The 42,579-nt window shown below is 40.8% G+C and carries 28 protein-coding genes and 2 pseudogenes; 22 read left to right on the top strand and 8 right to left on the bottom strand.

The window, feature by feature from the left end; all coding sequences use genetic code 11:
- The first annotated feature begins 364 nt into the window (after positions 1–364).
- The 13 genes and pseudogenes from clpB (at position 365) to BN200_RS04390 (ending at position 19,563) form a co-directional block, all read left to right on the top strand.
- Complete coding sequence (clpB, locus tag BN200_RS04320) at positions 365–2,944, top strand: ATP-dependent chaperone ClpB (RefSeq protein WP_019221275.1); 2,580 nt, start codon at positions 365–367, stop codon at positions 2,942–2,944.
- A 1,223-nt stretch (positions 2,945–4,167) separates the two neighbouring features.
- Positions 4,168–4,482: a hypothetical protein gene (locus BN200_RS04335; protein ID WP_019221278.1), complete on the top strand. Its 315-nt coding sequence runs from the start codon at positions 4,168–4,170 to the stop codon at positions 4,480–4,482.
- 868 nt (positions 4,483–5,350) lie between these two features.
- The gene (locus BN200_RS04340; RefSeq protein WP_019221281.1) at positions 5,351–6,676 is read left to right on the top strand and encodes a PBSX family phage terminase large subunit; all 1,326 of its coding nucleotides are present in this window, start codon (positions 5,351–5,353) and stop codon (positions 6,674–6,676) included.
- Positions 6,676–8,521: pseudogene (locus BN200_RS04345) on the top strand (portal protein). The gene BN200_RS04340 and the pseudogene BN200_RS04345 overlap by 1 nt, the downstream one beginning before the upstream one ends.
- Positions 8,522–8,877: 356 nt before the next feature.
- Positions 8,878–9,678, top strand: a complete 801-nt coding sequence (locus BN200_RS04350) for a hypothetical protein (RefSeq protein ID WP_019221283.1) — start codon at positions 8,878–8,880, stop codon at positions 9,676–9,678.
- A 585-nt stretch (positions 9,679–10,263) separates the two neighbouring features.
- Positions 10,264–11,382 (top strand): N4-gp56 family major capsid protein, encoded by a 1,119-nt coding sequence (locus tag BN200_RS04355; protein WP_034988959.1) that lies wholly within the window; start codon positions 10,264–10,266, stop codon positions 11,380–11,382.
- A 377-nt stretch (positions 11,383–11,759) separates the two neighbouring features.
- The gene (locus BN200_RS04360) at positions 11,760–12,455 is read left to right on the top strand and encodes a phage adaptor protein (protein WP_034988961.1); all 696 of its coding nucleotides are present in this window, start codon (positions 11,760–11,762) and stop codon (positions 12,453–12,455) included.
- 740 nt (positions 12,456–13,195) lie between these two features.
- On the top strand, positions 13,196–14,659 hold the full coding sequence (locus BN200_RS04365; RefSeq protein ID WP_019221289.1) for a hypothetical protein: 1,464 nt from the start codon (positions 13,196–13,198) through the stop codon (positions 14,657–14,659).
- Positions 14,660–14,895: 236 nt separating this feature from the next.
- Positions 14,896–15,130 (top strand): annotated as a pseudogene (locus tag BN200_RS09660) (hypothetical protein); the annotation flags it as partial.
- A gap of 254 nt (positions 15,131–15,384) precedes the next feature.
- Positions 15,385–15,843, top strand: coding sequence for a hypothetical protein (locus BN200_RS04370; protein ID WP_051007740.1), 459 nt, complete (start codon positions 15,385–15,387; stop codon positions 15,841–15,843).
- Positions 15,840–16,964, top strand: coding sequence for a hypothetical protein (locus tag BN200_RS04375; protein ID WP_019221291.1), 1,125 nt, complete (start codon positions 15,840–15,842; stop codon positions 16,962–16,964). Before BN200_RS04370 ends, BN200_RS04375 begins: the two co-directional genes overlap by 4 nt.
- Positions 16,961–17,968 carry a phage tail protein gene (locus BN200_RS04380; RefSeq protein ID WP_019221292.1) on the top strand — a complete coding sequence of 336 codons (1,008 nt, stop codon included), beginning with the start codon at positions 16,961–16,963 and terminating at the stop codon, positions 17,966–17,968. The genes BN200_RS04375 and BN200_RS04380 overlap by 4 nt, the downstream gene beginning before the upstream one ends.
- A 1,388-nt stretch (positions 17,969–19,356) precedes the next feature.
- On the top strand, positions 19,357–19,563 hold the full coding sequence (locus BN200_RS04390; protein WP_019221295.1) for a hypothetical protein: 207 nt from the start codon (positions 19,357–19,359) through the stop codon (positions 19,561–19,563).
- 53 nt (positions 19,564–19,616) lie between these two features.
- Here BN200_RS04390 and BN200_RS04395 read toward each other — a convergent pair whose 3' ends face one another.
- Positions 19,617–19,877: a hypothetical protein gene (locus BN200_RS04395; RefSeq protein WP_019221296.1), complete on the bottom strand. Its 261-nt coding sequence runs from the start codon at positions 19,875–19,877 to the stop codon at positions 19,617–19,619.
- A 126-nt stretch (positions 19,878–20,003) separates the two neighbouring features.
- Here BN200_RS04395 and BN200_RS04400 point away from each other — a divergent pair, with 126 nt between their 5' ends.
- The 4 genes from BN200_RS04400 (at position 20,004) to BN200_RS04420 (ending at position 24,766) form a co-directional block, all read left to right on the top strand.
- Positions 20,004–20,666: a lysozyme gene (locus BN200_RS04400; RefSeq protein WP_019221297.1), complete on the top strand. Its 663-nt coding sequence runs from the start codon at positions 20,004–20,006 to the stop codon at positions 20,664–20,666.
- Between the two features lie 1,525 nt (positions 20,667–22,191).
- Positions 22,192–22,446, top strand: coding sequence for a hypothetical protein (locus tag BN200_RS04410; RefSeq protein WP_019221299.1), 255 nt, complete (start codon positions 22,192–22,194; stop codon positions 22,444–22,446).
- A 1,006-nt stretch (positions 22,447–23,452) separates the two neighbouring features.
- Positions 23,453–23,776: a hypothetical protein gene (locus BN200_RS04415; protein ID WP_019221300.1), complete on the top strand. Its 324-nt coding sequence runs from the start codon at positions 23,453–23,455 to the stop codon at positions 23,774–23,776.
- Between the two features lie 120 nt (positions 23,777–23,896).
- Positions 23,897–24,766 (top strand): enterotoxin A family protein, encoded by an 870-nt coding sequence (locus BN200_RS04420; RefSeq protein WP_019221301.1) that lies wholly within the window; start codon positions 23,897–23,899, stop codon positions 24,764–24,766.
- A 130-nt stretch (positions 24,767–24,896) separates the two neighbouring features.
- Here BN200_RS04420 and BN200_RS04425 read toward each other — a convergent pair whose 3' ends face one another.
- Positions 24,897–25,928, bottom strand: a complete 1,032-nt coding sequence (locus BN200_RS04425; RefSeq protein ID WP_019221302.1) for a phage capsid family protein — start codon at positions 25,926–25,928, stop codon at positions 24,897–24,899.
- A gap of 702 nt (positions 25,929–26,630) precedes the next feature.
- On the opposite strand from BN200_RS04425, the gene BN200_RS04430 reads away from it, so the two are divergent.
- Positions 26,631–27,074 (top strand): hypothetical protein, encoded by a 444-nt coding sequence (locus BN200_RS04430; protein WP_019221303.1) that lies wholly within the window; start codon positions 26,631–26,633, stop codon positions 27,072–27,074.
- Positions 27,075–29,427: 2,353 nt separating this feature from the next.
- Here BN200_RS04430 and fdhE read toward each other — a convergent pair.
- Positions 29,428–30,384 carry a formate dehydrogenase accessory protein FdhE gene (gene fdhE, locus BN200_RS04440; RefSeq protein ID WP_019221306.1) on the bottom strand — a complete coding sequence of 319 codons (957 nt, stop codon included), beginning with the start codon at positions 30,382–30,384 and terminating at the stop codon, positions 29,428–29,430.
- Between the two features lie 809 nt (positions 30,385–31,193).
- Here fdhE and BN200_RS04445 point away from each other — a divergent pair.
- Positions 31,194–31,943 carry a DUF4167 domain-containing protein gene (locus BN200_RS04445; RefSeq protein ID WP_019221308.1) on the top strand — a complete coding sequence of 250 codons (750 nt, stop codon included), beginning with the start codon at positions 31,194–31,196 and terminating at the stop codon, positions 31,941–31,943.
- Between the two features lie 886 nt (positions 31,944–32,829).
- Here the strand turns inward: BN200_RS04445 and BN200_RS04450 are convergent.
- The 4 genes from BN200_RS04450 to BN200_RS04465 form a co-directional block, all read right to left on the bottom strand.
- Positions 32,830–33,279: a hypothetical protein gene (locus BN200_RS04450; RefSeq protein ID WP_019221311.1), complete on the bottom strand. Its 450-nt coding sequence runs from the start codon at positions 33,277–33,279 to the stop codon at positions 32,830–32,832.
- A gap of 370 nt (positions 33,280–33,649) precedes the next feature.
- The gene (locus BN200_RS04455) at positions 33,650–33,976 is read right to left on the bottom strand and encodes a hypothetical protein (RefSeq protein WP_034988967.1); all 327 of its coding nucleotides are present in this window, start codon (positions 33,974–33,976) and stop codon (positions 33,650–33,652) included.
- A gap of 780 nt (positions 33,977–34,756) precedes the next feature.
- Complete coding sequence (locus BN200_RS04460; protein ID WP_034988789.1) at positions 34,757–35,770, bottom strand: PAS domain-containing sensor histidine kinase; 1,014 nt, start codon at positions 35,768–35,770, stop codon at positions 34,757–34,759.
- A gap of 20 nt (positions 35,771–35,790) precedes the next feature.
- Positions 35,791–36,585, bottom strand: a complete 795-nt coding sequence (locus BN200_RS04465; protein WP_019221315.1) for a response regulator — start codon at positions 36,583–36,585, stop codon at positions 35,791–35,793.
- A gap of 165 nt (positions 36,586–36,750) precedes the next feature.
- Between BN200_RS04465 and BN200_RS04470 the strand changes: the two genes are divergently transcribed.
- The 3 genes from BN200_RS04470 to BN200_RS04480 all read left to right on the top strand — a co-directional run bounded on the left by BN200_RS04470 (position 36,751) and on the right by BN200_RS04480 (position 39,165).
- Positions 36,751–36,954 (top strand): NepR family anti-sigma factor, encoded by a 204-nt coding sequence (locus BN200_RS04470; RefSeq protein ID WP_019221316.1) that lies wholly within the window; start codon positions 36,751–36,753, stop codon positions 36,952–36,954.
- Between the two features lie 7 nt (positions 36,955–36,961).
- Positions 36,962–37,516: an RNA polymerase sigma factor gene (locus BN200_RS04475; protein ID WP_019221317.1), complete on the top strand. Its 555-nt coding sequence runs from the start codon at positions 36,962–36,964 to the stop codon at positions 37,514–37,516.
- 227 nt (positions 37,517–37,743) lie between these two features.
- Entirely contained in the window at positions 37,744–39,165 is a 1,422-nt protein-coding gene (locus BN200_RS04480) for a sensor histidine kinase (protein WP_019221319.1), read from the top strand.
- A 997-nt stretch (positions 39,166–40,162) separates the two neighbouring features.
- Here BN200_RS04480 and BN200_RS04490 read toward each other — a convergent pair.
- A complete protein-coding gene (locus BN200_RS04490; protein WP_019221323.1) occupies positions 40,163–42,166 on the bottom strand; it encodes a M23 family metallopeptidase in 2,004 nt (667 codons plus the stop codon).
- Positions 42,167–42,579 lie beyond the last annotated feature (413 nt).

A 42,579-nucleotide genomic window follows, 5' to 3' on the forward strand; every position in this document is an offset into this window, starting at 1 on the left:
TGAGAGCTTGGCACTTGGTGCTGCAAGAAATGGGCATTGGGGCTGGAGAAGAGTCAAGTGGTTGAAGTGTGAAAAAAATTTAGCATTGAGAGCTGTTTGTTGAAAACAGAACAGTGTCGCTTCTTTTATAAACAATATCCTCTTTTTTGCACGCGTTGTTCTTACTGTTGTTTGCTTTTGCTCTCATTTCTTCTTTACTAGCGTGATTTCCCTCTTGCTATGGGACTTGTGAGAACCCATATTCTTTTTAGCACTACGGCTATTTTTATGTTGCCTCGTTCGCGGTGTTTTGTGGGGGTGGGTCTGATCCTTGCGGGTGCCTTGGGGAGTGAAAATGTAGCGGTGGTGCAAGAAAGGAAAAAAAATGAATCTGGAAAAATATAGCGAACGCCTGCAAGGTTTTTTACAAACAGCACAAAATAAAGCTCTCTCTTCTGATCATCAACAATTTATGCCGGAGCATCTCCTTAAAGTCTTGTTAGAAGATTCTCAAGGATTAGCCGCATCTTTGATTCAAAAAGCTGGCGGGGATCTTTCTCTTATTCAAAAAGCGCTTGGAGAAGCGCTCGAGGCGTTACCAAAAGTGCAAGGCGGAAATGGACAGCTCTATCTTTCCCAGCCATTGGCAAAAGTCTTTACGCTGGCAGAAGATCTCGCACACAAAGCTGGGGATCAGTTTGTAACTGTCGAGCGTCTATTGCAAGCGCTTATCATGGAAAAAACTGCTAAAACAGCTGATATTCTCACAAAAGCAGGTTTGACCCCGCAAGCGCTTAATCAAGCCATTCATGCGTTGCGAAAAGGAAAAACAGCGACAAGCCCGCATGCTGAAAGCCAATATGATGCTTTGCAAAAATATGCTCGCGATCTTACCAAAGATGCACGAGAAGGAAAACTCGACCCTGTTATTGGGCGTGAGGAGGAAATTCGCCGCACTATTCAGGTGCTCTCGCGGCGTACCAAAAACAATCCTGTGCTGATCGGTGAACCCGGGGTGGGAAAAACCGCAATCGTTGAAGGCTTGGCTCTGCGTATTGTTAATGGTGATGTACCGGAAACTTTGCGTGATAAACGGCTCTATGCACTCGATATGGGAGCGCTTATTGCTGGGGCAAAATATCGCGGTGAATTCGAAGAACGTCTCAAAGCTGTGTTGGCTGAGGTACAAGCCGAAAATGGGCAGATCATCCTCTTTATTGATGAATTGCATAATCTCGTTGGTGCTGGAAAATCCGATGGGCCTATGGATGCTTCAAACTTGCTCAAACCCGCTCTTGCACGCGGAGAACTCCATTGTGTGGGGGCGACAACACTTGATGAATACCGAAAATATGTCGAAAAAGATGCCGCACTTGCACGCCGCTTTCAGCCCGTCTTTGTCCCTGAACCAACCCTTGAGGATACAATCTCTATTTTGCGTGGCATTAAAGAAAAATATGAACAACATCATAAAGTGCGTTTGGCTGACAGTGCCTTAATCGCTGCGGCTCGTTTGTCTAATCGTTATATTACTGATCGCTTTTTACCCGATAAAGCCATTGATCTTATTGATGAGGCTGCCGCACGGTTGCGTATGCAAGTCGATTCAAAGCCTGAAGAACTCGATGCTGTGGATCGGCGTATTTTACAGTTGAAAATTGAACGCGAAGCTTTGAAAACCGATGTAGAGCCAACTGCAAAAGAGCGGCTGAAAACTGTGCAAGATGAACTCCAAACATTGGAACAACAATCTACCGAGATGACAACGGCTTGGCAGGCTGAGAAACAAAAATTAGGACATGCTGCCGATTTGAAAAAACAACTTGAAGAAGCACGCAATGCTTTGGCTATTGCACAGCGTGATGGACAATTCCAAAAAGCTGGTGAACTGGCTTATAGCGTTATTCCGCAGCTCGAAAAACAGCTGTGTATCGCTGAAAATGATGATCAGCAAAATCATCTCGTGGAAGAAACTGTCACTGCTGAACATGTGGCACGCATTGTTTCACGCTGGACCGGAATTCCTGTTGATCGTATGCTGGAGGCAGAACGAGAGGCGCTTTTGCGTATGGAAGACGAAATTAGTACTCGTGTGGTGGGGCAGGGGCAAGCTGTGCAAGCTGTTTCGCGTGCTGTACGCCGTGCGCGTGCCGGATTGCAAGATCCCAATCGCCCCATCGGCTCCTTTATGTTTCTTGGTCCTACCGGTGTGGGAAAAACTGAATTAACCAAAGCGCTTGCCGCGTTTCTCTTCCAAGACACCAATGCCATGTTGCGCATCGATATGTCGGAATATATGGAAAAGCACGCTGGGGCACGTCTGATTGGGGCACCGCCCGGATATGTTGGATATGAAGAAGGGGGAGTGCTTACCGAAGCTGTGCGGCGAAGACCTTATCAAGTCATTTTGTTCGATGAAATTGAAAAAGCACATCCCGATATTTTTAATCTTTTGTTGCAGGTGCTTGATGAAGGCCGCTTGACCGATAGCCAAGGACGGACTGTCGATTTTCGCAACACCTTGCTGATTATGACCTCAAATTTGGGGGCAGAATTTTTAACCGCCTTGCCTGAAGGACAAACAACCAATCAGGCAAAAGACGAGGTCATGAATGTTGTTAAAGCGGCTTTCCGTCCTGAATTTCTCAATCGTATTGATGAGATTATTCTCTTTCAGAGATTACAACGTGAGGATATGGAAGCTATCGTTGATATTCAGATACAGCATTTGCAAGATTTGCTCAATGAACGTAAAATAACTTTGCATATCAAACCAGAAGTTCGGCAATTCCTCGCCGATAAGGGCTATGATCCCCTCTATGGGGCACGACCTCTCAAGCGTATTATCCAAAGAGAAATTCAAGATCCGCTGGCAGAAAATATCTTGTTTGGAAAAATTCATGATGAGATGACGGTGACAATTGCAAAAGAAGGAGAGCAGTTGATTTTTGTGCCTGAAAATTAACACCTGCTCTTCTAGAAATGAGGAATATGGCAATCAAAGAAGAGGGCAATGAAATAACGGATAGAGATAATGCTTTAAGAAAAGGCCCATGAGGCAGAAAAAAAATGACAATACAACAAAAAAGAACTTGACAAGGTTCATCTGAAACCGTATCATAATGATACAATAGTCTTTCTATGCTTTTGTTAAAGTCGATGAAGGACGGTGGGGGTAAGTCTTATGACTGGATGGCTGGGTGAGCGTTTTGTAAATTAAACGTTCTGTCTTTCGGTTCTGTCTTTCGGTTCTGTCTTTCGGTTCTGTCTTTCGGTTCTGTCTTTCGGTTCTGTCTTTCGGTTCTGTCTTTCGGTTCTGTCTTTCGGTTCTGTCTTTCGGTTCTGTCTTTCGGTTCTGTCTTTCGGTTCTGTCTTTCGGTTCTGTCTTTCGGTTCTGTCTTCAAGGCTCTAGCTCTTTAGAGAATTCTAGTCTCCCTATGATTTGAGATCATCTTGTTTTTAGTCGTCGTTTTTTGATTTCTCATGAGAGATTTGTCTTTATTAGAGATTTGTCTTTATTTATGAGCGGTGAGGCGTTTGTGATTGCTTCAATTCTATTCATTCATCAGTAAGACTCCTGTACACTTAGTGGGGCTGGCTGTATCGTATAATTCATCATTTTCTCAGTTATTGAGAGATTTCTTAAAAGAAGGAGAAGTTTCTAGGAGAAGTCTTTCTCTGGAAAAGCGGATGGTTTTGCTTGCCTTTATAGGGTGATGTATTTTTGATAATCCTTTGCTGGGTGATTAAGGGGGGAGTTGAGTGTAAGTTTTTCTCGTTTTTTATCAGAAAATTCTCTTTTTATGCCATTTCAGATGGTTTCTCTTGTAAAGATCGTTCTTCTTTTTACCTTCTATTGTTTATTGCTATTTTACCTTTGAGGCATTCTTTCTTGGAAGATCTAAGGCGAAATTTGTCTGTTTCTTTAGAAGACTTAGAAGATAAAGAGAGCCAACGTTATGAGAGAGAAGCTTGTGATAAAAAGGCAAAAAAACTTCCACTCACTTATCCGGTAAAGGATTACCAAAAATAGATAATTAAACAAAGCTTATCGAAGCTATCCGATTGGTTTTTGTTTCTGATCACAAAGTTTTTGTATGTGATTGGTCGTGCTTAAAATTTCGTTGCTGGTTTTTTTGACATGTTTATGTCGTAAGATAAATTTCTCTTTATTTGAAGGAATTGATGATGGCAGATGAACGTTGTCTTCCTTTACGCCGACGAGGACGCAAAAAAGGCGCTTTGAATAAAGCAACAAGGCGTTTTAATGAAGCCCTTCTGACAGCTGCTGAGCAAGCTGGATATCATTATGGTGAAGATGGATTGGTGTCTTATCTTCAATATCATGCATTGAATAATCCTGTGCCTTTTTTTTCGTTGCTTGCTAAAGTCTTGCCTCTGCAAGTCACCGGAGAAGCGGAGTGTGATATTAAAACAATTTCACGGGTTGAGATTGTACCGGTGTGTGCAAAAGATGCATCGTCTTGTGAGCCAAGAGGCTAAAGAGGATGATGCTTAAAGGCGTTTTGGAGTTTTGCGAGCGTAGTCTTGGAGAACTATGGTATGTGCCGATACTGACTCTGGTGATTTTGCTCTTTGTGGGTGTATGCTTGGTGATCACGAAAATTAGGGGGGATGAAGTTTGCAAATGAGAGTGCTGGAGCGATTATGACAAAGGATTTATGGCAATTGCGTCAATGAAATTGTTGAGGTGTTTGCTGTTGTGTAAGCGAATTTACACGCTGTGTGAGGTTTTTGTTTGCTTCTGGCTACGGTGTTGCCTCTGCAAGTCACCGGAAAAGCGGGGTGTGATATTAAAACAATTTCATGGGTCGAGATTGTACCACTGATTACAAAATGCGATTACAAAAAATGCGTTTTCTGGTTAGCGGGAGACGAAAGAAGTTGATGTTCGAGGAGCACAGTCTTTAGCGTGATGTTTGAAGATGGTGGAGGCTTGACATCATGGTCTAGGGGCATCCTATTCTTGAAAGCCCTGTTTTTTGAGGGGTGTTATGTTTGCCAATGAGCGACAATAATGCAAATTTTTTTATCCTAGAGCTTATTCTGGTTGTGACTGGAAAAGTTGATGTGTGGGCTGTTTTTTGCTTCTTGTAAAGATTTTGCTTGTGCAAGTTACGGGATGTGGGCTGAAGGTGATGTTAGAACAGTTTCACATGCTGAAATTGTGCCAGTGATTGCAAAATGTGATTACAAAATTTGCCGGTGGTTGCAAAGGATGTGGTGTTGATCACTGTGTTTGGAGGAGAGCTGAAGATTGTAAAATCTCGAAACTCTAGGGAGGATTTGGGAGAGTTGTCGGGATATCTGGGGATCATGGTTTTTGAGGATTGTCGTGCTTGGAGGATTAATGACAACTGCGCAAATTGCTCTTATTCCAAAGCTTATTCCCGTTTTTACGGGAAAAGCTGATGTGCGTGCTGCCTGGGGGGGACGGGGATCTGGAAAAACACGTTCCTTTGCCTTGATGTCTGCTGTGATCGGATATCGGCATGGAAAGGCTGGAGAACGAGGCATTATACTCTGTGCACGACAATTCCAAAATTCACTCAATGAAAGTTCGCTCGAAGAAATTAAAAGGGCTATAGAAGCCTATCCTTTTCTACAAGACTATTATGAAATCGGCGATAAATATATTAAATCAAAAGATGGGCGTATCGTCTATGTTTTCGCTGGGCTTGATCGCAATATCGCAAGTATTAAATCCATGGGGCGTGTTTTTCTCTGCTGGGTGGATGAGGCGGAGCCTGTGACGGAAACCGCTTGGCAAACACTTATTCCAACTTTGCGCGAAGAAGGAGACGATTGGAATGCTGAATTGTGGGTGACATGGAACCCTTGCCGAGAAAATGCACCCGTAGAAAAGCGTTTCCGGAATGTCAATGATCCCAATATCAAAGGTGCTCAAATCAATTGGCGTGATAATCCTCAATTTCCTGAAAAACTTAATCGAGATCGCAAGGCAGATTTGCAACAACGACCTGAACACTATAACCATATTTGGGAGGGAGAGTATCTCCAAACTGTTGAGGGGGCTTATTACCAAAAAGCACTTCTAGAAGCCGAACAGGAGGGGCGTATTACCACTGTGCCGCGTGACCCTTTGATGCAGATTAGAATTTTTTGGGATATTGGCGGAACAGGGGCAAGGGCTGATGCTACTGCTTTGTGGGTGGCGCAATTTGTCGGACGGGAAATCCGCGTGCTCGATTATTATGAAGCGCAAGGACAGCCGCTCTCTGAGCATGTGGGATGGGTGTTTAAACGCGGATATGATAAGGCGTTGATGGTCTTGCCTCATGATGGGGCAACGAAGGACCGAGTCTATAATGTCAGTTTTGAAAGTGCTCTCCAACAAGCCGGATTTCAAACTAAGGTTATTCCTAATCAAGGAGCGGGGGCGGTGAAAATGCGTATCGAAGCAGTGCGGCGATTGTTTCCTGCTATATGGTTTAACCGTGAAACAACAGGCGCTGGGCGAAAAGCACTCGCTTGGTATCACGAAAAACGAGATGAACAGCGTAATATCGGATTGGGGGCTGAACATGATTGGGCAAGCCATGGCGCGGATGCCTTTGGACTGATGTGTGTGGCTTATGAACAGCCAAATACGCGGCCGAAAAAAAATGCTTATCGTTCTTCTCACCAATCTCAAACTTCATGGATGGCTTTTTAATGAATATTTCTACAGATTCTTTCGATCCACTCGAGCCGCTTGAACACCAAGCACTCTTTAAAAAACTTGTCAATTGGTATCACGATGATATTGCACATGTCGAGAAATGGCGAAAAAATGCCCAAGAAGACTACGATTTTTATAATGGGCGCCAATGGAATGAGCAAGATCTTGCCCTGTTGCGTGAACAAAATAGACCGGTCATGACCTTTAACCGTATTGCCCCGCTGATCAATGCCGTGATTGGTGCTGAGCGCAATAATAAACGACAAGTGCAATTTATTCCACGACAAGAAGGGGCAGCTTTTGCAAACCAGATCCTCACCGGAGCAGCCGAATGGTTTCGTGATGAAGCCGATGGAGAGTACGAGGATTCTGATGCTTTTCAAGATGCTATCATTTGCGGAATGGGCTGGACTGATACGAGGCTTGATTATGAAGAAGATCCGCAAGGAAAACCCGTCATTGCACGATTGGATCCCATGAAAATGGTTTGGGATGCAAGTGCTGTAAAACCCAATCTCATTGATGCACAGCACCTATGGTATATTGATGAAAAACCCCTCGATGTGGCTCAGGAAATGTTTCCTCATGTCCATTGGAGTGATCTTAATGCTGATTGGGTCAAACATCAGATATTTGTGCATCAGACCAGTGGGGGGAATCTGCAAAGCTATCGCACCGATGGGGAGAAGGAGAGCAGTTCTCTACGTCCTAAAATGGTTACATTGGCTGAATGCCGCTGGTTCGAACGCGAGGTTGTGTATAAAGTCCTCGATCCCTTAAGTGGAAAATTTATCGATTATTCAGAGCAGGATTTCCAAAATTTGCTCAAAGAGTTGCCTCACATCCAAGCAACAAAATTAACCAGAAAAATTGTCAAACGTGCTTTCTTGGGGCGAAAATTGCTCGAAGCACCCGATAAGCCTCTGGTCCCGCCTAATCAATTCGGGTGGGAATGTATTACCGGTACTTTCGATAAGTTGAGCCGGCAGTTTTATGGGATTGTCAAACCAACAAAAGATCCGCAACGCTGGGCAAATAAATATTTTAGTCAAGTGATGCATTTGCTTAATAGCCAGTCAAAAGGCGGCATTATGGCGGAACGCGACGCTTTTGATGATGATCGCCAAGCTACAGAAAGTTGGGCGAGAGCCGATAGCATTACTTGGTTGAAAAGTGGAGCTGTCGCTGGGGGAAGAATCCAGCCTAAACCCGTTGCACAATTTCCTCAAGGCTTCTTTCAGCTGTTTAATGAAGCAAAGAGCGCACTAGAACAAGTGACCGGATTGTCTTCTGAATTCGTTGGAACACGGGCGGTCAATCAACCAGGAATCCTTGAACAACAACGCCGCCAATCCTCACTTAATTTGTTGGCTTCTTTCTTTGATGGTTTGCGTCGATATCGCCAACGACAGGGAAAAATTATTCTCTATCTTATTCAAAATTATCTCTCCGATGGGCGATTGGTACGTATCGCTGGTGAGGAAAATGCTCAGTATGTACCGTTGACACGCGAAATGATCACCAGTTTGGAATATGATATCGTCGTTGATGATGCTCCAACCAGTCTCAATGAAAAAGAGCGGACATTTGCTATTATTATGCAACTGATGCCTTTGATGCAAAGTTTCACAACACCAGATATTATGCTCGATCTTTTGCGTTATTCACCTTTGCCTGCATCTCTCATCCATAAAATTGCACTCAAAGCACAAAAGCAGAGTTTGGAGAGGTAAAGCGCCCCCATTCTATGACAGGGCTGAGGCTTTAGCAGGGTTTAGTAGTCATCCCGGTGCGGAGCAGCTGATGCAGTCCATTTTGCAAAGGGCACATGAAAAATAAATGGCTTTGTGTTTAGGACGGCGGTTTTTTTATAAATAGCATCTTTGTCCGCATAGGTTTTTCCACAAAACTGTCCTCAAAGCGCAAAAGCAGAATTTCAGTAGGGTAACATGTCCTTTTGCATGACAGTGGTGGAGAGCAGCTTAGCGGCGTGGTTCATGGAGAACATAACATTGCGGTGTCAATAGAGACATGCTTTGCGAGTCATACTGGGGGGGATCTCAGTAGTAATGTCGAGGCAAAATGATTCAAACAATCCATTTTGCAGGGGACGCCAGAGGGCGCGTGCATAAAGATAAACGATTTCATTTGAAAAGACATCATTTTAATTGTCTGAAAAAGAGAAGGACAACAATATGGATCAAGAACATTTAACACCAGCAGAACAAAACCAATTGCAGCAGGGTTTTCTTTCAGAAGTTCAACAGGGAGAAGATTGTGAAATTGCTGTTGGAGAAAAAGCAAAAGTTTTAGAAGAAAATTTTCAAGCGCATCAAGACTTGCACCAACAACAGCGACTATTGCAAGAAAGCGCACAGTCACAAGATGTTCAAAAAGTGCTAGAAGTGGATGCACCACCAGACCCGCAAAAAGATTTTATGGGTTATGTAAAATGGTTGGGAAAAACACTCTACAAACAAGGGGCGTTGCTTTCTGAACATCTACCTGCTGTGAGCCCTGAAACACCATCAGAACAGTTGCAGGCTTTCTATCAGCAATCTGTTGCCGCTGTTAAACAAAAGCATCAGGATTTTGATCAAGCTGCCGATTTTATTTATGATATGCGGGCTAAGCAGTTGGCAGCTTTCTCTTCGCTTTATCCTGAAATGGCTGATCCAAACATTGTCGATGCAGTGATTGGTAATGAATTGAAACAGATCTTGCATGATTGTGCGAAAAAAAATCAAAATCCTGCCGAAGTGATCTATGCTATCGCGCAAAAAATTGGTTACACAACTCCAAAAAGCATTGGTGAAAATTTTCAGGAAAGGCAAAATTCTGCACGCACACTGGCTGCCTATAACGGCTTGACGCCAAATGGGCCCATTTCTTTGGATATGCTCGATAAAATGTCGGAAGCAGAATTTAGTCATTGGGTTGCTGATCCAAAAAACAAAGCTGCTTTTAATCGCTTAATGGGTGGAGGAGAAGCCTAAAAGCTATGAATACATGAGGGAACTCTCGAAGCAGATCCGTGGAGGCGTGGAGATTTAGAGTGGTTTTGTTGGGGAGAGGGCAAATTCTGCATGCACACTTTCCTGCCTATAACGGCTTGATGCCAAATGGGCCCATTTCTTTGGATATGCTCGATAAAATGTCGGAAGCAGAATTGAGTTTGGGTTGCATCCCAAAAACAAAGCCGCTTTTAATCGCTTAATGGGTGGGGGAGAATCCTAAAAGCTATGAATACATGGTGGATGGATTCTCCAAGCAGATCCGTGGAGACGTGAAGCGGTTGTGCGAAGTTGAGGCGGTTGTATGGGGGCTTGGAGAAGCTGCGTGGGGAGCCAATATGTGCCCGGGCTTTTAAGACGTCTGCCTAGGAACTCTTGAGGCAGATCTCTAGGCAGTGAGGGGGCGCATGTAATGAGAAAATTGCTCAAAGGGGGAGGTAAAGATAATCAATAAAAATTATACAAAATACCTAATAACCGATCCACTTCCTAAAAAGGAGAAATGTGGAGTGTTCGCAACCGGCGCTTTGCCGGGTTTTTTATGTCAATAAACTTTTAGAGGATAAAATGACTGTAACTTATATCGGACTTAATGACCCAATGGCTGTGCGCACATGGTCTAAACTCTTGAATCAAGAAGTCTCAAAGGCAATCCCTATTGCACCGTTGATCGGTAATGATTCAAATAGTATCGTACAATTAAAAGATGAAACTACCAAAGCAAGTGGTGATGCCATTAGCTTTAATTTACGCGTACAGCTGCTTGGCGATGGGGTGAGTGAAGGGCAGCCGGTTGAAGGGAATGAAGAAGCACTCCAATTCCTCAATGATCGCTTGGCAATTAATGAACTTGTTCATGCGGTGCGTGTCAAAAATGAAGGAACAATTGATCAACAACGTATCCTTCACGATTTGCGTACCGAAGCTAAAAATGGCTTGGTTGATTGGTATGCTGATCGCTTGAGTTTGATGTTCTTTATTCAAGTGTGCGGCTATACCGCAAAAGCCATTAACTTTGAAGGTCGTACGATTACTCTTAAACCTGTCCATTACGGGTTTAATGCACCAACTGCACCAACCGATAAACGCGTTGTGCGCCCCAATGGAAAAACAAAAGATGAAGATTTGAAAGAAAATGATGTCTTTGATCTCAAACTGATCGATAAAGCTGTCGAACGCGCTAAGCTGGCTAATCCCAAAATTAGACCCGTACGCATTGATGGCGAAAGTGTCTATGTCTTGTATCTACATCCAACACAGGTCACACAATTGCGAACCAATACAGAGGCTGGACAGTGGCTCGATATTACCAAGGCAATCTATAGTGGTAGCCGTCTTAAAAACCCGCTCTATGATGGATCGCTTGGGATGTATAATGGTGTCGTCTTGCGCGAGGCTGAACATGTCACTGAAGGGGTCGAATCCGGTGCAACAAACAAGGCTGTGCCCAATGTGCGCCGTGCTGTGCTTTTGGGCGCACAAAGTGCTGTCATCGCTTTTGGAAAAGATCGCGGCGCTACGCGCTATAAATTGGTCGAAGAGATGTTCGATTATGAACGCGAGTTCGGTGTCGCAGCAAAAACCATTATCGGTATGAAAAAAACTTGCTTCACCTTGCCAGGAAGTAAACAAGGGGCGCAAGATTTTGCTACCATCGTCATCCCAACTTATGGTGCACCCGCTTAAAGAGTATGCAAATGCTTCTTCCCAACAGAATATTTTGTTGGGGGAAGTGGCTGCAAGAGTTCGCGTTAACAGCTTGTCAAAAAGTAATCAAGGAGTCTTAAGATTTGGTCTCATATTTTGATGCCAAGTTATGGAGAACATGCTTTAAGAGCTGTTTGAAGGTTTGAGATCCTCTCTCTCAACAGAATATCTTGTTGGGGGAGAAATTTCTACAGTAGACTAAGCGGTTCAGAATTTTTGTACACGCGTGATCTTGGCTTCTGGAATACCCGCTTTAAGAGCTGTTAGCTTTCGAATTCTTTCTCTCAACAGAATATGGAGAATATGCTGCTTGCGCGAGAGATGCCTCGCCACACGCAAAAGGATTATCATTGCTCATGACTGTTTTACCCATTGATCCCGATTATCTCGATTTTACATATGCAGACCATTTTCAAATTTTTGCTTCTATGGTCGCGCTTATTCAAGATGAAATTGACGATACAACAGCTGAATATTCCGTTCAAATTCAAGATTCCATTTTTACCGCTTTGCGCTTATGTGAACGGGAACCTTTCTTCTTTAATGAAAAAAGACAGATAACCTTTAAAACACAAAGTGGAAAAACATGGTATGGGCAAGAAGAGGGAATTTTTATTGAAGCAGAAAAGTTTCTTGAAGCCGTCTTTTTAGGAAAACATGCTGCAACACGAATACAATTGCTGTTTAAACCTGCTGAGATATTGCAAAAACAATATGGATTACAGCCTCCGCAAGGAACGCCTCTCTTTTACACTTACCTTGATCGAAAAATAGGACTCTTTCCAACACCTAAACAGGTCGAGAGTGCGTGTCTTGTCTATGCTCCTGTTCGTTTGGGGGGGGAACAGGTGATCAAGGATGATAATCCTTGGTTGATTCATGCCTTTGATCTTATCAAAGCACGTGCAAAATACGAGCTTTATAAAAATATCCTAAAAGACCCTGAGTATGCCGCTGCTTCTTTTAGAGACTTTCAAGAACAGTTGCAAGCTTTGCGGTTTGAAACCTCGCGCCGAAAAAACTCTTCAAATATTCTGCCCATGAGCTTTTAAAAGTGCGCCTTTAAAAGACTTTTTTCTTCATTATGGATGATGAGAGTCGTTATAGCATTGATGCTTGGTGTTGTGATTAGTGTTGGGAGTGTGTGCTGGTGACTGCCGTTGCAGGCTGGTGTTGGTGGCTGATGCTAGTGTCTGGTGTTTGTGTCTGGTGTTTGTGTCTGGTGTTTGTGTCTGGTGTTTGTGGCTGGTGCTTGTAGCTGGTGCTGGCGGTTGATGTTGCTGCCCTGACATTGATGTTCTCTCACTCCTGAAGGGATCAATGTGTTTCTTCTCTATAATCTGAGTTTTACGCTTTTGTTACAGAGCCTTATCCTATGGGGCTTTGTGGTGAAAATCAAAAAAGCCTTGGCGGTTCGAAATCTCACATTCATAAAGCTTTTTAAATAGTTCTTCCAATGCGGTTTTAAAAGGGCAATTTTAAAAGGCTCTTTTCTCCATTATGGATGATGAGAGTCGTTATAGCATTGATGCTTGGTGTTGTGATTAGTGTTGGGAGTGCGTGCTGGTGACTGCCGTTGCAGGCTGGTGTTGGTGGCTGATGTTGCTGCCCTGACATTGATGTTCTCTCACTCCTGAAGGGATCAATGTGTTTCTTCTCTATAATCTGAGTTTTACGCTTTTGTTACAGAGCCTTATCTTAACAAGGCTTTTGTGGTTAAAACAAAAAAGCCTTGGCGGTTTGAAATCTCGCATTCATAAGGCTTTTCAATATTCTGCTAATGGGGTTCTCAATGGCTTTTTTTCCAGTTGCTGATTATCGACCCGATGTCGCTGATATTAATGGCATCTTTACCGATGAGCTTATCAATGTGTTGCCTGCTGATGGGTCCTATATTCCTATGCCAAGCTTTCAACCTCTTTCAGAGCCTTGTCCTGATCCAATTTTAGGAGCTCTTGCCGTTAAAACAAAAAATGGTGTGTCTATCATTGTTGGAACCGGACAAAAAATCTACCTTCTCGATAATACGACAAAGCGATGGAAAAATATCAGTCAAAAGGGAAAATCTTATCTTGCCAATGTCGATGCTCCATGGTCATTCGCTTTGTTTGGGGATTATGTCATTGCTGTGAATGCCAATGATAAGCCACAAGTGATCGACATTAATCATGACAAAAATTTTAGGGATTTAGGTGGAAATCCACCACAAGCGGGCATTGTACGTGTGTGGGGAGATTTCGTTTGTCTGATGAAATTGACAGAGTATCCAAGACGTGTCCATTGGTCTGGATTGAACGATGCAGAATTTTGGACTGTTGGAAAAAAAAGCTGCGATTATCAAGATTTTCCCGATGGCGGTTTTGTACAGGGTGCAACTGAAACAACAAATCCAATCATCTTTATGCGTTCGGCAATTTATGCTGGTTCTTTTATCCCTGGATCTAAGATTATTTTCAGTTTCCAAAAAATCCACGATAAACGTGGCGCAAAAAACGCTGAATCTATCGTTTGTCGAGGAGATCTCGCCTTCTTTGCTGATGAGGGAGGATTTTATCAGATCACCAATGAGGGACAAATTATACCCATTGGCTTCGAAAAAGTTGATCGAACCATGACGGCAAAATCAAGACAGAATAATCTCTATACTCTGTCTGCTGCTATCGATGGGGTGTATAATCGCGTTTATTGGATGGTCGATACCGATGAAAGCGTCCACAAACGCATCTTACTCGTTTATGATTGGGGATTGCAAAAATGGACAAAAGCGGTCGTTGATATCAAAATGATTTTACCCATTTTTTTGGCAGGAACTACCTTAGAAGGACTGGATCGCGTCGCTCAGAACATTGATGATTTACCCTTCTCTCTCGACAGTAAAGCTTGGAAAAATGAATCTCCTATTCTTGGTGCTTTTGATCAGCAAGGGAGAATGGGCGCATTTTCTGGTGAGCCTATGGCTTGTGTGGTGACTTCACAGGAAATGGGGCAGACAAATGGTATGATAACACGGGTGAAAAATATTATGCCTCAGGTGAATAGTGGAGAGTTTTATTTGTCTGTGGGAATGCGCTTCCGGCAATCTCTTGACGAGGAAACTGTTTGGTTGCCAGAAAAACTGCCTTCTCGTAACACAGGACAAATTCATCTTCGCGCAAGAGCACGGTTTTATCGTTTTAAATTGCGTATTCCAGAAGGGGTGAATTGGTCGCATGTGACCGGCTTCGATGTGGAATTGAAGGCTGCCGGCATGCGGTAACACATGCCTTTATCGTTAAAGAGGCTGTGCGGTAATGCGTAAAAGCTTTGCGTGCTTCGACCTCTTGTTTAAAAGAAGTAAACCATTCATACCATTGCGGATGTGCGTAAACAAGAAGTTCAATTCTTGATCACAAGAGGTTATGTAGTGATGTTTGCCTCCCGTAATAGAGCGGTTATGTCGGTGCACTCTTCTTCATTATAACGGGCGTTAAGTGCGGTGTGGTGCTTTTTTAGCAATCTCTTGAAGAGGAAACTGTTTGGTTGCCGGAAAGACAACCCTTTCCTCGTAACACAGGACACATTTCTCTTCGCGCTGGAGCCGTGGTTTTATCGTTTTAAATTGCCTATTCCAGAAGGGGTGAATTGGTCGCATGTGACGGTGTTCGATGTGGAATTGCAGTCTGCCGGCATGCCGATAGTGCATGACTTTCAAATAAAGGTGTTATGCGGTAGTGCATGCCCTCAATAAAAGCGCTATGCGCGGTTAAGTGTACTTCCTGTCGTGAAGAAATGATGCGGTCCGCTATGCCGCCTTATGACAGGAAAAGCAACACGGTCACCGTGCTTTATTACCTTACAACCTCTAAAGTGATGCGCGAGAAGGGCTTGTTGTAAAAAAATAAATGCTGCCCCTGTATGCCTATGGAAAAGATGAATATTTGTTGAGGATTTGCTGTGAAAAGATCGAAAACTCGCAGCAAAAAAGTGGAAAAAGCCAAAATTATGACACGGCGATGCGAAAGACAAAATTCTTATTCGGCTCATCTTACAGGGCAATGGAAATGGGAAAAAATTGCGCCCTATCAAGAGGCGCTCAATGCTGCACTTAAAAAATATGCTTTGCGCTTTCCTGATGATGTTTGTCTAGAAACAATTGCCGAAGAACTCATCAGAGGACAAGCACAATTGTGGCTGGTCTTAAAAAATCACAGTGAATTTAGTGCTTTTGCGATTACCAAAGTTGAAAGAACACATACAGGAAAAAAACGCGTCGTCCTCTCAGATTTGGCGGGAGAAGGAGGGCTGGAATTGGTCAAATTGATCGATAAGGTCGAAGAATGGGCGCAAAAAATCCATGCTGAGGAAATACATATGTTTGGAAGATCTGGATGGTCTAAAATGCTTAGCCATCACGGATATTCTCGTAATCTCATTCATTATAGAAAGGTTCTAAACCCATGAGTAGAAAAACAAAACCTCAAGTGCAAACAACAACACAAACAAATGCACCACCCGCATGGGCGGCTGATATCCTTAAAAAAGCAAGTAGCCAAGCACTTGACCTTTATAATAAAGGAATTGGCGGAAATGTTTATCAGGGGCAGCGCAGCGCTGGTCTTGGTACTATGACAAAAAATGCTCTTACCGGTCTAGAACAGGCGGCTAGTCAGTATAATAATCCCGCATTGACACGGTGGTTTAATGCACCAACCCAAAGTGCTCAAAATCTTCTCGGTATGGCTAAGGGGGATTGGATTGGAAACAATAGTAAATTTAATGCTGCTTTGCAAAATGCCTTAAGTAAAACTTCCGATGCTATTAATCAATCTATGGCGGGAGCGGGGCGCTATGGTTCTGGTGCCCATACCGGCGTGCTTGCCGATGAGCTCGGTGCATTGGCAACAAATGCTGCAGCACAGCAGTATAATCAAGATATTCGTAATATGATGAATGCTAATCAGATGATTGATCGCTCCTTATATGATCAAGTGAATGCGGCTAATAATTACTATCAAGGGCAAAGTAATGCACAGAGCAATGCTTTGAAAGGTGGTCTCATTCAAGATGTTAATCGGCAAAACGCTTTAGATGCGGAGCGCCAAAAATGGACAGAACAAGATAATCAAGCTTGGAACCAATTAGAACGCTTATTGCGCGTGGGAACGCAAGCCGCCGGAAATTATGGAACAACATCAGGAAAATCTACAACAATGCCTTCCGTTACAAAAGATCCGTTGCGTGATGCACAGCAGGTGCTTGGATTGGTGGGAGGAATTTTGGGACTTTGTGATGTGAGAGCTAAAGAAAATATCGTCCCTGTCGGTGAAAAAAATGGCTATCCCCTTTATCTCTTTAATTATAAAGGAAATCCGCAACGCTATCGGGGGGTGCTTGCGCAAGACGTGTTGCGTTTGAAGCCTGAGGCTGTGTTTGTGAATGCAAAAACAAATTTGTTGCATGTCGATTATGACAAAATCGGCTTGAAAATGGAAAAAATACCAGCACCTAAAAAGAGAATTGCTACTTTCTTTTCTGCTCTTTTTGCGCATTTTCCCTTTTGGCAAAAAGGATATCTTCTATGAGCTCGATTTATGATTGGTCGCTTACTGCATCCGAAAATGCCTATGTTGATGAGAGTATAAACTGGGCAGAAGGACAACCTCCAAGTTCAGTCAATGATAGTGCTCGGGTGATGATGCAACGTATCAAAGAATATTTATTGGATAATGGGGGGGTGATTGACACGCAGTTTATGCTCGATGAGGAGAACAATAGAACCTCTATCCGTTTGATGACAAAATCTCATCTTGAGGCTTATAGAGGAGGGATTATTGTACGCTTTAGGGCACAAGGGGTAAATAGGGGAATCACAAATGTTGCTTTAAACCAATTGCTCTTGCGTCCCGTTTATATGGCAACTCCAGAGGAGGGGATAGCACCTTTAAAGGGCGGAGAAATGCAAAGAGGTGGGCTTTATGAACTCGTTTACACTTGTGATATTGCTGGAAAAAATGCCGATGGTTGGTTTTTAACCAATCCTACTCTCAGACTTCCTGAAATCCCTCCCTTCCCTCCTTTACCAGAAACTTTCCCACCGGGCTTTATTGGGACTTTTGCTATGGAAAAAGTTCCAACAGGGTGGTTGTTGTGTGATGGGAGAGAATATTCACGCAACACCTATGCAAGCCTCTTTGCTGTTCTTGGTGAAACATGGGGAAAAGGTGATGGGAAAACAACATTTCATGTGCCAGATTTGCGTGGAATGTTTTTGCGCGGGCTCGATAGTGGAAAAAATGTCGATAAAGGACGCCTCTTGGGAAGCAGACAAGAAGAGTCTTTTAAAGCCCATACCCATGAAGGAAAAACAAATTCCGCTGGCAAACACCAGCATGGTTTAAAAGGGTTTAAATCAATAACTGTGCAAGCAAATATGGATGAGTGGAAATCTCACCCTTATGGATATGATTCGGCAAATTCTTTCACAGAATTTGCGGGAGTGCATGAACATCAGGTCTTTTTGGAAAAAACAGGTGGAGGTGAAACGCGCCCCGTCAATGTGGCAGTTGTTTATGCTATCAAAGCGTAAAAATTGAAATTTTTGCAGAGTTCAATTGTTGCAAGAGATTTGCTATCAAAAGATGGTTTAAGAATATGCAGTGCACTCAACTTAAGAGTGAGAGATTGATTTTAAGAAAAATACATTTTTGCTTTGCATTCTCTTGAATGTGTTCAAGATTTTTGGGTGAGAAGGGAGAGGTCTGATGGGATTTTTCCAGCATTTGGATGTGCTTCTTGATCTCTTGGTCATTTTTGCTATGGGCATGGAGAATGCAAAGGGGCTGTTGGTTGATGCTTCTCTTTTTTATTGAGACAGAGTATTCTTCTGTCTCTGTATACGAAAAATTGGCTAACAAAAATAGTATACGTAAAGGTGCGTTTAAAATTTATATACATCTTTGCGTCTGTTGTTGGGGATGACATTTATTAAAAAAATACTCCGTGTTTTTTCGTGTTTGCTGTGGCTTAAGAGAAGAATGATGTATTGTCTCTCTTTGATAAGAAGAAGAGTGTGAAAAGATAAGAAGGAGAATGTGCAAACAATCTGCAGAGCTTTTTGTTGATGAGAGGTTTATTATGATACCAACTGTGGCCAGGCGTGTATGCTCTAAATTAGCTCTTCCTTAATTTTTGCTTTTGTTTCCTGAAAATTGTTTGAAAAGGAATGATAGGAAGGCTGGAAAAGCCTTTTGTGAAAGATGGTGGGTGATGAAATGGAGCCGCAAGGTCTTGGAGCATTGTTTTTGGGGTTTTCGTAGACTGCTTTCCAGTTGATTGGTTTTCTAAAGAGCTCGATTTCACTTTTCTTGTGCTTTGCTGAAAAGATACAGAGACAATGAGGTTAGCGTCAGATGGCAAAGTCTTTGGCAGAGGAAAATGTTTAAACGAGAGAGTGGTGGTGAAGCATTTGTGGAGATGTTGCCGTTGAAGTTGGAATTCTAGCCGTGTTTGTTTTTTGTCGTTTAGGTCTCTAGTGGGTGCGTTACAGGGGCTGGATTCTAGAGGTTAAGTTCCAAGGAGTTGGTTTGCGCAAACCAGTTTTGCGCAAAAAATGTCTTTCTGCTTAAGTGATGGTGGATATAAAATGGCTTTGCAGGGACGGTGCTTGTTCTAGAGAATGGGGGTCACAGATTGGAAGTTTACCGTTTCAGTTGAAAGAAAAAATGTCATCTTAAGATGATTTTTTGCTTGAGTTTTCTGGATTTTTTTCAACCCTTTTTCAAAGGGTTCTGCCTTGAGGGTTCTGCCTTGAGGGTTCTGCCTTGAGGGTTCTGCCTTGAGGGTTCTGCCTTGAGGGTTCTGCCTTGAGGGTTCTGCCTTGAGACCTGAACGGTGCAAAAGTTTGTTGGTAAAAAAACTCTGAAATCAAATCTAACAATAGGGCTGTTCTAGAGTTTAGTAAAAGGAGAAAACGCAATGGCACTTTTTCCATTTTCTATCGCTGATATTGATGATCCTGAACATATTCGGGTGGTTCTTTATGCCAGTGGAAGAATGGGGCATGCCCCTTTAAATGCACTGTTAAAGCAAATGCATAAAGATATGACACAAATCTCGCAACGCTTAGATGCTTTAGAACGACAATTGAAAAAAACAGATCGTGTCAATGTTAAACATCAATAAGATGTTCAGGAAAACAGTGAAGACAGTGTAAGGGGTTATTATAAAAAAGTTATTCAATCAGCAACTAAAGACTTTGAACTGCCAGTCTTCGATGGAGGAGTGAGACTATCCACAGTTAAAGACATAAGCAGCCTATCAGCATTCTCTGAAGGAGTAAATGTATCAACCTTCGTTGAAAGAGCCGGTCTCTTGGCAGATAAAGAAAATCTATCTTTCGACAAAGAAAGTCGATTAATCGCTGGTGGAAGCGTATCATTTACTCCAGCATCGTCCATAAAGAAGGGCAGAGAGAGCAAAAAATAACTCACAACCAAGGTATAAGGCTGTTGCTTGAGGTCATCGCGGTGTTCCTAAGGAGGCACATTTTGTCAGTAATTATCCACGGTTTATTCCATCATTTTATTTTTATATACCCTAAGTGATTTGAGGAGTTTTTTTAAATGCGAAAAATTTCAAAAGAAGGCCTTAAAATTATTAAACGATGGGAAGGACTCCATTTGCATGCTTATCAAGACCCCGTTGGTCTGTGGACAATCGGTTATGGACATACCGATCAACTTGGTGAGCCTCCTGTGCAGGAAGGGATGCAGATTACTGTTGCTGATGCGGAAACTCTGTTGCAAAAAGATCTCGCACAATTTGAAAAAACTGTCGAGGAAATGGTGGTGCAGTCCTTAAATGATGAGCAGTTTGCTGCTCTTGTGTCTTTTTGCTATAATGTTGGAATAGAAGCTTTTTGCAATTCTACATTGCTAAGAAAGCTGAATAAAGGGGATTTTGAAGCTGTGCCGGCTGAATTACAAAAATGGACCAAAGTAGAAGGTAAACGCTTACAGGGACTCGTTCATCGCCGGGCTGCTGAGGCCGGTTTGTGGGCAAAGGGGGCTTATGTTTCTTCCAATTATCAACAAGTCCAAACACCCAGAAAGCCTGTGTGGGGCAATGTGGAACTTTTAGCACCAATCATTAGTTCATTTTCAGGATTAACAGGGATTTTAACTGGACAGGGACCTGTACAATGGGCGTTCGCTCTGGTTATGGTTTTGGCGACAATCGCCGCTATTGGGATGTCTGTCTATCGGATGAGAGAAGAGTACCCGTAATTTTTTCTCTCGTAAGAACTTTCTTGTTGTCTTTATGCTTCCTGCTGCGTTGAGCAGCTTTTTTATGAACCCTTCCTTGAACCTAACGACTGGAAGCCAAGCTGTTTCAGTTTTGTAAAAATGTTAGAAAATGATGGAGATTTTTTTCTTTCCCCTTTTGTTTTGCTCTCTTGCCGTAATGGAAAAGTTCTCAACTTTTTATAGATTTGTTTCTGTGAAAAAAACAAAATTATTCTTATTGCTTTGGATTTGACAATAGATCACTTTGCTTAAAAACAATAATGTAACAATAACGATATTATGAATCATAAAGATTGTGAATCATGAAAGAGGGCGGAGTATTCAATACTATCATTGATGTGGGGAACTCTTTTTGCTTTTTTGTATAAGACGATCTTATCGTAAGAGCTATTGTGCTTAACTCTCTTTAGATTATGAAGCAGAAAGCTTGTATCATCATTCTTTAGTAATAGCGCAAAATGTTGCACTCGCCCTTGGTACTTGAGACGGTTCATGAGAGGTATTTTTACTCCTTTTTCTAAGTGTTTTTATCCAACGCTTATTCTGTTTTATAACCTGCAAGAGAATGATTGGGCTTGTTTTACTTTGAGGAGCTGCGATAAGAGAATTTTGCGATATTCAGGGAGCTCATTTGAGTTGTAAAACAATAAATTATCTTTATAAATCAATTTATGGCTTACCTATGCTAACAAACACTGCCATGCGTGCCTTTGTAGAGAAATTATTCTATTGCTAGTTTTGTTTTGAATGAGCATAAAAAGTGAGACAACTGTAGGGGACTGAAGAGAAAAATTTTCTTATGCCTTGCATGGATATTTTTGCTTTGTGGAGATCTCATCCAGGGTAACTTTTATGTCGTGATAGCAAACAACATAGAAAATTTTTTATGAAGGAAAAATTTCTTTCAAGAGAGCATTGCTGTGTGGATAATTGGTTATCGATGTACCACCTAAATGAGAGATTCTCTGTTGGTAAAGCCTTGTGAGAGAAGAAAAAGGGGTAGCGAGTTCCAACTAGCTTTTCTCGAAAACTTAGATCATTGCAGTAGAAGTTAATCTTTATTGCTCTTCTTGATTGTGACAGTTTATTCTTTTGAGTTTAATGGCATTGAACAGCTCATCAACTTTTGTATCAATCCGGACTTTTGCACAATAGCGCTTCAGTTTAAAACAAGAGAAGGTGCTCTCTCTTGTTGTGTTGGGTTTATACCAAAACGGCAAATGAAATATCAGCTGTGTATTGTAAAGAAAGAGAACTTTCTTGTGTTTTGGTATCCAAATCTCTGAAAGTCTTTGCCCTAAAAAATTGTTAGAAGGACAAAGATTTTGCAGCGGCTATGTCACGTTTGTTTTGATCTTGCTGCTGCATGTGAGGCCAATTATGGAAAAGAGCTTTCTATTGATGATGCGTAAATGGTGGAATTCAGGAAGAAGTTGTATCGTTTTTTTACATTGATCAATTCATCCACTTTTTTAAACACAAAAAAATGAAAAGGAGTCATTTTATGATGAAAAAATTAATTTTAGTCGTTTTAGCCTTGTGTCTTACTGGACCTGCTTGTGCACGTATTTGGACTGTTGAAAAGGATTGTCAAAATGTAGGAGGACAATTGCTGTCAACAGTCATGGTCAATAACATTTCTGTTATTCCTTATAAAAAAGCAAGCGGGCTTAATGTTCTCTCTCTTCTTGAAGTGCGCCCTGTAGGAGAAGGAGAGCGTAAATTTCTGGCAAGGGATTTTTTATATTCAGAGGCCTGAAATTCTCGAGGTCGCTTACAGAGCTTACAGTACATCAAGACTTCTTGATGTTTGTTATAAAGATCTTGGATCTTTTGAGAGTATTGTTTTGGGGCTGAGAATGCGTAAAGATTAAATCTATTCTCGAGAAAGTGTTATGGATATGTTTTATTCTTTTGGAAAATGAAAATATTCTATACTGAAGTTTTTTGAGAAAAGTACGCACAAGCAATTATGTTAAGGTTGAGGTGCGAGGAAGAGTTTCAAGAAGAGCTGATTTTGTTTTTAATCGCGTGTTTTTAAAATAATTGTGCTGGTACGTGATTTAAAAAAAATTATGTGACACAAGACTGAGTTATAAGAGGCTGCTTGGGTAGTGGTGAAGCAATCAGACATTCAAGTGATGCTTTAATTTCACACTCTTTTTTTTGAAAATAAGCTATAAAATTTGGCAAATTTTGCTTGTACCGTATACAAGTTGGCACCATTTTTTCTTTTTCTACTCAAAAGTTGTGACAGCCTTTGCCACTTGAGACGGTTCATAAGGAGTATTTTTACTCCTCTCTTGAGGAGTTTTCACCCCCACGCTAACTCTGCCTGTGATATGTAAGCAAGTGATTTTGCGGGATTTGTTCTAAGCAGGGTTGCGATGAGAAAATCTTGGGATAGTTAGAGCTTTCATTCAAATTGCAAAATGATTAATTATCCTTATAAATCAATATGATATCTTATGACGGTATCATGATTATCCAGAGGTGATACTCTTTATTTAATGCTATAGCATTAAATAAAAACATTGCGGAAAATTTCTCAAAGGTCGCTTTGAATGGGTTATCTCAAGGAGAAATAATCGGGGCTGCTCTTTTCCATAAGAGTCTTTGAAAAATATGAAAGAGGCGATTGAGCTGTTAAAACGCAAAAAGAGCAACACTTCATTCTACAACAATAAAATAATGAGATCTTCGCCCTTAAGGGCGAAGAACAGGTGAGAAAATATTTATTGCAAGCGATTTTTAAGAGGTTAATTATGAAAAATTTTTTAAAAAAAACATTCTTTATTTTGCCAGTCATGGTTGTGACAGCCACTATTTCTCATGCTGCACAGCATGTAGAACGAGGGTATATCAATTCTGTTACAGCTAAAGATGTAGGAACGAAGTGTTCTCTCGAGTTAAGATATTCAGCAATTCCTGATAAAGGAGATGTCACACAACTCTTCTGGAGTTGTGATACTCTCGCTGGAAAGAATATTCTTGATTTAGCTAAAACTGCAGTCATTTTGAACAGAAAAGTACAGTTGACCTATGATGATGCAATTAAAAATGCCGTTATAGAGATTAAGTTAAAATAGCACTTCTTGATTTTTTATAAATTTATCATTTTTCATCTCTGTAATTTGCATAAAGTAACTGTACTCTTTAGAGGATTATAGGGATGAGAGATACAATTTTATCATTGCAAGGAATCAAAAATGATTAAAAGAGCATTTTCAATTATCTTCTTGATAGTTTTATTGCCTATCTTTTCATTTGTTCATCCGATATATGCTGAAGATACACCTTCTGTCGTTTATCGTTTAGATGGTCGTTCTCCATCAGAGATATTTTTCGGAGACGGTTTTGCCTCGTGGGGTGGAGAGCATGCATCGTACGATCTCTTGTTTCATGTCAGCGGTGCTTCAATTGAGACACGGCATTCAGGCTATATCTCTACAACGGCTAGTATGGAAGCTCTTTACAGAATGGCCCGTCAGCAACTCATTGCTAATCCTCAAGAGACCTATTGGGTCTACGATATTACTCCAGGATTGAATTTTTTTTATATTCCTAGTTCGTTACTGATGACAGCTTTGTATGCTGATAATGAGGTTCAGGCAAATAACGTTATGAGTCTTTATAATACATTTGGGTGGCAGGAAGAATGGGCCGCTACTAATTTAATCCCTACAGAATCAATCTATTCAGCAAGAAGTGTTATGCTGCAAGGGGATCAAGTTGTTTTCGGTCCTAGAACTTTAAATCCTAATTTTATTCCTTCTCAGCCTCGAACAAATCCCGATCTTATCACTTCAAGTCACTATGCTTTCTTAGACGCATATTATGCTGGTGAGGATGCACTTACGGCAATGGCATTGTCATTTTTTGCAGAACACTCAAGAGAGGCGTCCTCTAACAATCATCTTGTCGCATCATGTTCAGGGGTACCACCTTCTAGTAGCCATATGATGAAACGTTCTTTAACGCGTGATCTGATGAATTCTCATAATCTCACTTGCGCAAAGTACAAATATAGCTTTGAAGATATTTGGTATAAAACAAAACTGTTGCATGAAGCTCTTTAAAGAGAATAAGATGATTTCGGGGATGACTTATCTTAGAGCAAGATGTGAACGCCGAAGTTTTGCTCCTCTCATAAAGTAAGTTTAAAAAAACGCGCGAGATGAGTGAGAAATCCAAATAAAAACATCAAATCTAACAAGGAGTATAGGTTGGAATGACAACCGTGGCGAGATCTTGACTGTCTTTTGGTGGGTCTTGGGGATCATAAGGGATTGGGAAGCGTGCCTTTTTCATACCTATGATGGTTTCAAGAGCTACAGTGGAAGGATTTTCGTAGTTTTTTATCGAAAAGTTTTCAAAACTATAGTCTCTTCCAAAAGCCATGATTACACTTTGGCTTCCAAGCAAAACAGCACGTCGTACATCGTTAACAGCCGTGTTGTTTATTGAATGAACACCGTTGGTTACATCAACAGATTGACGCAAAACAACATCATTATATATACCAAGGGACTCTTCAAGAAGAGGGTGATTTTCGTCAAGACACATCCATTCATTTGCATTTTGAATATGTTTCCACATATCGGGGTCCGTGTTATCTCTTAACTGTGTAACTTGGGTGGGATGCAGGTAGAGGACATAGAATTTTCTGTTGTTGATATATGTTGGGCGAATTTTATGGTATGCGCATTTAGCATGTATGACAGCTTTATCGATCAGGTCAAGACTGAAGCTGTGGTGTTGAGGATCTGTTAAATCTTCATCCTTCATCACTCCCTGGGGGCGTATGATGCGTTTACTGCTTGGGGCAGTTGGTTTGTTAAAGCCGTAATCGATGGGTTGGAGCGTTAAATTTTGTTTACCAGAGTTTATGCTGTCTGCCGTATAACCACAAACTTGGATGAAAAACATCCGGCTTAACAATTCGCTGTATGCATCAATCAGTTGATATTGCGCATCTTGTGCACTAACGCAGTGCCTATTGGGCAAGGGGAGTATCAGCTCTTCAATGTGCACTTTGTCATACAAGAGCCATTGTTCATTTCCTTTTAACGTTTCTCCTGTGGTAACACCACCATCTAACATTGAGACACGCAGATGAAAAGAGACAGAGGTCTCCGGTTCTCTCCCTGTTTTCTCTTTCATTTGGATGATGCTGTCTTCAGGTTTACAGCTTAGAAGAGCAGCAATAGTGCTCTGGCATTGTATATTTCTTACAGTCATCTCAAAAACTTCTCTTTAAGGGTATAGAATGATAAAAACCAGTTTCCACAACTCTTTTTGCTTTGTTCTGATGACTTTAAAAGAATAGGGAAATTTTTACCTCTCTTGACTCTGCCATAATGATGGCGAAATAATGTCAAAATATTCCAGAATAAAAGATGTCGTCTTTTTTTCATTGCAGTAGAGAGTTTTTTGTAGGGAGATGGGCATTTTATTTAAGAGCATATCCTCTGTTTATTAGGATTTTTCTTAAAAGCGGCAACGTATTTTATTTCACGTTTTTGTGCGTTGGTTATGGGGAGAACAGTGTGGAAGGTAGAGTGAAATTTTTCTCTCCTTACCAAAAGTATAGGGAGAGGACAAATGTTGTTATTAGCATCACAGAAAATGGCAGCATTCCCTTTCAACAGTGTTTTTTCTCTGTTGGTCAGAAAATCTCATAGAGCTTGGATGGGATTTTACATCTCCAAAGTTTTATGGAGAATGCCTTGAGACCCTTTTGATGAAAGACAATGTAAAAAGTTTCTCACAAGAATTTTAACGACAAAGAAATGAAAAACATTCATGACATAGAGAAAAAGGTGTATTTTTACAGAAAAGATTGATCATTTATGGCGACAACATGTATGGTGGGGCATTGATATTTCTGTCATTTTTTGTTGTAAAAAGCTTCTCTTGAGATATTTAAAGGATACAGTCTTGATGGAAAAAAGAATCCGCGCGAGGCAAAAAGCGTATTTTAAAAAATTATATCGCAAGATCGCTTTTGTCTGCATGCTGCTCTTTTGCGTGGTGTTGTTTTGTTTTGGTTTTGTAAAAATTATCAGTTCTTTTTTTCCCAACAAACACGTAACACAGCCTGTGCCTGTTGAATTAAATATTCCAGTTTTTGATCACCGCGTATATTGCAAGGAAGTTGCTGCTTCAGTCACGCTTGATAGGAAAAGGGAGGTTTATCAGCACTGTCTTTATTTAGAAAGTGAAGCCTATTTTGCAATTCGTGAAATGTGGGATACCCTTTCCGATACCGCAAAGAAAAAATGTATGAAAATGGTGCGGCCAGGCGATGGAAACTATTTTCTCTTACGGGATTGTTTGCTCAATGAAAAAGACAGTGATAAAAATAAAGTACGCAACCATTTTTAAATTTTTATGTGCGAATTTAAAGGGCAAAAAGTTGTATGAAAAAATGATAAAAGCCTTGTTCTTCTTGCAAAAAAAATGATGAAAATGGTGTATCCTCGCGATGGAAATTCTGTGCTTTTAATATTGTATCAATAAAAGAAGTATCGCATTTTATAAAGTATATCTTTTTAAAATAACAACTTTAAAGAGATGATGAATGCGTCGATGAATATTTGCTGTTTTCTAATGGTTTAAAAGATAACATAAAGCCCTCTGGAGAGGAGGACAGAAGCCTTGATAGTGTTTTTGTTCTTCATGGCGCTAGAGCTTTCTTTTGAGAAAAAGGTGAAAAGTTGCTGCAAAACCCCATACAGAAATATGATAAGTTTTCTGATCGGGATAAACAAACATGCCTCCCAAACCCTTATCATCCCCAAGATCTACAAAAAGACAGTCAAGACCTCGCAACAGTTGTCATTCCAACCTATGCTCCTTGTTAGATCTGATGTTTTTTACTTGGATCTCTCACGCATTTCATGCGTTTCGTTGTTCTGTTGTGAAGTGCTTTATAAGTTGCAAGGTGTTTTATAAAAAGCTCGAGCATTTCTCCAATCCAATATGGATAAATTGGAGGCGGATAAATTTGGGTTTTATGGCGTTGTTCTTCTCATCAACCGCGTCTTTTTTCTGTTGCTTGTAAATCAATGTCCAAAGTTGATGTGCTCGTTTGTTTGAGGCAAAGAGTGAGATGGTTCATTAGCTTTTTTTGCATTTATCGCTTTTGTATGGGAAATAAGAGTAAAGGGGTTTACCTCTCTCTGTTTTGGGTATCTCTCAAACGGAGAGAGCCTTATTGAGGGAGAATATGCAGTTTTAAGGATACCAGCTTCCAGCCTTATAATCTCCTTTTAATCCGGCTTTTTGGCTTTCAAAAATATCTAAAACACTGTCTTGTCAATAATGGCGATAGCACATTGCCTCACGCTTTTGTGTTTCGGCTTCTTTAATGGGGGCATGCTCTTGAGCGCAAGACAGAACGCTATCATAGTGCTAATCACATATTTGTTTTAAGCTGGTTTTAAAGAGACATCCTTTAAGTCACAAACGCTTCTCTCTCGATGGCACCCGTGATGGGTATAACGGTAAAGCCATTGTGGGTACCACCATCTTTATGCTTAGTGGGTGTACAGGCTTGCACTATCATTCTCTTTGCTAATTCAAAATTTTGTATCAATCCTTGTGTAGAAACGTTTCATGAAAGGCATTTTTACTCTCTTTGTCTTTCACAGTTTTTATTCGCGCACCAGCACCGTTTGTGGTGGGGAGGTAAGCAATTTTAATTGACGCCCTATAAGAGCGAGTGATGAAAGACTGTGATAATATCAGGGATTGTTAATTCAAGTTTAAAAACAATAAATTGTTCTTATCACTCAAGGCATGAACTCATTTTATAAGGTGCTATTGTTCTTTTTGTATTTTAACGGATCGATTGCCTCTCTTATATTTTTCAAAGGAGTTTATGAAAGAGGGGGCTCTTAGTTCTCTCTCGTTGAGATATCCATCCCGCTTAAGACAGCCATTGAGGGATCTTATGAATTGCTTTATAACGTCATAACGTTAATAGCATGGAAAGCAATTTTTTAACATCCCCTTTGTGTGAGCATTATTCTCTTTAAATAGGGTATGTTTCTTACACAAAACAGAATGCTATAGTGTTGCATATTATATTCACGCGCTGGTTTTAAAGAGACATTTCTTAAGGCACAAAAGCCCCTTTCGCGACAGCATTCGTGAAGGGTATAACGGTAAAGTCATTGGGCACCACCCTCTTTATGCTTATTGAGTGTGCAGGCTTGCACCATTATTTTCTTTGTTATCCTCCAATGTTGAACATCCCTTGGCATTTGAAATGGTTTATGGAAGGCAATTCTTCCTCTTTTTTCATAGTTTTTATTGGTACAACAGTTCCGCCTGTGATGGAGAAGCAAGCAATTTTCATTGATGCATTATAAGAGGGGAATGATGAGAGAATGGTACGTGGGGTTTTCCTTCAAGGTGCAAAATAGTAAATTATCTTTATAAAGCAATAGAATGATCTTCTAAGATAGTCTGTGCCTTTTAAAGCTGAAAAACTTCAAGCAAACTATAAAATGGCTCTTTTGTGCTCAATGGTAAAGGTGGATTTGATATTCCTTTTCGGTGTAAGTGAGGGGAGCCTTTGTATTTGTTCCATTTGTTTATTAAGATCTGCGTTTTTTTTCATTAACTGTATAGAGATTTCTGCTAGTTTTTTGTTGTGTTAGCCGTGAATGTGAGCTGTCGTCCATTAAGCTCTTTGTTTGAGAGCAAAATCCAGTTAATTTTTCTCTTCTGCTCATGCTAAAAAGGGATTGAAATTCCCATGCTTGAAATGAAAAGAGCCTTGCTGCAAAAAATGCGGTGTTGGCGTGTTGATGTCATCGGCAAAAACATCCAAGGTAGGATTTTGGTGGGAATTGAGTTGTTTGCAATAACGTCCACATGTTTTACAGGTTTCCAGGACAAGACCTTCGGGAGTGTTTTCAAGAGTAGAAGTAATCGTCTTCGGTGCTGCACAAAAAGTGCATTGGTGCTGCGGGGCTTGCCAAAGGGTGCCGCAATAAAGGCAAGAACACATCCGCATGGTTTTCTGTGCTTCTCTTTCGATAATGATGCTTGCTGAATGTGTCCCTCTACAAGCAGGACAGCAATTGTTTGGTTGTGGGGGTAAGCTTTGCGCATCAAGCTGTGACGCGGCAAGGGAATAGAGAATTTGCAATGTGCCGATGATGAGAAGATGTTCTGTTAATTGCTGTTGGGAAAGTCTATGATTGAGCAGATTTTCTGCCCACAAGTGCCATTGGTCTTCTTGCTGTTGTGTGCGCTTTACAGCTTCGTGCTTTGTTGGCGAAAAGGTGCACCCAGAGAGCATGCGGGATAATAGGCGTTGCAAAAAATCCTTCACAATGCTGCTATATAAACCCAAAGATAACAATTTTGACCGGTCAAAAGAAGGAGTAGAATCAAAAGAACAGGTGGAAATTGTCCCAAAACGACTAAGAGGTCCGGCAAAATCTTTAAATTTTTCGATTGATTGTTGTTGGGCATTACAAAAATCTGCAAAAAAAAGCAGCGATTCTTTGTGGGGCGTCTCATTGGCTAAATGTGCAAAACGTTGTGCACGTTTTGCAAACACAGTTTTCTCATCAGGGAGTCTAACGAAAACAGAACAGTGTGTTCTGCCATTCTTTCTGCCATCCTTATTGATGAAATTTGTTATTAAGGATGACTCCGTTTTTAAGTTCTGCGTCATGCCGCTCCTTTCTTTCCTAAAAAGCCTTATCGTTTTTTTACTTTTTTGCTAAGATTACCGTCCAAGATAAATGCCCTGCACGGTGGATGCACTGCACTTTAATCCATCGAACTTAAAAAATTTACAGTATTTTTGTCCAGTTTTGGCAAGAAAACAGATGCCTTAATATTTATAGTACTTGAATAATGCTCCCTATTTATCTATATTTATGAATTATAGATATGGGAAGATATTGTAAAGCGTAAGTATCGCTTAAAGATTGTCTTTCATAAGGGGGTTGCTTTAGCGTAAAAGACAGGCTATGATTTATAAAATCAGTATGTTCGCGCGGTGACTTCTGGGGGGTAAGTGCTTGTAAGATAAGTGCGCGTAAGGTAGGGAATATCGGTTTTTTTGAGATCGGTGGTTTTAGAGAAAAAGAGAAACTACTAACGTTTTTTCTGGTAAGAATGCAATATTTGCCAGAAAGTGCGTATTTGTGTTCTCATTTTTCATTATTTTTCCACAAGATGGTTATTTTTTTAGTGAAATATGGTCTATTTTAAAAAAAACACTTGGCATTTTATGTGAACATCACTACGTTCCTGCTGGTTAGCAGAGAAATAGGGAATTTTAGGCTTACGGTTTCCCTGCTGTTTTTGTGATTTTCAAAAAATATATGCTTTATCAAATATCAGTAGGTATTATCATTTGAGTGAAATAAACGCGGATAGCCTGATAACCGTATTTTTAACATGATCAGCATTATTGAAAAGTAATGCGGTGAGGAAGAGTCATTAAGACATATCAACACTCCAAAAGGGATAAAGATGAGGCCACAACAAAATAGACGGGCACGCGGTCGCAATAATAACAATAATAATAACAACAATAATAATAATAACAATAATCGTCGTGGCCCTAATCCGTTGTCTCGGAATTATGAAAGTAGCGGTCCGGATGTTAAGATTCGCGGAAATGCTCAGCAAATTGCTGATAAGTACATAAGTCTTGCGCGTGATGCACAGGGTGCTGGCGATCGCGTTATGTCGGAGAATTATCTACAACATGCTGAACACTACTTGCGTATTATTCTCGCAGCGGTGGGGCAAACGTCACAATCTGTTCGCCGTGATGACAATCGCGATGAAAATAGTGCGCAAGAATACGGTGAAATAAGTGCAGAAGATGCAAAAAAAGACACCGTCGTTTCCTGTGATGTCGATATATCACAAATACAGCCGCAAAAAAATGGTAAGGATCGACGGGCAGAAACTCAAAATGAATATGCCTGTGATGAGGCGTTAGAGGCAGGTGCTTTGCCAGAGGAAAAAACAGAGCAAGGGCAAGGCATTTTGCAAGAAAAGCCTGAACCTGTTAAAAAAATACGTCGCCCTTCACGCCGGCGTACTGTCCGTGGTATTCAAGAAGAATCGCCCCCTGAATTATCACTTGCTCCATCAGAAAATGGTGTTGTACGGACAGAAAAAGATGCATCTTTGCCTTGTTTGGCTACAGAAGTGCAGAGAAAACCACGTCGTCGTCGGGTGGTAACCTTGCGGTCAGAAGAAAATGTTTAAACAAAAAAGCCCTGTTGAAGGTCCGGTCGCGGTATTCCTGTCTTAATGGGTGTTGAGAGAGGGGACATTTGTTTGCATTGTTGTTTTCATGAGAGAAGAGCTGTGACCAGTTATTACAATCTGTTTGCCGTGATGACAATCGCGATGAAAATAGTGCGCAAGAATACGGTGAAATAAGTGCAGAAGATGCAAAAAAAGACACCGTCGTTTCCTGTGATGTCGATATATCACAAATACAGCCGCAAAAAAATGGTAAGGATCGACGGGCAGAAACTCAAAATGAATATGCCTGTGATGAGGCGTTAGAGGCAGGTGCTTTGCCAGAGGAAAAAACGTCGCCAAGGGCAAGGCATTTTGCAAGAAAAGCCTGAACCTGTCAAAAAAACACGTCGCCCTTCACGCCGGCGTACTGTCCGTGGTGTTTAAGAAGAATCACACTTTGAATTGTACGATTATCAATTTTTATGGGTACCATCAGAAAATGGTGTTGTACGGACAGAAAAAGATGCATCTTTGCCTTGTTTAGCTACAGAAGTGCAGAGAAAACCGCGTTGTCGTCGGGTTGTAACCTTTTGGTCTTGAGCGAAAATGTTGCAATGAAAGAGCACTGTTAAAGCGCTTATGGGAGATGTTGCTGGTTTAATGTCAGTGCAGTGTACATTTTTTGTTAAGAAACATCTTGTGCATTTGCATATTTTGGACTTTTAAGCAAAGTGCCAGAAGTTTTTTACAATAGCACTACATTGATGAAAAAAAGCGCCCTTGTCTTGTCTGTATTTGGTGCAGAAATATAGAGAAAACCCCGTTTTTGCCTTGTATTTACCTTTGAGATTGAGAAAATGTTTCAAAAAACACTATTTCAAGGGTTCATGGCGATGTTGCTGTGTTAATGGGGGTGGGGGACGATATTGTGTCCTGTTGTTTCAACAGAAAGAACAGCAATAAGCGCACCGCTATGATAATTGTAAATCATAAATTTTGTTTGACCGTCTGGCATTAAAACCCTCAATATAATATTGTGTTCCGAAAGACTGTGCGACAAAATCTGTGTTCCTTTCGGTAAAGAGAGAGTGTGGTCGGCAACTTTTGGACTTTTGTTATAAGAGGAGAGTTGGGGCGAGTTTTGAGGAGCTGATTTCGTTGCAAGCATTTTATAGACAACTAAAAATAAGACAGCAAAAGTCATTATGAGTGTGATTGAAATGGCAATCATCATAAAGCGCATAAGCTTTTTTCTGACGCGTTCTACTGCAGGGTCTAAAGGGAGATCTTGAGGCAGGGCACACTGCTCTGCGCGATGGTCTTTTGAAGTATGACTTTGTTGATTATCCACCATGCTGCCTGTTTCCTTGATTGTTCTCTCAAAGCTTGATGGGTTTATGCTTTTAAGGGCTTTTATGCAAGAAATTTATGGGAAAGGAGTGCTAGAGAGGAGATGATGTGGTTAAGACATCTGCTTCGTTTTCTGTTGATCTGTTCTCACGAATGTTTTGACTTTTCAGCAACAAATTCCCGTGGTTTGTCACAGACCAGATTAGATTGACTTCTTGTTGATGTGGGTTTGTAGGTAGTTTTATGCATTGTGCGAGGATTTATTGCCCCAATATTATTCATTCTATTGCACTGTTTCCTTGATTGTTCTCTCAAAGCTTGATGAGTTTATGCTTTTAAGGGCTTTTATGCAAGAAATTTATGGGAAAGGAGTTCTAGAGAGGAGATGATGTGGTTAAGACATCTGCTTCGTTTTCTGTTGATCTGTTCTCATAAACGTTTTGACTTTTCAGCAACAAATTCCCGTGGTTCGTCACAGACCAGATCAGATTGACTTCTTGTTGATGTGGGTTTGTAGGTAGTTTTATGCATTGTGCGAAGATTTGTTGCCCATAAAAGGCAAATTTTTTGGTAGAGGGTATCATGGCTTGTTCACAGGCTTGCGCTGTCGGGTAGCTGGTGGCCATTGTATTGTTAGAATAACAGCTGTTAAAATCATCTGTACATGAAACCACGAGGAGAATAAAAACAAGGCTATTCATGAAAGACTTTCTCAATAAGAGGTTGATCGCAGAGAACATCATCTGTCCACTTTTACGGATTTTCTTACGGCAAAACGCTCTTAAAGTTTGTTTGTTCCAATCTCGTTTCTGGTAGGAAGATGAGACTGCGCCTTGGCTAGGATGGAGATGAAATCACAGAATTGCTGTGGGGACCCTTTATTGATAGGGGAAAAGGCTTAAATGAAAAAACGCTGTTTAAGCATTCGTGGCGAGGTTGTCGTCTTTGAATGGTGGTGGGGGTGTTTTTCGCCTTTGTGTTATCATGTGATAAGATACTGAGGAAAGGTTTCCACTTGTTCACTGTGATGAGAATTGTGATGCAAACAAGATGCAAGAATGCGGTGAAATGAGAAATGAGTACTGAAGATAACAAAAAGACACCGTTTATCTTGGCGCATGCTGTTCATAAGAGCCTCTTGATAGTATCTTGGGGCAAATATGCAGGAGATCTATCACAAAAAGAGCGCTAGGACATGGAAGTGTTCCGCTTATGAAAGCAGATATAGGGTTATGCGCTAGAGGATGCAGTGGGATGGGCATTTTAAATCGTTTATGGAGATGTTTTTTTGAACTCGATCAAGCGCTTGTGTGCCCGTGTGCTGGTTTTGCTATGTATTTTTCACTGGGATAGAGATGAGAAGCTCGATCTCCAAGAGGCTGATTGTGAGGAAATAGGTCTTTTTTGTGGGAAAAAATTCTAAAGAAATGCTGGGGGACAGGTATTTTGTTTTTTCATTGCGTGGTGTTTTAAATGCTCTTTTAAAAAAAGATATCAAAATAATCGTCAGGAACCCACAGGCAATAATTAATCCCTTTTTCGGTTATTTTTAAGGAGGCTGAACCATTGACAGAAATAGGGACAATCTTTTCTAAGACAGCACTGCCAAAACACGCTTTTTTTTGGTGAGAAAGAGGAGCCTCTTCTGCAAAATTTTCATTCCAAGTGATGAGAAGTTGTGTTGCTCCATTGATTTTTGTGTGCACTTCACACCGCACACAGACGCTTCCCTTTTCTTGTGATAAGGCGCCAAAAGAAAGAGAATTAACAATCAGTTCATGAAAAGCCAAACCAATATGCAAAGCAGCATTAGGAAATAGATAGGGATCTGTGCCTTCCAGTGAAAAGCGTTCGGTTTCTTTTATTAAATACCCTAAAGTTTGCGAGTGAACCAATTCGCGAAATTGGGCGCCACGCCAATCGGAATCGGTGATCAAATCTTGAGAATGCGAAAGAGAATGGAGGCGTCCTTGAAATTTGCGTAAGAAAATCTGCAGCGATTCAGTATAGCGTGCGGTTTGACTGGCAATACTTTGAATGATAGCCAGAAGATTTTTAGAACGGTGGCTGACTTCGCGAAGCAAGATTTTTAGCACTTGCTCACGGCGGCGTAATCCTGAAATATCAACACCAGTGGTGATAATGCCGATAATGTCTCCGTTATCGTTGCGGTGGCAATCAATAGAGAATTTATACCAAATCGTTTGTTTGGTCGTATCTTCAAAACGTGCCTCAATGGTGTGCATCTTGCCTGTGGCTAAAACCTGCAATTTGATGGTTTCCATATTGTCTGCAAGGTCAAGCGAAAAAAAATCGCTGTCACGACAGCCCATCCGCCATTTGCTGTGCAAATGCTGTGGTAAGTTTTCAGCCCATAAATAGACAAGATTCGTTGTTTGGTATAAAACACAAATATCAGCGCCATGGATCGCTTGCATCAGAGCGCTTAGATGCGATCTCTCCACGGGAGGCTTTGGAATAGGCGTAACAATCATGGTGAGAATGCTGATCTGTTCTAGGCTGCTTTGGACGCATTCTCTTTAAAAAATAAAGCCTGTGAAATAAGCGCCTTTACCATATCAGGATTAAAGGGTTTGGTGATTAAAAAAGTTGGTTCTGGACGCTCTCCGGTTAATAACCTTTCAGGAAATGCCGTAATAAAAATCACTGGTATATGATCATTTTGCAAAATGTCATTGACGGCATCAATGCCAGAACTGTTATCGGCGAGTTGAATATCAGCTAAAATCAAGCGTGGCTTTTCTTTATGATACAGGACAACAGCTTCTTGGCGGGTTCGAGCTATGCCGACCACCTGATGGCCAAGACTTTCAACCATTTGTTCAATATCCATTGCAATAAGAGGTTCATCCTCAATAATCATAACCTGTGTGGCAATTTGTTGAGAAATATCCGTTGATGCTTGGTTGAGAAGCTTGCGGAACTCCTTCGCATCAAGATTCATGATTTCACTGGCTTCTTGTTCATTAAATCCTTCAACAGCAATCAACAAAAAGGCTTGGCGTGCCCGAGGTGTGAGATACGATAATTTTGCACTGGTTTTTTGTTCGAGACCAAATTGTGGCAATGGTTCGGGGATATTCGGCGTGGTTTGGTCAAAAAGGTGGCAAAAAAGCCAATAGGTACCAATCCGGTCATTGGATGCTCTTGGAAAAATGGAAATATCAGCAATCAGCGCTTCCAACATCGCTGAAACATAAGCATCACCAGAGGATTGGCTGCCTGTCACAGAGCGGGCAAAACGTCTAAGATAAGGAAGATGCGGTGCAATGCGCGTTGATAATGACATGATTTCTAACTCCTTTGACATTTGAAGCACTTTGTTGATCGAAATCCTTCACAGAGGAAAAAGTTCCTCTGTTCGTATGGAACTTTTTACAGATAAACATATTTACAACCATAAGGCGAAAATTATTATAGCTGCTACTTATTATATGGATTAGGGGGGTAAAAAATGAACGACCGTGATGAAAAAAATCTCACCAATCATTTTACGTTTGGAGAGGATCTTCTCGGCGTCAATAGCGAAATAGCACGCAAGTTACGCCGGTTTTACTTGGAAATTCAGGAAGAAGCACTGCCTGCGCATCTGCTCGAACTTTTGGATAGGTTGGAGCAAGTAGAGCAATTTGGCTTAAAAAATATAGAAAAGGTTTGAATCCTTTATGGCGAAGCGCATGAAAGACTTTAAACAGGAACTGCTTTTAATTCTACCGTCTCTGCGGGCTTTTGCAATTTCTTTAAGTAACAAGCACGATAAAGCTGAAGATTTGGTTCAAGATACTCTTATGAAAGCATGGGCTAAGCAGGACAGTTTTCAAATGGGAACAAATCTCAAAGCTTGGCTTTTTACCATTTTGCGTAATGAATTTTATAGTCAAATGCGCAAAAGGGGCAGAGAAGTTCAAGACAGCGAAGGGGTCTTTACCGAAAATGTGGCTGTTCATCCTCCTCAATATGGGTCGCTTGATTTGCAAGACTTTAAAAAAGCCTTAAATCTTCTTTCTGCGGATCAAAGAGAAGCCATTATTCTGATTGGTGCTTCTGGGTTTTCTTATGAAGATGCTGCAGCGATTTGTGGCTGTGCTGTTGGAACAATTAAAAGCCGTGTGAGCCGCGCGCGTAATCGTTTACAGGAACTTCTCAAAGTCAATGGTGAATCCGATTATGGTCCCGATTCTTATTCGGCAGGGAGCACATTATGTTCATTTAACGGCTAAAAAAGTATAATAATTATGTTTAAGAGCCTTGTTTTTTTAATTCCCTTTATAGCTATTACAGTAAAGTCAGCATTTAAAGAAATTCATGGTGTTTATCGTAACTCCTTTGGAAAAAATAAAGGAAGCTTATAGAAACTCTCCAGTGGGTTTGTTGCACTATGATGCCATAAGGGCGCCCTCTTTTGCGCTGAAAAATGACGATTTTCAGGTTCGCTGATGGGAATTCTATGACAACAAAGACGAATTTGCTTCCTCACATATCCTCTTCTGATGCAATAATATCGCGTTGGCGTTGGTTGGCGATTATTGTTTCTCTTGTTATGGCTCTCTTGGCTTCGGCCTTTATTTTGTTGCTCTCAAATGCTGTTGATCGTGAAGTTGCACAGTTGAATACAAGTTCAGAACTGCGTGAACAGGCTGATTTGGTGCTGATTAGTTTGATCGATATGGCTGTCGCTGATCGAAGCTATGCAAAAAACCACAAGCCAGAAGATAAAGCACGCTTTGAACGTGCCGCGCGCACTCTTGACGATATCCTCGAGTATATTGAACTTCTTGTTTACGCACATCCGCAGTGGTATGAATGGTTTACTTCCTTTAAAAAAGAAGTCGAAGCGCGTAAAGTTTTTATGAATCACCATATGCATGCTCTTGAGGCGCTGCCTGATCAATCTTCTCAACCTTCTTCTTCTGAAGTCCCAAAGATTCAAGTGAAGCGTTTAGCACAATTGATGACAAGCTTTATTAATGGCGATGATGTGGTGCGGCAAAAACAGCGCGAGGGAATCGCACTGATGCGGGCTGCTTTAACATTGGCAGCGATTGTTTCTGTCGTGAGTACCTTTATGTCGGCCTATTTTGTCATTAATCGTTTTCACCGTGATGTACGCTCCTTAAAAATGTATCAATTGCTGCTGCATAGTGAAAATATAGCCCTTGAAGCTCGTGTAAAAGAACGCACGCAAGAATTAGAAAAAGCTCGAAATCACGCTGAGAAAGAAAGACAACGGGTTGAAATGTTGTTGCAAGATGTGAGTCATCGCATTGGCAATTCTCTTGGGACGGTTTCTTCTTTGCTAGGGCTCCAATTAAATCGCAGTGACAATGAAGAGGTGCGTTCTGTTCTTGGCGCAGCACGAGACCGTATCCAGACAATCTCCACAGCACATCGCCGTTTGCGTTTGAGTGATGATATGGAAACAACTTTATTGGCAGAATTTCTCAGTTCTGTGGTGCATGATGTTGAATTGGCAATGCCTCTTGAATTGCGCGAAAATATTACCATTCACACGAACTTTAAAGAGTGTCGATTGTCTTCAAGAGATGCAACAACACTGGGCATTATTCTTGGTGAATTGCTGACAAACTCTTTAAAACATGCCTTTCCTGATAAGCGCTCTGGTGATATTTACATCTCATTTGGTCCTCAAAAAGATGGGCAACTGATGCTCATTGTGGAAGATAATGGCGTGGGTATGAAGAACCAAATGCGAGAACAAAAAACAGGTCTTGGTCGGGTGGTTGTTGAACAGCTTTGTATGCAGTTTGGTGAAAAACCACTTTTTGAAACTTCTGCTTTGGGAGGAACAAAAATTGTCATTCCTTTGCCAAAATTAACTCCTAGTCTCTCAGAGGAATCCTCTGCTTGATTTTCTATAAAGAGGCAGTCCATAGAGAGCAAAGCCTTGACTGATAAAGTAATTTATTGTTTCGCATGTTGCATCAGTCTTGCAAATATATTCAGTTTTCTTCTCTCAGACCTGTCGATGCTCCCTCAATAAAAATCATTCCGTTCTCTATTATAAATCGGATTGGCGTGTGAGAAAAAATTCTTGCACAAAAAATTCTTACACAAGGGAAGCAAGAAAAGGAAGTCAAGAATATGCGTCTTATCAACTCTCTCAAGTTCCAAGGTGCCAAGGATTTTTGCAATATGGGGCTGTTGCGATATGGGTGCGTGTTGGCATTCTCGTAAATTGAACTTTGAAGTTTTTCTTCTACCCAGTTGATGTTCTCATCTGCAGGGGGGGGCGCTTTCATAGGTTAACAATCCTCAATCAAAGATATAACAAATTGTCCTTGTGGCAAAAGATGAAAAGGAACAAAGAGCAAAAAGAAGCAACGGATTTTATTTTGAGATGCTGTTTTGTTCTGCTTTTGCAAAGCACTTTTATTCTCTTCGAAATGAAAGGGATGCTAGATTATGATTCTCATCAAGCGTCAAGAATTGATCAATAACTTTTCTGCTTCGTTTATCAATATTCTTTCTTGTTCGCCTTTTCTGTTTTATTTTTTCTCTTTTTCGGCGGGAGAGGATGAAAGACAGCTGTTTTCATCGGTGTAAGTGTTTTTTTTAAAAGTGTGATGCGCATGATAAGCGAACAGCAGGGCAGTATTCATTTTAAAAATCTGTTGCTGTTTTTGACTTTTTCAGTTTTCTGCAATTAGCCTTAAAAGATAGTAAATGAATGACAAACTTTCTTTTTATTCACGCAAATGAGGAATCACGAGGCTTTTTTAAAATGAACAGAAAGCAAAAAGCCAAGGTTTCCTTTTTTGTTGTTTCACAACTTTTATGGTGTTGCTTTTTAACAAAAGATTCAAAGACAGTGATTTTCAATGAGCGAGAAGATTTTATTGTATGGTTTAAGAAGTATCTTCTGCTGGTTTGATCGGGCTGCTTAGCAAAGAATCGATATTATTTTTTTCACGTAAGAATGCTTGGAGATCTTGATTGGTTAAGGCTTTACTGTCCGGTATACGGATGCGCATAGGGTCAACTTTTACACCATTGACGATGATTTCAAAATGACAATGGGGACCGGTTGCCATTCCGGTTGTTCCAACATATCCAATGATTTGTCCTTGTCGTATTTTAGCGCCTGGTTTGATGTCTGGTGCATAACGACTTTGGTGTGAGTAACTGCTGATATATCCATTGGGATGTTGAATTTCTGTATGGTTGCCATAGCCGCCGCTGACACCCACTTTTATAACAATACCATCTCCTACAGCAATAATGGGTGATCCTTTTGGTGCAACCCAATCAACACCTGTGTGCATACGGACATAGCCTAAAATAGGATGTTTGCGTGGTCCAAAGGGGGAACCAAAGACGCCATTGGGAGTCGGTTTGCGCAGTAAAAAAGGTTTGGAGCTTTTTCCTTCTGAATCATAGTAATCGACGCTTCCGTCTTTCGATTGGTAACGGTAATATTTATATGTTGCATTGCCAAAGGTGGCACTAATATAACGAATTTCAGGATCTTTATTGGCTAAGTCTTTTGCTCTCAGGCTCTTTTGGCCATTTGGTGTTTCTTTGTTATTTTTTCCTGTCTCTCCTTGTTGCGGAACGGCATAAAATATTTCGAGTTGATCGGTTGGTGTTATACGACTTTTCATGTCAACGTTGGTGGCAAGCAAACGAATGATACGCTGCGAGAGAGATTGTGACATATTATGGCTTAGCACAGCATTATAGAGTGCATCATAAACTGTTGGTAATTGTGCTGTATTGACATAAGAATGCGGAATGCCATTCTGAAAAGCGGTTTTCAGGGCTTGAGACATTTGGGGTTCTGCACTTTCAACGAATTGCCCTTTATCATTGAGGGCTATGGTGAGAACATGATACATCCCCTGATAGATGCTTGCCCGTACAAGATGATCTTCTTCTCCAGCTTGTGTGACGATGCCAATGCGCAGAAGACTGCCCGCTTTCAGTGTTTCGGAACGGTTGAACAGAGCTAAAGTTTTTGCAACCTGTTCAATTTGCTCTTTTGTATAATTGGTTTCTTTAAAAGCTTCGATGATCTTTTGTTTTTTATGAATAGGGATAATATCTTCCGCATAATTCTTAGTAAGATCAATGCGATGATTTTGAGGAGAAACGGTCACATTTTCCTGAACAATGCGCACCTCTGGTGTATCGGTAAATTCGGAATTCGAGGACAAATCCTCTAATTTTAAGGGATCAACCAGTGTAAGAATCGACAGGAGCTTTTGGTTTTTTTCCAAAGTAAACCCAGCTTTTTGTAATTCTTGTTGTGCTTCATCTTCTGTGAGGATATCCGCACCATCAAAACTTAACTGATCAAGAATAAAATTATGATTGCGTAGGGTTATTTTGGTTTCCACCTTTGCACCATAAATTTCTCCAGAATCTTGTGGTATAGGAGAGGGAGGGAGCGAATCACTGGTAAACATGTTAAGGGCATCAAATTTAGGATAGTGGTATTTTTGTGGGCGCTCTTCAGCTAAGGACATGCGAATCCATTCAAAATTTTGTGTTTGAATGACTTTTTGATCACCTTTTTTTTGCAGAATTGATAATTCGAATTGACGCTTACTATCGAAACTTTGCCTGGCATGGGTTTGAGCAATACGATTGCCTTTATATCTATTGTTATCAGGATCTTGTGTTTTTGAAAGGCTTGTTGGCGTAAACCATTGTGGGGGTGTTACCAAGCGCTGTTGTTCATCAAGAGCGGCAAAAAGTGCAATTCCCATAAGAATGCAAGAAGTGATTCCAGTGAGAACTGTTCCTGTAAGCCAACGAACAGAAACTTGTCGATGAGCCGGCAGAAAACGTTTGACCACAAGAGCTGGGTCCAGTCCGGGATCATTTTTTTGTTGTTCGTTATCCCACATGGAATTTTATCGTACTCTTTTTAAATATCAAATGTGAAAAGTTCGCATAATCTAAAATGTTTTTACAAGAATTTGATTATTTTATAGAAAAAATGAATCTTTATGTCTCAAGCAATAGCTTTTCGCAAATATAATAGCAAAGAAAAACAGAAGAGCAACAACAGCATTCAATAAGATAACAATATCACACAACAAACCATTCACCATGGGTTTATGCCTCAAGGCGGTTTTGAAAACAGTATTTTTAAAAGGACAAAAAGCCATTTATGGTAGTATTTTCTGCAAAGATAACACTTTTTGATTGCAATTTATGGAAGAATTATTTATTTTAAGGAAAGTTTAGAAAAGATATTGACTCTTGTTGTGAAAGAGTACTATATAGCGATTGTGACGAGGGCGGTTGTCTTCTTAGG

Origin of the sequence: Bartonella senegalensis OS02 (assembly GCF_000312545.1) — a bacterium.
Lineage (GTDB): Bacteria > Pseudomonadota > Alphaproteobacteria > Rhizobiales > Rhizobiaceae > Bartonella > Bartonella senegalensis.

What these genes read in the sequence shown, in the direction of transcription:
- clpB (WP_019221275.1), top strand. Translation starts at nt 365, where the DNA reads ATGAATCTGGAAAAATATAGCGAACGCCTGCAAGGTTTTTTACAAACA.
- BN200_RS04335 (WP_019221278.1), top strand. Translation starts at nt 4,168, where the DNA reads ATGGCAGATGAACGTTGTCTTCCTTTACGCCGACGAGGACGCAAAAAA.
- BN200_RS04340 (WP_019221281.1), top strand. Translation starts at nt 5,351, where the DNA reads ATGACAACTGCGCAAATTGCTCTTATTCCAAAGCTTATTCCCGTTTTT.
- BN200_RS04350 (WP_019221283.1), top strand. Translation starts at nt 8,878, where the DNA reads ATGGATCAAGAACATTTAACACCAGCAGAACAAAACCAATTGCAGCAG.
- BN200_RS04355 (WP_034988959.1), top strand. Translation starts at nt 10,264, where the DNA reads ATGACTGTAACTTATATCGGACTTAATGACCCAATGGCTGTGCGCACA.
- BN200_RS04360 (WP_034988961.1), top strand. Translation starts at nt 11,760, where the DNA reads ATGACTGTTTTACCCATTGATCCCGATTATCTCGATTTTACATATGCA.
- BN200_RS04365 (WP_019221289.1), top strand. Translation starts at nt 13,196, where the DNA reads ATGGCTTTTTTTCCAGTTGCTGATTATCGACCCGATGTCGCTGATATT.
- BN200_RS04370 (WP_051007740.1), top strand. Translation starts at nt 15,385, where the DNA reads ATGACACGGCGATGCGAAAGACAAAATTCTTATTCGGCTCATCTTACA.
- BN200_RS04375 (WP_019221291.1), top strand. Translation starts at nt 15,840, where the DNA reads ATGAGTAGAAAAACAAAACCTCAAGTGCAAACAACAACACAAACAAAT.
- BN200_RS04380 (WP_019221292.1), top strand. Translation starts at nt 16,961, where the DNA reads ATGAGCTCGATTTATGATTGGTCGCTTACTGCATCCGAAAATGCCTAT.
- BN200_RS04390 (WP_019221295.1), top strand. Translation starts at nt 19,357, where the DNA reads ATGGCACTTTTTCCATTTTCTATCGCTGATATTGATGATCCTGAACAT.
- BN200_RS04400 (WP_019221297.1), top strand. Translation starts at nt 20,004, where the DNA reads ATGCGAAAAATTTCAAAAGAAGGCCTTAAAATTATTAAACGATGGGAA.
- BN200_RS04410 (WP_019221299.1), top strand. Translation starts at nt 22,192, where the DNA reads ATGATGAAAAAATTAATTTTAGTCGTTTTAGCCTTGTGTCTTACTGGA.
- BN200_RS04415 (WP_019221300.1), top strand. Translation starts at nt 23,453, where the DNA reads ATGAAAAATTTTTTAAAAAAAACATTCTTTATTTTGCCAGTCATGGTT.
- BN200_RS04420 (WP_019221301.1), top strand. Translation starts at nt 23,897, where the DNA reads ATGATTAAAAGAGCATTTTCAATTATCTTCTTGATAGTTTTATTGCCT.
- BN200_RS04425 (WP_019221302.1), bottom strand. Translation starts at nt 25,928, where the DNA reads ATGACTGTAAGAAATATACAATGCCAGAGCACTATTGCTGCTCTTCTA.
- BN200_RS04430 (WP_019221303.1), top strand. Translation starts at nt 26,631, where the DNA reads ATGGAAAAAAGAATCCGCGCGAGGCAAAAAGCGTATTTTAAAAAATTA.
- fdhE (WP_019221306.1), bottom strand. Translation starts at nt 30,384, where the DNA reads ATGACGCAGAACTTAAAAACGGAGTCATCCTTAATAACAAATTTCATC.
- BN200_RS04445 (WP_019221308.1), top strand. Translation starts at nt 31,194, where the DNA reads ATGAGGCCACAACAAAATAGACGGGCACGCGGTCGCAATAATAACAAT.
- BN200_RS04450 (WP_019221311.1), bottom strand. Translation starts at nt 33,279, where the DNA reads ATGGTGGATAATCAACAAAGTCATACTTCAAAAGACCATCGCGCAGAG.
- BN200_RS04455 (WP_034988967.1), bottom strand. Translation starts at nt 33,976, where the DNA reads ATGAATAGCCTTGTTTTTATTCTCCTCGTGGTTTCATGTACAGATGAT.
- BN200_RS04460 (WP_034988789.1), bottom strand. Translation starts at nt 35,770, where the DNA reads ATGATTGTTACGCCTATTCCAAAGCCTCCCGTGGAGAGATCGCATCTA.
- BN200_RS04465 (WP_019221315.1), bottom strand. Translation starts at nt 36,585, where the DNA reads ATGTCATTATCAACGCGCATTGCACCGCATCTTCCTTATCTTAGACGT.
- BN200_RS04470 (WP_019221316.1), top strand. Translation starts at nt 36,751, where the DNA reads ATGAACGACCGTGATGAAAAAAATCTCACCAATCATTTTACGTTTGGA.
- BN200_RS04475 (WP_019221317.1), top strand. Translation starts at nt 36,962, where the DNA reads ATGGCGAAGCGCATGAAAGACTTTAAACAGGAACTGCTTTTAATTCTA.
- BN200_RS04480 (WP_019221319.1), top strand. Translation starts at nt 37,744, where the DNA reads ATGACAACAAAGACGAATTTGCTTCCTCACATATCCTCTTCTGATGCA.
- BN200_RS04490 (WP_019221323.1), bottom strand. Translation starts at nt 42,166, where the DNA reads ATGTGGGATAACGAACAACAAAAAAATGATCCCGGACTGGACCCAGCT.